The following is a 54,772-nucleotide window of genomic DNA, read 5'->3' on the forward strand; positions in this document are numbered from 1 at the left end:
CCACAACAGCTGGGACGCACTCGGCCGCAGGTCCGCGCTGAGCTTCGGCACGGCCAGGTGGAGCACGGTCACGTCTATGGACAGCAGGAGCGTCGGCAGGATCAGCACGGCCAGACCGATCCATTCGCGGCGTCCCGCTCGGATACTCATGTTTTCCGTCATGGAGCCGACGATAGGAGCTCAACCAAGCTTGAGGTCAACTTCGATGCGCCGTGAACGGCTCAGGGGCTCTCGTAGTCGAGCCCCAGTTTGGGGGCGATCTCGCGCAGGCACTCTTCGAAGACCGGCTCCAGGTCGGAGTAGGCGAAGTCGAGCTGGTTGAGCACCTCCATGCAGAGCAGGCCGTACAGCCTGATCCAGCACGACAGGAAGACGTGCACGGCCTCCACCGGCAGCCCGAGCCCCGCCGAGGCGGTGTACGCGCGCAGCTGCTTCCTGATCGACGGCTCCAGCTCGGCGGGCACGGGGAACGGCCGGCTCTCCCACAACGCCGCGACCTCCTCCAGGAAGACCGCCTCGAAGTCGCGCCCGGCCAGCTCGCGCGGGGAGCCGGGCCGCCGCTCGCCGGTGAGCGGGCTGGCGAACACCCACCCGAACTCCGCCCGATGCGTGATCGCCCATTTCCGCATCGCCCGGCACGTCGCGAGCAGCCGCCGGCCGTGCTCGCCCGGCGGGTGCGCCTCCCGCGCCGCCTCCATGACCTCGGTCAGCTCGCGGAAGAAGTCGGCGGTCACCGCTCCGACCAGCTCCTCGTGGCCGGCGAAGTAGTGGTAGAGCGCAGGCCCGCTCATCCCCATCTCCCTGGCCACGGCGTTGATCGTCACGGCCGCCGGCCCCTGCTCGATGAGCAGCCTGCGCGCGACCGCGCGGATCTCCGCCAGCGTCGCCTGCCGCACCCTCTCGCGCCTGCCGGCCATCCCGCTCCCTCCGTCCGGAACCGTTGACATCCTAGGGCACCTATGTTTCCTTAATGGCTCTAAGCAAACTTATAGATCCTAAGGAGCGGAGTCATGCGCAATCCCCTCGCCGGCGCCTTCGCCAAGTACGTCATGGAGGCGAAGGTCGCCGAGGCCGAGCTCGTCACGCCCACGATGCGCCGGATCCGGCTGGAGACCGGCGTGCCGATCGCGTTCCCGTACCGGCCTGGCCAGCACATCCGCGTGCAGATCAACGACCCGTTGTCGGTGTACGGGATCCTGCGGCCCGTCGAGACGCTGCGCACGTACACGATCTGGGACCTCGACCCCGACCGGCGGGGACTGGAGCTGCGGGCGCACCTGTACGGCGGTGACGGCATCGGGCTGCGCTGGGCGCGCGAGGCCGCACCCGGGGATCCGGTGACGTTCTGGTGGCCGCAAGGGGATTTCTTCACCCGGGACGAGGCGCCGTTCCACCTGTTCGCCGGGGACGAGACGGCGAGTGCGGCGTTCGGGCCGATGCTGCGCGCCCTGGCGCCGGGGGCGCGGGTGCACGGCGTGCTGGAGAGCGAGGCGCCCGAGCACGACATGCCCATGCCCGGTCCGCACGAGCTGCGCCGGGTGCACCGGGCGGGCGCGCCCGCCGCCTCCTCGCGGACTCTGCTCGCCGCGGTGGCCGGCCTGGACCTGCCCGGCAACACCGGCGCCGCCTACCTCGCGGGCGAGGCCCGGACGTGCCAGATGATCAGGGACTATCTCGTACGCGAGCGCAACTGGCCGCGCACCTCGATCAAGGTCAAGCCGTTCTGGACGCCGGGCAAACGCGGGCTGCACTGAAATCCGGTTGTGGAGGCCCTTCACATTGACCACGCTGAGGGGATGCCTGCACAGTCCTCCAGCGAGTTGCTGGGATTCCCGGCCGGCACCCGCCTGCTGCTCGTCAACGCCGACGACTTCGGCATGTACCGGGAGGTCAACGAGGCCGTCGTCCGCTCGATCGAGGACGGGATCACCGCCTCGTGCAGCCTGATGACGCCCTGCCCGGCGGCCGGTCACGCGATGGACCTGCTGCGCGAGCGGCCGGAGATCCCCTTCGGCATCCATCTGACGCTGGTCTGCGAGCTGCCGGGCCGCCCCTGGGGACCGATGGCGGGCCGGGAGCGGGTGCCCTCGCTGCTCGACGACTCCGGCCGGCCGTTCCCCTACGACCGCATCCCCGAGTTGCTCGGCCGGGCCCGCATCGAGGAGGTCGAGACCGAGTTCCGGGCACAGATCCACGCCGTGCTCGACGCCGGGCTGACCCCGGCGCACCTGGACTGGCACTGCCTGGCCGACGGCGGGCGCACGGACGTGTTCGAGCTGACCGTGGCGCTGGCCGGCGAGTACGGGCTGGCGGTGCGGGCCTGGCTGGACCCGAACCGCGAGCGGCTGCGCGGCCTCGGCCTCCCCGTCGCCGACCACGACTTCCTGGACAGCTTCGCGCTGGACCTCGACGGCAAGGCGGACGCCTACGCCCGGCGGCTGCGCACGCTGCCGCCGGGCCTGAGCGAGTGGGCCGTGCATCCCGGCCTGGGAGGAGCGGAGTCGCGGGCCGTCGATCCGCACGGGTGGCGCGTGCGCCGGAGCGACTACGAGTTCCTCACCTCAGCGCAGGCCCGCGACCTGCTACGGCGGGAGGGGATCGTGGTGATCGGCTACGAGGTCGTCCGGCGCGCCTGGACCGCGCGGTGAACCGTTCAGAAGGCGGCCGCCAAGGCCAGGCCGACAGCGGCCTCCTGGCGGAGAACCATGATCAGGAGAGTGGCGACCAGAGTGGCGATGAGCAGCCAGCTGATCAGGATGATGACCGTCGAGCGGCGCGGCCGGCGGCGGCCGCCGGACTCGCCCTTCGACCTCGCCTCGCTGCGACGAGCCCGCTCGTTGAACGACTCCAGTCGTGCGACGAGTCGCGGATCGTCGTCGACGAGGTGCTGCTCGATCTGGGCCAGCATCCGCTCCTCGTCCTGCGACCAGGCCATAGATGCACCTCCGGAACGCAAGCTCTGTGGCCTCTTTCTGCCCAACCATGAAGATCATTAGCCCCAGGCTGACCAGGTAATTGCACCCTCTTTTCGGTTTGCGATCAAGCTCGAACTTTTGTTCTAATCATGAGATGCGCTGGGACAACCTGCGCCTGACCGGGCCAGACCAGGACGATCCGGCCGCGCCGCTGTTCGCCCGCGGCGCGGTCACCCGCACGTTCGACACGCCCGAGTTCAAGGGCATGACCTTCTACGAGATCCGGGCCCGATCCATCATCAACCGCGTGCCCGCCGCCAGCCGGGTGCCGTTCGAGTACACGATCAACCCCTACCGGGGATGCAGTCATCGCTGCATTTACTGTTTTGCCCGAAAAACGCACGAATATCTAGATTTGGATGCCGGAGCGGACTTCGACTCCAAGATCGTCGTCAAGGTCAACGCCGCCGAGCTGGCCCGCAAGGAGCTGGCCTCCCCCCGCTGGGGCGGCCACCACGTCAGGGGCCGTTTCCCCATAGCCATGGGCACCAACGTCGACTGCTACCAGCGCGCCGAGGGCCGCTACCGGCTGATGCGCGGCATCCTCTCCGCGCTGCGCGACGCCGCCAACCCGTTCTCGATCCTCACCAAGGGCACGCTGATCCTGCGCGACCTCGACCTGCTGACCGAGGCGGCCGAGGTGACCGAGGTGGGCGCCAACGTGTCGGTCGGGTTCGTCGATCCGGAGATGTGGCGGGCGGTGGAGGCGGGCACGCCCGATCCGCGCCGGCGGCTGGAGGTCTGCGCCCGGCTCAACGACAACGGCATCGCGTGCGGGGTGCTGATGGCGCCGATCCTGCCGTACCTCACCGACTCCCCCGGCCAGCTGGAACGCACCGTCAAGGAGATCGCCGGCTCCGGCGCCACCCACATCGCCCCGATCGTGTTGCACCTGCGTCCCGGGGCGCGGGAATGGTGGCTGAGCTGGCTCTCCCGCGAGCATCCCCGGCTGGTGCCGCGCTACCTGGAGCTCTACGGGCGGGGCGCCTACGCGCCGAAGGCGTACCAGCAACGGATCACCTCCCAGGTCAAGGAGCTGGCCGAGCGCTTCGGCGTCGGCCGCGCCACCCCGGCCATGGCCCGCCGCCTCCCGCCCCGCCCGGCCCCGGCGCCCCCTCCCCCGGAGCAACTCCGCCTGCTGTAGCGCCCGACACGACGCGCCGGCGATAAATGGGTGGATCGGCCCCGGCCCGGCTGGCACGATTGGCGGGTCCATATCGGCCGAAGATCAGGAGCATGTGATGCGGCGCCGCCTCGGAATCTCCCAGCGCCCCATTGGCACGAGAGTTCTCGAGGGCTCCACCACACATGCACATCCTGAACATCGGCATCCTCGCGCACGTCGACGCGGGCAAGACCAGCCTCACTGAGCGGCTGCTGTTCGAGACCGGCGTCATCGACCGGCTCGGCAGCGTCGACGAGGGCAGCACACAGACCGACACCGGCGAGATCGAACGCCGCCGCGGCATCACCATCCGCGCGGCCGTCGCCTCCTTCACCCTGGGCGACCTGCGGGTCAACCTGGTGGACACACCCGGCCACGCCGACTTCGTGGCGGAGGTGGAGCGGGCGCTCGGGGTGCTCGACGGCGCCGTGCTGGTGCTGTCGGCCGTCGAGGGCGTCCAACCGCACACCAGGGTCCTCATGAAGACCCTGCGCAGACTCCGCCTGCCCACGTTGATCTTCGTGAACAAGATCGACCGCATGGGCGCCGGGGAGCGGGAGGTGCTGGCCGACATCCGGCGGCGGCTCTCGCCGTACGGCGTCGCCATGAACACCGTACAGGACCTCGGCCGCAAGGCCGCCACCACCCACGGCCTCCCGCCGCACGCGGTGGAGGAGGCCGCCGAGGTTCTGGCCGAGCACGACGACGCGCTGCTGGAGCTCCTCGTCGACGGCAAGACCCCCGACCTGCAGCAGGTACGCGCGGCGCTGGCCCGCCAGTGCGCGGACGGGGTGGCGCATCCGGTGCTGTACGGCTCGGCGATCACCGGGCAGGGCGTCGCCGACCTCCTCGACGGCATCGCCACCCTGCTGCCCGCCGTCCGCCAGCCCGACCCCGGCCGGGCGCCGGACCCCGCGCGGGCGACGGTGTTCGCGATCGAGCGCGCCCCGTCCGGCGAGAAGGTCGCCTACCTGCGGGTACGCGCGGGCGTCCTGCGCGCTCGCGAGGCCCTGACGTTCCACGGCGGCCAGGGGCGCGTCTACGGCGGCCGGTTGACCGCGCTGGCCGTCGCCGGAGCCCCGCGGCGGCGGGTGGCGGTGGCGGGCGACATCGTCAAGGTCCGGGGCGTGCCGGAGATCCGCGTCGGCGACCACGTCGGCGAGCCGCCTCCGGACGGTCAGGCGTACTTCAGCCCGCCGAGCCTGGAGACGGTCGTCCGCCCGCGCGTGCCCGGCCAGGAGCCGCGCCTGCACGCCGCCCTGCTGGCCCTGGCCGAGCAGGACCCGCTGATCGGCACCCGCACGCTGGCCGGCGGCGACACGTCGGTCCTGCTGTACGGGGAGGTCCAGAAGGAGGTCATCGGCGAGACGCTGGCGAGGGAGTTCGGCGTCGAGGCGGTGTTCGAGCCGAGCCGCCCCATCTACTTCGAGCGTCCCTCGGGCACGGGCGAGGCGGTCGAGGAGATCCGGCGCCACGGCCCCAACCCGTTCATGGCCACGGTCGGCCTGCGGGTCGAGCCGGCCGCGCCGGGGTCGGGCGTCGGCTACCGGCTGGAGGTGGATCTCGGGTCGCTGCCGCACGCCTTCCACCGGGCGATCGAGGAGAGCGTGCGCCTGGCGTTGCGCGAGGGCCCGCACGGCTGGCCGGTCACCGACATCACGGTCACGCTGACCCGCACCGGTTACGACGCGCCCTCCACCGTCGCGGCCGACTTCCGCGGCCGGACGCCGATCGTGCTCGCCGAGGCGCTGCGCCGGGCGGGCACCACGGTGTACGAGCCCTGCCACCGCTTCGAGGCCGAGATCCCGCTGGAGGCGTTCAGCGCGGTCACCGGCGGGCTGGCGGCGCTGGGCGGCGAGCTGGACGGCGCGGTCAGGCGCGACGACACCTGGGTGATCACGGGTGAGATCCCTGCGGCCGTGGTGCACGAGTTCGAGCAGCGGCTGCCCGGGCTGTCGCACGGCGAGGGCGCGTGGTGGTCGGAACCGTCGGGCGACCGGCCCACCCGATAGGCGGTATGTCGGGTTTAGGGGATAGATGGGTATTAACGAGCGCAGTGCACCAATCAGGTGCATCTCGTCCGTACAGGGGGGATTCCCATGGCAGACACGAAGAAGAAACCCGCCACCAAGTCGGGCAAGTCGAAGAAGCAGGCCATCAAGACCAGCAGGCAGGCCAAGGAGACGAAGAGAGACACCAGGAAGCCCGCTGACGAGGGTTGACCCTGGAGGCGGCGGGGCGGGCGGCGAGAACCGTCCGCCCCGCCGGGTGAAATGATCGGATAGCCGGACATGTGTGACGCCGTCCTGGCTGTCCGATCGATCGTGGAGGTACGCCATGTCGGCCTACCTGCGTTTCCCCGCCGTCTTCCAGGACGTCGTCGTCTTCGCCGCCGAGGACGACCTGTGGATGGTCTCCGCCCAGGGCGGGCGCGCCTTCCGCCTGACCGCCGGGCTCGCCGAGGCCGGCTATCCGCGCATCTCGCCACGCGGCGACCAGCTGGCGTTCGTCGGCCGCGAGGAGGGCCCGGAAGAGGTGTACGTCATGCCGGCCGACGGCGGCGCGGCCCGCCGGGTGACCTTCCACGGCGCCCGCTGCACGGTGACCGGGTGGGATCCCGAGGGCCGCATCCTGTACGCCAGCGACGCCGCCCAGCCGTTCGACGGCCGCAAGTGGCTGCACCGGGTGGCGCCCGGCGGGGTGCCGGAGCGGCTGCCGTACGGCCCGGCGAACTCGATCGCGTACGGCCCCGGCGGCATGATCGTGCTCGGCCGCAACACCGCCGACCCGGCGCGCTGGAAGCGCTACCGCGGCGGCACGGTCGGCGACCTGTGGATCGACCCGACGGGGGACGGGGAGTTCCGGCGGCTGATCAGGCTGCCCGGCAACCTGGCCTCGCCCTGCTGGAGCGGCGAGCGCGTGTGCTTCATCTCCGACCACGAGGGCGTCGGCAACGTCTACTCGTGCCTGCCCGACGGCCACGACCTGCGCAAGCACACCCACCACGAGGACTACTACGCGCGCAACCTGTCCGGCGACGGCCACCGGCTGGTCTACCACGCGGGCGCGGACCTGTACCTGCTGGACGACCCCGGCGAGCGGCCGCGCAAGCTGGAGGTGCGGCTGGCCAGCTCGCGCACGCAGCGCAACCGCAGGTTCGTCGAGGCGGCCGACTACCTCGACGCCGCCACGCTGAGCCCCGACGGCAGCGCGCTGGCGATCACGGCGCGCGGCAAGGCGTACGCGATGGCCGGCTGGGAGGGCGCGGTGCACCAGCACGGCGCCCCGGACGGCGTCCGCTACCGCTTCCTGACCTGGCTCAACGACGGCGTACGGCTGATCGCGGCGGCCAGCGACGACGGCGACGAGGAGCGGCTGGTGATCCTCGAGAGCCCCGAGGGCGGCCCCGGCAGGGAGGTCGCCAGGCTGGGCCGGATCAACGAGCTCGTCCCCGACCCCGCGCACGACCGGGTGGCCGTCGTCAACCACCGCCACGAGCTGCACCTGCTCGACCTCGTCACGGGACGCGCCGACCTGGTCGAGGCCAACCCGCACGGCCCTCCGGAGGATCCCGCCTGGTCGCACGACGGCCACTGGCTGGCCTACGCCTCCCCGCTCAACGCCCAGACCAGCGCGATCAAGCTGCACCGCCCGGAGACCGGGCTGACCGTGCCGGCCACCGAGCCGGTGCTGAAGGACGCGCGGCCGGCGTTCGACCCGCAGGGCCGCTACCTGTACTTCATCGGCCAGCGCACGTTCTCCCCCGTCTACGACCAGCTCCAGTTCGACCTGGGCTTCCCGCTGGGCACCCGCCCGTACGCGGTGGCCCTGCGCGCGGACGTGCCGGACCCGTTCGTGCCCGCGCGGCGCCCGCTGGAGCAGAAGGAGGACGACGAGGACGACGACGAGGCGGAACCCGGGCCGCTGCGCGTCGACGTGGACGGGCTGGCCCGCCGCGTCACCGCCTTCCCGCTGCCCGAGGGCCGCTACGAGCGGCTGGCCGGGCTGAAGGGCAAGGCGCTGATCCTGGCCAGCCACACGGAGGGCGAGAACACCCTCCATCTGTACGACTTCGCCAAGGACGAGAAGGAGACGTTCGCCGACGGCGTCACCGACTTCGAGCTCGGCCGCGACCACAAGACGCTGCTGTATCGGGCCGGCTCCCGGCTGCGCGTGGTCAAGGCCACCGAGGCGCCGGACAACGACGACGAGCACCCCGGGCGCGAGAGCGGCTGGATCGACCTGTCGCGCATCAAGGTGTCGGTGATCCCCGAGGCGGAGTGGCGGCAGATGTTCCGGGAGGCGTGGCGGCTGCAGCTGGAGAACTTCTGGACCGAGGACATGGCGGGCGTGGACTGGCCGGCCGTGTACGACCGCTACCTGCCGCTGGTGGACCGGGTGACGACCCGGGGCGAGTTCTCCGACCTGCTGTGGGAGCTGCACGGCGAGCTGGCCACCAGCCACGCCTTCGAGAGCGGCGGGGAGTACCGCCCCGGCCCCGACTACACCCAGGGAAAGCTCGGCGTGGACTGGGACTACCGCGACGGCGTCTACCGCATCCGCTCGATCGTGACGGGCGACCCGTGGGACCCGGCGGCCACCTCGCCGCTGAACAGGCTCGGTCTCGACGTACGTCCCGGCGACGCGGTCCTGGCCATCAACGGCGCGCCCATCGGCACGGCGGCCACCCCGAACGAGCGCCTGGTGAACCAGGCCGGCGAGGAGGTCGAGCTGACCCTGCGGCGCGACGAGCGGGTCTTCACGGTGACCGTGCGGGCCGTCGCCGACGAGCAACCCGCCCGCTACCGCGACTGGGTGAACCTCAACCGCGCGCGGTGCCACCAGCGCTCCGGCGGCCGGGTCGGCTACCTGCACGTCCCGGACATGGGGTCGGAGGGATTCGGCGAGTTCCACCGGGGGTTCCTGGCCGAGTACGACCGGCAGGCGCTCATCGTGGACGTGCGTTTCAACGGCGGCGGGCACGTGTCGGCGCTGCTGCTGGAGAAGCTGGCCAGGCGCCGGCTCGGCTACGACTACCCGAGGTGGGGCGCGCCGGAGCCGTACCCGCCGGAGTCGCCGCGCGGCCCGCTGGTGGCGATCACCAACGAGTGGGCGGGCTCCGACGGCGACATCTTCAGCCACACGTTCAAAGTGCTGAAGCTGGGACCGCTGGTCGGCAAGCGCACGTGGGGCGGGGTCATCGGGATCTGGCCGCGGCACCAGCTGGCGGACGGCACGGTGACGACGCAGCCGGAGTTCTCCTTCGCCTTCGACGACGTCGGCTGGCAGGTGGAGAACTACGGCACCGATCCCGACATCGAGGTGGACATCACCCCGCAGGACTACGCCAGGGGCGTCGACACGCAGCTGGAGCGGGCCATCGACGTCGCGCTCGACCTGCTGGCCGAGCGACCCCCGCACACGCCCGATCCGCGACATCGGCCGCGTATGCAACCTTAGTCAGGTTTCGGGCGTCTAAAGATCATAGGTGGGGATAGCGCACAGGGGATGAACGGTGCACTCCGCCAACGCGAGACAATTGGCCGGTGGCAAAGGGGTCCGCTTTGTCACCGGCCACGTGTGTTGTGACGTTGTCCATTTCTAAGGGGGACCTGTCAGGTGCGCGCACTGGCACGCAAGGGCAAGTCGGCCGTGGTCCGGCTCTATCGGGGATACAACCGGCGCAAAGTGCGCAAGGCGCCGCCGCCGTCGACCAAGCAGGTCCGCATCCTGCTGCTGCACGCCTACGGGATGGGCGGCACCATCAGGACGGTGTTCAACCTGGCGAGCTACCTGGCCAAGGAGCACGACGTCGAGATCGTCAGCATCCTGAAGGAGGCCGAGGAGCCGTTCTTCCCCGTCGACCCGCGCGTCAAGTTCCGCTTCCTCGACGACCGGATCGACCCCAGCCCCGACCCGCTGCGCGCGATGCTGTCGAAGATGCCCAGCAAGCTGATCCCCAAGGAGGAGACGGCCTACCACCGTTTCAACCTGTGGACCGACCTCAAGCTGGCCCGCTACATCCGCTCGCTCGACACCGGCGTGCTCATGGCCACCCGGCCGGGGCTCAACCTGGCGATGGCCCAGTTAGCGCTGCCCAGCGTCATCACGATCGGGCAGGAGCACGTGGCGCTGCGCACCCAGGCCGAGCCGATGCAGGAGCTGATCAAGTGGCGCTACCGCCGCCTCGACGCCCTCGTCACGCTCACCAAGGCCGACCTGCGCGACTACCGTGAGACGCTGCCGAAGAAGCCGAAGAAGCTGGCCCGCATCCCGAACGCGGTGCCGCCGATGACGGGCGACGTGTCCAAGCTCGACGCCAAGGTCGCCATCGCGGTCGGCCGGATGACCCGCATCAAGGGCTTCCACCGGCTCATCACCGCCTGGGAGACCGTGGCCGCCGCCCACCCCGACTGGACGCTGCGCATCTTCGGCGCGGGCCCGCAGGAGGGCAACCTGCGTCAGCAGATCGCCGAGGCCGGGCTCGAGGGCAAGGTCGAGCTGCCCGGGCCGACCACGGACGTGGGCGCCGAACTGGAGAAGGCGTCCATCTACGTGATGAGCTCGCGGCACGAGGGCTTCCCGATGACGATCCTGGAGGCCATGGCCAAGGGGCTGGCGATCGTCAGCTTCAACAGCCCGCACGGCCCCAAGGAGATGATCACGCACGAGGTGGACGGGCTGCTGGTCAAGCCGCGCACCAACGCCAACCTGGCGGCCGGGATCATCCGGGTCATCGAGGACGAGCAACTGCGCAGGGAGCTGGCCGCCGGGGCGCTGGAGACGGCGCGGACGTACGACGTGGACGCGATCGGGGAGAAGTGGGACGCGCTGCTGGCCGAACTCCTGGCCCGCCGCAACGGAACCTACGTCCGCCCCGAGCCTCCGGCCGAGCCCCCGTCCCCGGCCGGGACACCGTCGGCCGCGCCGGCACCATCAGGCGGGCCGTCGCCGAGCGAGCCGCCGGCTGGCGGCTGACGCGCCATCGGGTGCCACGCCGAGCCCTCATGGGCCGGCTGAGATGCCATCGCGTGCCGCGCCCAGCCGGTCGTGTCACACCCCGGAGCCCGTCAGCTCCACCGGCTCGGCGATGACGTCCACCAACGCCCCGTTGCGGTAGACGGTGATCGGCAGCGGCCGCCCGATCGCCTCCGCGAACATCAGCCGCTGCAGGCTCTGCGCGTCCCCCACCGGGGTGCGCCCCGCGCTCAGCACCAGGTCGCCCGCGCGCAGGCCGGCCCGGTGCGCGGGCGAGCCCGGCACGACCTCGACCACGCGCAGCGCCCCGTCCTGCCCGGTGCGCCGCCGCAGCTGCTCGGGCAGCGGCGCCGGCGAGGTGACCAGCCCCAGGAAGGCCCGCCTGACCCGGCCGTCCCTGATCAGCGCGGCGATGATGGAGCGGGTCGTGGCGTTCATCGGCACGGCCAGCCCCACGCCGACCCCCGCCACCGCCGTGTTGATGCCGACCACCCGCGCCCGGGAGTCGGCTAACGCCCCGCCGGAGTTGCCCGGGTTGAGCGCCGCGTCGGTCTGGATGACGTCCTCGATCAGCCGTACGTTGGAGCCGCTGCGCGCGGGCAACGACCGGCCGAGCCCCGACACCACCCCGGCCGTCACGGACCCGGCCAGGCCGAGCGGCGTGCCCACGGCCACCACGAGCTGCCCGACGACGAGCTCGTCGCTGTCGCCGAGCACGGCGGGCTCGGGCGTGGGGGTCTGCGCCCTGATCACCGCCAGGTCCGACAGGGGGTCGCGGCCGACCACGACGAAGTCGCCCGAGGTGCCGTCGCCGAACGCGACCGTGCCGGCCCGGGACGAACCGACCACGTGCGCGTTGGTCAGCAGGAACCCGTCAGCGGTGAACACCACCGCGGACCCGCTGCCCCGGCCGGCCCGCACGCTGGCCACCTTCGGCAGCAACTCGGCCGCCACGGAAGAGACGACGCGCGAGTAGGCGTCGAGTGGATCCGCCATCACGTGCACTCCTTAGATGCTTACAGGATTACACGGTAACTCCGCTTCGCTGATGTGAGCGATGAGCCGATGGCGGACGGCTCACCCGGCTCAGGTGGCCGGAAGCGCGGCGTACAGGTCGACGCCGTTGCCGTCGGGATCGGCCACGGTCGCGTACCGCATGCCCCAGAACGCGTCGAAGGGCTCCTTGACGCCGCGGTACCCGGCCTCCACCAGCTCGGCGTACTAAAGTGGCGGCGGTCGGCCCACCAGATCACCCGGCTCACCGGCGCGGAGTTCGCGGACCGGGGCGCGGTCACGCCCCCTCGCACGGCCGCGAAGCAAACAGGCACCCCGCCTCAGCGGGGCGCGTTCACGCCGCCGGTGCCACCGCCCACCGCCATCGGCCCCTCCCCGGACGCGCTCACCGGGTCCGGGGGCAACATCGCGGCGACCTCACGCGACAGGTGGGGATCGGCGCCGAACGCCTCCACGATCGCCGCCCTCAACGCCGCGTGACTCGGCTCGTCGTCCGGCTTGGCCTCGGCCACCCGCGCGATCACCTGCCTGGAGCGGGCGTCACCCCGGCCGAACACGCGCTGCAGGATGCGGGTGCCGCGGGCCACCGGGGTGTCGGCGGCCACCTCGCTGGTCTTGGCCAGCACGCTCACGCCGTAGGCGCCGATCGCCGAGGTGACAAAGGGCATGACGTCGTCGGCAGTGTCCATGAGACCCTCCCCGAGGTCTTGATGGATGAACGTGATGGTAGCCCGGATGGTTCCGACGGCGAGGGCATACCCTGTCGAATGTGCCTGCTCCGTACCTCACACTCAAGACCGTCGTCGAGCACGAGACCGAGGTGCGGAGATCGCGCTTCGTCTGCGCCGTGGCGCCCGCGCGCAGCGTGGAGGAGGCGGCGGCGTTCATCGCGGGGCGGCGCCGCGAGCACGCCGACGCCACCCACAACTGCACCGCCTACGTCATCGGGCAGCGGGTGCAGAAGGGCGACGACGACGGCGAGCCGGGCGGCACCGCGGGCACGCCGATGGTGCAGGCCCTGGTGGGGCGGGGATACAGCGACGTGGTGGCGGTGGTGACCCGCTATTTCGGCGGGGTGCTGCTGGGGGCGGGCGGGCTGGTGCGGGCTACGGGTCGGCGGTGACCGAGACCCTCGACCGGGCCGACCCGGTGCGGATGGTGCCGGCCAGACGGGTGCGCGTGGCGGTGGCGCACGACCAGGCCGGGCGGGTGGAGAACGACCTGCGGGCCTCGCGGTACGCGGTCGAGGACGTGACGTACGCGAGGGACGTGACCTTCGCCGTCGCGGTGGGCGAGGACGAGGTGGAGAGGTTCGCCGACTGGGTGGCCACGCTGACGGCCGGGCGCGCCCGCGTGGCCGTGGGCGAGGACGTCCACGTCCCCGGCTGAGGTCAGCGGCCCGCCGGGCCGTCAGCGCGGCATCGGGACTCCGGCCGAGGGGCGGCTCAGTCCTCACCCACCACGGTCAGGTCGTCGCCGAGCGCGGCGGCGATCTGGGCCGCGCGGGAGTGGTCGTCCAGGCGGCGCGTCAGGTAGGCGCAGGCGTGGTGGTGCTTGAGCGACCACCAGGCGGCCGAGCCGCCGATCCCGCCCTTGGCGATCTTGCCGCGGTCGCGGACGAACCCCAGCGTCCAGGTGATCCTCGTGCCGAAGACCTCGTCGAAGTCCGTGACCTGCGAGGCGAGCAGCTCGGCGTGCAGGTGGGGCCCCAGCAGCGCCCGCACCGGGCCGTCCTCCGCGGTGAGGCGGGAGAAGAACTCCGCCATCGCGGTGGCGCTCGTGTGCAGGTTGACCGCGCCGAAGACGGCCTGCCGCCAGGCCCTGGAGTTGGTCCGCCCGGTGTCCCGGGCGCCCTCGGGGATCTGGAGCCACGGGGCCGCGTGCAGCCTGCGCGGCCAGTCGGGGTCGGCGTACTCGAGGTCGGCGACGCGTTCCAGCGCCTCGTCCGGGACGCCGAACCAGGCGTCCAGACCCAGCGCGGGGCGTACGACGTCGTTGAACGTCTCCCCCAGCGTCGTGCCGGCCGCGGCGCGCAGGATGCCGTCGACCAGGTGGCCGTAGGTCAGCGCGTGCTCCCCTAGCCTCGTCCCCGGAACGTACTCGGGCGCCGCCCGTGCCAGGCTGTCGCGGAGCGCGGCGTCGTCCAGCAGGTCGAGATCCGCGGCCTCGGCCGGGAAGCGGGGCTGTCCCGCGCGGTGGGTGAGCACCTGGCGTAACGTGGTCGACTCCTTGCCCCGCGCGCCGTACTCGGGCCAGTGCGCCGCGATCGGCTCGTCCAGGGTCAGCGCGCCGTCGCGCACCGCCACCAGGGCGGTGAGCGTCACGAACGCCTTCGACAGCGAGTAGGGCTGCACCAGGGTGTCGGCCCGCCAGGGGCGGGTGCGCCCGGCGTCGGTCCACCCGCCGGTGAGGCTGACGACCTCGCGGCCGTCCCGCCACACCGACACGCCCGCGCCGGTCTCCAGGCCGTCGTCGACCAGCCGCTGGAAGACCTCGCGCACCGCCTCGTACCCGTCCGCGGCGAACCCCTCGACCTTCATCGCGTCCGCCCCCTCGCCGTCGCGGCCTGGTCCGTCGTGAGCCGGGCGATCGTCGTCGTCATCGCGGCCTCGCATTCCTCGCATGGAGTCAGGACCCTTTCCAATATACCCACCGGGGGTATCGAGGCAAGAGGGGTTCACGAGGTCGTGGTCGTGGGGGTCAGCCCTCCAGGGCGTACTGCATGACGCGGAACTTGGCCTGCGCCTCGGCCAGCTCGGCGGCCGGGTCGGAGTCGCCCATGATGCCGCCGCCGGCGAACAGGCGGGCGCGGCGGCCCTCGATCAGGCCCGAGCGCAGCGCGATGCCCCACTCGCCGTCGCCGTGGGCGTCGATCCAGCCGACGGGGCCGGCGTATCCGGCCCGGTCCATGCCCTCCAGCTCGCGGATGACCTTGATCGCGATGTCGGTCGGGGTGCCGCCGACGGCGGCGGTCGGGTGCATGGCGGCGACCACGTCGAGCACCGACGCCCCGTCGGCCAGCCGGCCGCTCACGTGGCTGGCCAGGTGCTGGACGTTGGGCAGCACCAGCAGCTCGGGCTCGTCGGGGGTCTCCAGCGACGAGCACAGCGGGGCGAGGGCCTGTCGGACCGAGGCGATCGCGCACTCGTGCTCGTGGCGGTCCTTCGCCGAGGCGAACAACGCGGCCCCGCGGGCCAGGTCGTCGGCCGGGCCGGTGCCGCGCGAGGTCGTGCCGGCCAGCACGAGCGACTCGATCTCCTGGCCGGTGCGCCGGATCAGCAGCTCGGGCGTCGCGCCGACCAGCCCCGCGACCGAGAACGTATAACACTCGGGGTAGCGCCGGGCCAGCCGGGCCAGCAGCAGCCGCACGTCGATGGGCCGCTCGGCGGTGGCCACCAGGTCGCGGGCGAGCACGACCTTCTCCAGCTCGCCGTCGCGGATGCGGCGGGCGGCGCGGGCCACGACGTGCTGCCACTCGGGCGCGGTGAGGCTGCCGTCGCCGTAGCTGACGCGGCCCGGGTCGCGGACGGGCGTGAACCTCTCCAGCGGCACGTCGCCGACCGTGGTGAGCCAGGCCTGGCCGCCGCGGCGGGCCAGCACGGCCTGCGGCACGACGAGGACCGAGCCGTGGACGTCCTCGTCGAAGGTGAAGCTGCCGAAGGCGACCGGGCCGAGACCGGGGGTACGGGCACCGTTGCCGACGTGCGCGTCGCCGAACACACCGGCCAGCCATCGGCGGGCCCAGGCGAACCTGCCCGGGCCCGGGGGCACGGCCACTCTGGCGGCCTCACCCCAGCCGACGAGCCCCTCGCCGTTCCTGATCCAGGCGTAGGGCGCCGACCTGGGCAGGGAGGCCAGCAGGTCGCCGGGGTCGCCGACAGGAGTGGTGCGAACCGGCAGCGGGCGGGTGGTTCCGAGCGCGACACTCACTCAAGACATGCTATGCGGGAACTGAACATGTTCGACTCTGACCCCCATGAATGCCGCGTTACGGCCATCGAACCAGGAAAAAACGGAACGTCAGGGGAATTACCCGCCAACCTGATCAGCTTCGGCCTGTCAAGCGCCCATATGGAGTCGGTCCTGAAATGACAGACCTTCCCTCAACGCCATAGTGTCGCCATGATCGGTTCTCTACCTTGAGGCCCATGATCGGTCGCCTGGGCCCCCTCTTCGCCGCAGTCATCGTCCTCTCCGGTTCGGGCACGGCGCAGGCCGCCACCGCCCAGCCCGTGCCCGAGATCATGGCCGCGCTCGGCGACTCCATCTCCACCGGATTCAACGCCTGCGGCTGGTACGTCTCCTGCACCTCCCGCTCATGGTCGGCGGGCGACCACCGCGAGGTCGCCAGCCACTACCTGCGCCTGTCACGAATGTCTGGAACGCTCCAAAAACACAACCTCAACTTCGCCGCCCCCGGCTCCACCAGCGCCGACCTGCTCGGCCAGGTACGCAAGGCGGTCGCGGCCAAGGCCGACTACGTGACGATCCTCATCGGCGCCAACGACGCCTGCGCGGGCAACGAGCAGGCGATGACGCCGGTGCAGACCTACCGGCGGCGGCTGGAGACGGCGCTGACCGAGCTGCGCGCCGGCATGCCCGGAGCCAGGGTGCTCATCGCCAGCATCCCCGACCTGCGGCGGCTGTGGCAGGTCGGCAGGGGCAACCCCCTGGCCAGGACGTTCTGGACGCTGGGCCGCATCTGCCCGGCGATGCTGGCCAACCCCGTCTCCACCCGGCGGGCCGACACCGAGCGCCGCAACCGGGTGAGAGAGCGGGTGATCGCCTACAACCGGGCCGCCGCGCAGGCGTGCGCCGCCTACGGCTCCGGCTGCCGCACCGACGGCGGCGCGGTGTTCTCCTACGACTTCACCCTCGACCACATCAGCAAGTGGGACTACTTCCACCCCAGCGTGGCCGGGCAGCGCGTGCTGGCCGAGCAGACGTTCAAGAACGGCTTCGACTGGATCGACCCCCGCTAGCCCCCGTTCCCGCACGTCGCCGCACCTGACCGCCTCCGAGGCCCCTTGGAGGGGAAGCTTGGCGAAACGGCACGCGCGGAAGACCGAGCCGCGGATCACCGGCACTGGGCCAGCATGACCTTCTTGTCGGCCGCGGTGACCGGCATGTTGTACTTGAACGCGACCTGCGCGAAGCGGGTGACGTACGCGCAGCGGATGCGCCGCTGCGGCGGCAGCCAGCTCGCCGGCCCGGAGGCGCCCTTCTGCTCGTTGGCGTCGCCGTCCACCGGCAGCAGGTTGAGCGGGTCCTGGGCGAAGTCGGTCCGCTTGGACATCGGCCAGCGCGGCGCGCCCATGCGCCAGCCGTAGTTCAGCGGCACCACGTGGTCGACCTGCACAGCGTCGGCGTTGTCCTTGTGCCAGTAGATGGTCCGGCCGGTGTAGGGGTCGTCCAGCGTCATCGACACGACCTCGCAGTCCGACCCCGCGCGGTATTTCACGTCGCGGCCGTCGCGGGCTAACAGGTCGTCGCGGGTGCGGCAGCCGTTGCGCGCGAACGGCACCCCGATCGCCGTGTCGGCCCAGTTCTCCCCGTACCGCGTGCGCTCGTAGCCGGTGTTGGGACCGAAGCCCTTGACCCGCAGCTTGTTGATGAGATCGCGGGCCTCGGCCTTGTCGGTGTCGGAGACGATGGGCGCCAGGCCGGGCAGCGTGCCGCTGACATTGCCCAGCGGGCTGGCCGCGGTGGCGGGCGGGGTCTTGGCGGTGCCGACGAAGGAAACGACGATGATGGCGCCCGCGAGAAGGGCGACGGCGTCCTTCGTGCTCAACCGGTCCTCCGTGCGCTCCCAGTTGTCTAGAGAAATTCCCGGCTTCGCATGTTTTGACACGGAGAGGGTTGTGTGACTGATCGCCCTCGGCGGCTGCCCGACCTTCCCGGCATACGCGGCGAAACGATCGCACGCCAACGGCCTGTGGGCCAGAATGATCGCCACGGGGGCGACACGGGATCTCCATGCCCCCGTGACGATCATTCTGACAAGGGGGCCGACAATGCGTAAATTACCGACTCGCCTGCTCGCGGGAGGCGCAGCGCTCGCCGCGGCCGTCACGGGGGCGGCCGTGCTCATGCCGGTGAAGCCGGCCGACGCCGCCCGGGTGGAGGCGACCTGCGCCAACACCACCGGTGACGCGGCCACGCTGCAGGCCGCGATCGACTCCTCCAAGGACGGCGACGAGATCGTCATCAAGGGGCCGTGCCTCATCAACGCCACGATCAGCCTGCTCGACCACCGCACGTACCGGGGCGACGCCAAGGGCGGCACAGTGCTCAAGCAGGCCGACGGCGCGAACCTGCCGGCCGTGCTCGCCTCGGAGGGCTGGCTGAAGAACACCGAGTTCAGCGGCGAGACCATCCGCGTCGAGAGGCTCACCATCGACGGCAACCGGGACAACAACACCGGCACCGTCGGCCTGATGCTGCGCTCGTGGAACACCCGCGTGTACGACGTCGACATCTTCGGCACGCCGTCCGACGGCATCCGCATCAGCAACCCGTCCCAGAACGGCACGCTGCTCAAGAACACGATGGTCAACAGCATCATCAGCGACGTCTACATCGAGGGCGCCGCCGAAGCCGGACTCCGGATCGTCGACCCGGGCAACTCCGTCACCGACTGGACCTTCCAGCGCTCCTGGATCGGCTTCAGCGGCACACATGCCATCCAGAGCGACAACGCGGCCGGCTGGACGTTCAGCGACCTGCACCTGTACGGCACGCCGAAGAACGCCATCGACGCCCACCGCTGCTACGGCACCTCGATCCACAACAACTACATCGAGGACTTCGGCGCCGAGAGCACCAAGGACCAGACCTACTACGGCATCCGCTGCGACCTGCAGGGCGAGGCCAACACCACGATCACCGCCAACCGGATCCACAAGTTCCTGCCCCCGCCGAACGCCCTCGCCGAGCTGCGCGAGGCCCGCCGGCAGGGCTCGGCGCCGCCCGAGCGCAAGATGACCACGACCGGGCCGCTCCCGCCGGGCGTCAACTTCGTCTACCTGGCACTGGACGCGGTCAACTACGGCAAGGGACACGCGGCGATCAGCGGCAACACCATCCTCGGCCACGGCACCAAGCGTGAGACCGGGATGCTGCTGACCAGGGGCGACGGCGAGGGCGAGTCGATGTCGGTGGCCTCCACCGGCAACCTCATCGACAACATCGGAGTGCCCCGCAAGATCGGGCCCGGCGTACGGGTCACCAGGGGTTACTGACTGACCCGCGCGAAGGCCCGGACGACATGGTCCTCCGGGCCTTCCGAGTCGGCGCCGGGTAATAACGGCCCGCGGAGCAGGACGTCACAACCGGACGCCTTTACTTTGTAGATCATAGTGATCCTCCGTACATATCCTTTCTGCCTGCTCACACCTCCAGCGGACCGCCCGAAACCGTCAAATTCCCCCCAAGTTGGCCGGGGAGTCCACGTCCCAGAAGGAGTGCCGACACCGCTCGTTCACGCCGGACGGCCACCGTACGGAGATGCTCGTGCGCCCTCTCTTGACCACCGCCCTGCTGCTTCTCACCCCTCTCGCTCCCGCGCCGGACGTCGAGACCGTCTCGGCCGCCGCCGAGACCCCACCCCTGTACGACGACGCGGCGGGCGGCCACGCCAATGGCGACGACCCGGCCATCTGGGTGCATCCCACGCGCCCCGGCAAGAGCGTCGTGATCACCACCGCCAAGGAGGGCGGACTGTACGCCTACTCCTTGTCGGGGGCCCAGCTCCAGCACGTGCCCGCGCAGCCGCCGCCTGGCCCGGACCACGAGCCCGGCCGGCTGAACAACGTCGACCTCGTGCGCGGCTTCCGCCTGTCCACGGGCGCGAAGGCGGACCTCGCCGTGGCCTCGGACCGGGGCCGCGACCAACTCCGCGTGTACGCCGTCGACCCGGCCACCGGACGACTGACCGACGTCACGGACCCGGCGGCCCCGTTCGTCTTCAACAGCACCCAGGAGGAGGTGGACGAGGCCAGGACCGCCTACGGGCTGGCCGTGGACGGCACGCGCATCCTCGTCAGCCGCCGCCACACGACCACGCTGGGCCTCCTCGAGCTGGTCGCCGCCCCCGGCGGCAAGGTCACCTACCGGCACGTCCGCACCCTCGACCTGCCGTCGAGCTTCGCGCTCCCCGACGGCACGAGCTGGACGCCGTGCCTGGAACCGGGCGAGCTGCCGCAGATCGAGGGCATGGTCGTGGACCGCGGCACGCTCTACGCCGCGCAGGAGGACGTGGGCGTCTGGCGCCTGCGGGCCGACCTGACCGGCCGGCCCGTCCTCATGGACAAGGTCAGGGAGTACGGCCGCCAGGACACCTACGACCCAGCCACCGAGGAATGCCTGCCCGGCCGGGACCGGGGCTTCGGCGGCGAGCACCTGGCGGCCGACGCCGAGGGCCTGACGATCTACGACGCCGGCGGCGGGGAGGGCTACCTGCTGGCCTCCAGCCAGGGCGACGACACGTTCGCCGTCTACGAGCGCGACGGGGACAACGACCACGTCGGGCAATTCCGGGTCGGCCCGGGCAGGCGCGCCGACGGCGCCGAGGCGAGCGACGGCGCGATGGTCGTCAGCGTCCCGCTCAGCGGCGCCTTCCCGAAGGGCCTGCTCGTCGTCCACGACGGCGCGGACAGCCCGGGAGACGGAGAACGGGAGGTCACCAACTTCAAGCTCGTGGACTGGCGGAAGGTCGCCGACGCACTCGAGTAGCAGAACAGCCCCTGAGGCTCGCAGCATTGCAGCGTTGAGCTGCAGGTTCTTCACCAATCTGGAGGCTCGGGCGGGGCTGAGCACCGGCTTTCGCGCCCGTCAACAGCGAAAGCCGTTCTGCCTCGCCCCACCTCCCTTGAGCTGCTGCCTGGTGCTGGTGGTAATCCGCGGACCGGGTTGGAGACCGCGAGTTCCGGACAGTCCTCCAACCGATATGCCCGGCCGGGAGCATCGCACTTTCATTGATCATCCTTATTGACGGCCGAAGTCTGAGCCACGCAGACCGTCTGCGCCGAATGACTCCCCGCCGTGACCGTCCGGAGCACCAAAGCAGCGCTTGCTTCCGCTGCCGCCCGCGCCGCATCGGGTGCACCTGCTGTCTCGGGGCCGGGATTTCGCTTCATTCCCCGGAACGTTGACATGTTGCGGCTATTCGGGTCGTTCGGAGGACGCCGGGCCCGTGCCTCATGGTGGTGACGGTTAGTGGCCTTTGCCGGGGCGGGAGACGGCGTCGCTCCAGCCATCGAGGCTGAAGTACTGCTGCCGCCGGTTGGCGTTGATGTCGGCTTGGCCAACGAGATGCCGGACGCCTGGCCACCCGGTGCTGACGTGCAGGTCACGGGTCAGGTCGTCGAGGAGCGGGAAGACAGTGAGTAGCTGGAGGCGGCTGTCATGGGATAGGTCGGTCCGGTCCTTGACCTGCTGCCTGGTCAACCAGTCCACTGCCGTCTCCGGAGCCTGAACCTCCCGTTCGAAGATCGAAACGAAGGTGTGGTCCAGGTGCCGGTGGGGCCCGGGAGTGTGGCCGTCGGCGGAGGCCCTGCAGTCGATGATCCACCAGGGGGCAGGGCAGACGGCGTGCGGGTAGCCGGCCGGGGCGGGCATCGACGACAGCCCAGGGATGATCAACGTGCGGCAGCCGAGTTCTTCCACGGTTTCCCGCAGCGCCGTCTCAGCCAGCGTTTCCCCGTCCTCCCAGTGCCCACCCGCCGGGAGGAACCCGCCGAGACGGATGCACGCAGAGCGCGAGGCAGGGGCTGATCGTGGCCTTATCCGGAGAGCTGGACAGCAGCACCACGGCGTTGCCGAACCGGCTACTGGATCCCCTATTGGTTGTGCCCGAGGCGATGCATCGTGGACGTCTCGCGGCTGCGTTTCTGCCACTCCTACGGGCTCGCCGCGCTGATCAAGGCCTACCGACAGCGTCGGCGGAGCCGTCGCGCGGCTGTTTCAACACCATCATGGAGCCGTACCTCAGCGTGGCCGAGGCCGAAGCAACGGTGAGCCGCGAGCTGTGATAGTTACTTGGCCGGTAGCTGCCGGTTTCGCAGCTGGCCGCCGTGCCGGGGCCGAGGGATGACTGCTGTGTGATCGTGCGCCCGCACCGCATTGGCAGCGTCGGCAGGGTGCAGCCGCATGTGCAGGCTGAGCAGGGAACCGAGACCGGTCTGTTGGAGTGCGACGTGGTCGCACAGGTGCTGGATCAACCACAGGCCGAACCCGTGCGGGCGTTCCGGGTCGAGCTCGGCGGCGGCCAGGTGATGGTGTCTGAGCCGGCCTCCGCTGTCGAGCACTTCGACCGCCAGCTCGTCGGGGGTGCTGCGCGCGGTGACCAGGCCGGCCTTGCCGCCGTGGACCAATACGTTGGCGACCGCCTCGTTGACCGCCAGCACCAGGTCCTCCAGCCGCTGGCCGGTCAGCCCGCCGTAGCGGCCGCATACGCGTATCAGGTCCCGGATGAAGTCAAGGTTGGCGCGGATGGGGCAATGCAGCTCGTACGCCACACTCATGATCGTCTCTCCTCTGCGGGGGGCAGGAACGGATAGACGGCTTCAAACCCCCTTCCCGTGGGCCGATCGCCAAACGAGGCACCTCGGACGGTTCCAGACGCGCACGCCCCGCGCGCTGGCGGGTCCGGTCCAACCGAGACCCGAGTTTCGCAGTTGGTGGGCAGATGACAGCCCTGAATTGGGTGCTTGAGCTGGGGAACGGGCGTCACTGGCGTCATGCATACCCTCTCGGCCTCGCCGGCCTGAGCGGGGGTCGTGCAGCCAACACAACGCGGCCATGCAGCCAACCTCGACCTCTAAAGGTCAGCTGTCTGTAACTCCAGGCGCAGCTTCCAGTGAACCGCACGGGTTAGATGAGACGCCTTTGGGGCTGTCCGGCCGACGTGACCCAACCGCGTCCAACCCGATCGAATGTTCCACGGTGAGTAAACGGTGTGGAATGTTTCAGTCATGTTATTCGGGTAGCCGGAGCTGGACCGACAAGCGACCGAAGGGAGGAAGCAAGTGATCACCCACGAGCAGATTCCCGCAGTCCTGAACCACGACGTCTACGACACCAACGGGAACAAGATCGGCGAGGTGAAGCACGTCTTCCTCGACGACGCCACCAGTCGGCCCGAGTGGCTGTGTATCAAGACCGGCCTGTTCGGTATGAGGGAGACCTTCGTCCCGATCCGGGACGCCGAGTTCGTATCCGACCACGTCGAGGTGCCCTACGACAAGGACCGCGTCAAGGACGCCCCCAACGTGGACGTCGACGCCGGCGGGCACCTGTCGGCCGAGGAGGAACGCGAACTGTATCGCTACTACGGGATGGACTGGGAATCGTCCTGGCAGCAGGCCAACCAGCCCGGCGAAGGCGGCTGGGCCCACGAGGGCGGCCTGCGCGAGCAGGAACGCCTCGGCCACGCCCGGGCCGACACCGGCACCGGCCACACCGACACGGGCGGTCGCGATGATGCCACGACCCGGTCGGAGGAGCGACTGGATGTGGGCACCGAGAGTCACGAGCGGGGCCGGGCTCGGCTGCGCAAGTACGTGGTCACCGAGCAACAGCAGGTCAACGTCCCGGTCACCCGTGAAGAGGTGCGGGTGGAGCGCCAACCCATCACCGACGCCAACCCGAGGCGGCGCTGAGCGGACCGGACATCACCGAGTCCGAGCTCGAGGTCGTGCTGCGCGAGGAGCGTCCGACGGTGGCCAAGGACACCGTCCCGGTGGAGCGGGTCCGCATGGCCAAGGACCAGGTCACCGACGAGGAGACCGTTTCCGAGCAGGTACGCAAGGAGCGCATCGACGTCGAGGGCGACGACTCCGGCCGGCGCTAGCCCGGCGGCATCACGAGCCCGATGCGGCCCCGCCGCCTCCGTGCAGCGGAGCCGCACCTGTTCCATCCCCCCATCTGGTTCCCATGGTCTTCAGACAAGGAGTAAACGCATGGCAGGCCGCTACGTTCTCAAGAAGACCTCGTCGGGCTACCGGTTCAATCTGGTGGCCGCCAACGGCGAGATCATCGCCACCAGCGAGAGCTACACGACCAAAGCGAGCGCCCTCAACGGCATCGATGCGGTACGGCGCAACGCCGACGCCCGCGTCGATGACCAGACCGGCGAACAGCAGCACGCCCAGGCTGCTTCGCAGCGGTGACATCACCCTCCCGTGACGGAATCCAGCACGGAGTCCGGCGCGGGCACATTCCCCAACGCGATGGACACACGCCCTGATCGGCAGGCCCCGTGCCACAGGCATGCGGGTGACGGTGAGGTGAGGGCCGGGCGCTGTGTTGTCCATCCGGTCGAGGAGAACGCATGGAGATCAACATCAGTCAAGGACTCACCGACGTGTGGCGGCAGATCGCCACATTCGTGCCGCGGCTGATCGCCTTCCTGGCCATCCTGCTCATTGGCTGGCTCGTCGCAAGGCTGATCGCCAAGGCCACCGACAAGATCCTGGAACGGGTCGGCTTCGACCGGGTCGTGGAACGCAGCGGTGTGGGCCGCATGCTCCAGCGCAGCCGCTACGACGCCAGCAGCCTCATCGCCAAACTCCTGTTTTACGCCATCGTCCTCATCACGTTGCAGATCGCCTTCAGCGTGTTCGGGCCCAACCCGGTCTCCGCGCTGCTGAACGGCGTGGTGGCCTGGCTGCCTCAGGCCGCCGTGGCCATCGTCATCGTGGTGGTCGCCGGTGCCATCGCCACCGCGGTCAAGGACATCGTCGGCAGCGCGCTGGCCGGCCTGTCCTACGGCCGGTGGCTGGCCACTGGGGCCGCGGTGTTCATCTGGGCGCTGGGCATCATCGCCGCGCTCAACCAGATCGGCGTGGCCACCACCGTCACCACACCGGTGCTGATCACCGTGCTGGCCACTGCGGGCGCGATCGCAGCCATCGGCATCGGCGGCGGCCTGATCCAGCCCATGCAACAGCGCTGGCAGCGCTGGCTGGGTCGCATCGAGCAGGAGGCGCCGCAGGCCCGTGCCCAGGCGGCGGCATACCAGCGCGGCCGCGCCGACGCCGCCCGGCAACTGGCCGAGACGGCCGATCCGAGCGGCCCCCTCCATGCCTCCAGCGTCGGCAACGTCCCCCGGACAGCCAGCGGCTCGACCGCCAGCGAGGTGCACCGCCGCAGCTGACTTTGATGCCAGGCCCATCTCGCCCGAGCGGCGTGAGGCGATCGAGCGGGAGGCGGCCACGTCCGGGACCCGCCCCGCGGCCATCGCCTACGTCATCGGCCACCCCAAGGCGGTCAAGACCGCTCTGCTGGCCGACGAGGCGACCCGAGCGGCGGCCCGGGAGGCACTGGAGGAGTTCGACGTCCGCCAGGCCGCGGCTGACGGCCGACCGCGCCGCGGCCGCCGACGTCACCAGGCACATGGAGGAAGGCCGCAAGCTGCTCGACGGACGGTCTCGCAGAGACGTTCCTCAACCCCCGCTGCACGAGAAAACGGCGCTGAGGGGCCGGGATAACTCACGGTTCGCCGCGCTTGAGGAGCCCCCGTTCCGGCGCGTGGACGAGCAGCGGAATCTGTTGGCGTTCCATGGCACACCGCGAACTCCTGGCCGCGTACGGGGCAAGGACCAGCACCAGCGAACGTGCCTTACTTGCCTGACCGTGCCTTACTTGCCTGACCGTGCCTTACTTGCCTGATGAGATCATCTCGCCCGCGCTGGACCGAGCCGAGCTCCAGCGTCACCTGAGCGCTGCCACAGCCACGTGGAACCCATCCGTCGCGGCTCCGGCTCCGGCAAGGACGGCGGCCAGGACGATGGCGTTTTTCGAGGAATTGGCCGGCGCCCCCTGGCCGCGGCCGGGACTCATCGCGTGGGCTGCATCGCCGGGTGGATGGGAAACCCACACCGAATCCGCGCTCACGAGCGTGCGGGAGCTCGTGTCCCGATCGCCACATGCTGCAGGCGATTGAGGGCAGCGGTGTGAAAGGCACGAAACCCCGACCGCAAGGAGAGGAACGGTGATGAGTACGGTGCAGCGGCCTGCCGACGGCAGGCCTGAGGCTGGCCGCAGACAGGAGATGCCGTCAGCCGGTGAGCTGATCAAACAAGCCTCCGAGCAGGTCTCTGTGCTGGTGCGTCAGGAGATACGGCTGGCGGTTGCCGAGGTGAAGGACAAAGGCCGGGATGCCGGTCTGGGAACGGGGTTGCTGGGGGCGGCCGGCATGGTCGCGCTCTACGGCGCGGCGGCCCTGGTGGCTGCGATGATCGCCGCTTTGGCGTTGGTCATGCCGGCGTGGACGGCCGCGCTGATCGCCGCTGTGGTGCTGCTGGCCGTGGCGGCGGTGCTGGGCCTGACCGGCCGCAAGAAGGTCGCCCACGCGATGCCGCCGCTGCCCGAGCAGGCGATCGACAGCACCCGGCAGGACGTGACCCAGATCAGGGAGAGTGCACGACGATGACCATCAGCGGACCATCTCACCGAGCGGGCGAACCGGCCACGGCCGGCCCGCCCCGGGCTGATGAGCAGGCAGACTCCCGCGAGGAACTGCGTGCCGATATCGTCCAGACGCGCGAGCATCTGGCGGACACCGTGGAGACGCTGGCCGCCAAGGCCGACCTCAAGACCCGCGCCAAGGACAAGACCCGGCAGGTCAAGGCGAACCTGGCCGCCCGGGCGCAGCAAACCGGAACCCAAGCCCGAACCAGAGCCGGCGAGTTCACCGCCAAGGCTCGGGCGATCACCTCCGACACCACCCCGGCGATGCGCCGCGGTGCCGCAGCCGCCGGTGCGGCCGCTGGCGTGGCCGCCGGTGCCGTCGCCCTCTCGGTGTGGCTGCGCCGTCGCAACGCCCGCCGGCAGAGCCCCTGGCAGCGAGCGGTGCACACCGCCCGGCAGAGCAGCGCGCAGGTGCGCCACAAGGCCACCGACCTCGCCGGCACGGTCATGACAGGCGACCTCGCCGCCAAGGCACGCCAGGCCGCCGCGTCACCGGCCGCCGCGCCCAGAGCGCAAGGGGCGGCGGCAGCGGCGATCGTCCTGCTCGTGCTCGGGTGGCTGCGCCGACGCCGCGTTCTCCGGCACGCCGGAGCAGGGTGAGCTTCCGTGGCCCTGCTCTCCAAGCCGCTCTGCAAGCCACCGTCGCTGCTGTTCAGCGTGCTGGGCGGGCTGATCGCCGGCGCGCTGTTCAAGCAGGTCTGGAAACTCGCCGCGGGCCAGGAAGAAGCCCCTGACGCCGGCGACCAGAACTACAGCTGGCGGCAAGTGCTGCTGGCCGCCATGCTGCAGGGGGCCGTCTTCGGTCTGGTGAAAGCGGCCGTTCAACGCGCCGGCGCATCCGGCGTCCGCAAGAGGACCGGACGCCGGCCGGGTGACGATCGACGCAAGACCCGCGAAAGCGTACGGTCATGAGCAAGCGAGCCGACTCCGCCGGCCGGCCGGGCAGACCGGCCGGCGGCCAGGCCCCGGATACGCCGACCGAGCTGCCGAAAACCTCATGGTGGGGTGCGGTCAAGCGCACCTTCGCCGAGTTCAAGGACGACAACCTGGCGGACTGGGCGGCCGCGCTCACCTACTACGGCGTGCTGTCGATCTTCCCGGCGATGCTGGTGGTCATCTCCCTGGTGGGGCTGGGCGGCGCGTCGGTGTCGCAATCATTGATCACCAACGTGGGGGACCTGGCGCCCGGGGCGGTCAAGCAGGTGCTCGTCAACGCGCTCACCGAGTTGCAGCGCGGGCAGGGCGGCGCGGGCCTGGTGGCCCTGGCCGGTTTGGCGGTGGCTCTGTGGTCGGCGTCGGGGTATGTGGCCGCGTTCATGCGCGCTTCCAACGCCGTCTATGACGTTCCCGAGGGCCGGCCGATCTGGAAGACGCTCCCGCTGCGCATCGCCGTCACCCTGGTCACTTTGGTGCTGCTGTCGGCCAGTGCCATCGCCGTCGTGATTTCCGGGCCGCTGGCCGAGCGGGTCGGCGACATCTTCGGGTTCGGCTCAGCGGCGGTCACCGCGTGGAACATCGCCAAGTGGCCGGTCCTGCTGCTGGTCGTCAGCTTCCTGTTCGCGCTGCTGTATTGGGCCTCTCCCAACGCCAAACGCGGATTTCGATGGGTTACCGCCGGCGGCGTCCTGGCCCTGGTCGTGTGGCTGCTGGCCTCCGCCGGTTTCGCCTTCTACGTCGCCAACTTCGGCTCCTACAACAAGACCTACGGCAGCATCGCGGGGCTGATCATCTTCCTGGTGTGGTTGTGGATCACCAACATGGCCATCCTGCTCGGCGCCGAACTCAACGCCGAACTCGAGCGCGGTCGCGCCATCGCCGGCGGACACCCCGAAGACCAAGAGCCCTACGTTGAGCCACGCGACACTCGCAAATTCAATGATCACCACCAAAGGTGAGCCCGCGCTCGGACGCGGCGTCTGTTTGCATGCAACGGGGGTCAGCTTGGCGGTGACGGAGGTAGTCAAGACCGCATGGATACTCGCCCGCAGCACACCGCGGCCGCCATCGCCCAGCTGCGCCGCGAGTTGCTGGTCTGGGCGTGCCAGGCCACGCCATGGACGGCCGGCGGCACGTCGCCGGCGAGCGACGAGGCTGAGGGGGTGGCCTCCGACCGTCCCACCGAGCCTGGAGACGGCCGGCAGAGCACATGAGCAGAGCACATGAATCGCCGCCGGCCTGGCTGCGTCCAGAAGTAGCCGGGAGGCGGTGAATAGTGGCGGTGTGGCTACGCCTTACCGGGTTCGGGCGGCGGCCAGGACCGTGGTGATGGCCTGTTCCACCGTGGCGTACACCGGTAGGTGGGCGCCCACGCCGGTGATCTGCAGCAGCCGGGCTGGCATGCCATGGACGGCGGCCAGATGGACGCCGGCGCCGTCGGCCGCGCCGTGCTGGGCGCTGGCCAGCAGGACCTGCAGACCGGAGCTGTCCAGGAACGACAGCTCGGTCAGGTCGAAGACGAGGTGGTCGCGGGGTCGACGGATGCGATTGATGTAGTCGGCCAGCTCGGCGCTGGTGGTGCGGTCAACCTCGCCGCCGATGGCGATCACGCTCATGCCGGGCAGATGCTGATGGGCCAGCGTCAGCGCCGTTGTGGAGTCCCTCTCTGGGGCGGACGACGGTTCGCGTCGCGAAGAGGTGTCCATGGGGGGTCCGTAGGCCTTTCGTGTGGGTGTCCATGCCCTCCGCTATGTCACAGATGTAACAACGTGGTCGGGGTCCCGGCGCGCGGGGCGGTCCGGGTGCGGTCGCCGGCTGGCGGTCCATGTGCAGGCTCAGCAGGGAGCCGAGGCCGGTCTGCTCCAGGGCGACCGCGTCGCACAGGTGCTGGATCACCCACAGTCCGAAGCCGCGTTGGCCGCTACGGTCGAGCTGGGCGGATGCCAGGTGATCGCGGCTCAGCCTGCCCGCTGTGGCGAGGACCTCCACCGTGATCGCCTCGCCGGCGGTGCGGAAGGTGACCAGGCCGGCCGCGCCGTGATCGAGCACGTTGGCGACCGCCTCGTTGACGGCCAGCACCAGGTCGCCCAGCCGCTGGTCGCGTAGGCCGCTGTGATGGCCGCAGAGGCGGACCAGGTCCCGGACGAAACCTAGATCGGTGCTGATGGGACAGCGCAGCTCAAGATCCACACTCATGATCGTTTTTGCCTGTCGGCGTCGAAGGGGATTCGGGGTGTGTTCCTTACGGCTTTCCCTCAGGTGGGTCTCCAAACAAAGCCCAAAGGCCACGAAGCGGTAGGCGCGACTCGGGTCGTGGCGTACAGTCACGGCCGTGCCTCCGCCTCCCGCGGCCGCGCCATCGCCGACGGACACCCCGAAGACCAAGAGGCCTAGGCGGAGCCACGCGACACCCGGAAATTCGACCACCACCAAAGGTGAGGCACACACCCCCTAAGGGAGCCGGTGAGGGCGAGCCCGGCCAGCCCCACCAAAGCGCCGGGCGGCCGTGCATGCTGGTGCTGCCCGCTGTCGTGGGCCTGGTCTTCCTCGTGCTGCCGCTAGCCGGGCTGCTGATGCGCGCCCGTGGTCTACGCTGGCGCAGCGGCCGGCCGAGCCGCACGTGCTGGAGGCGCTGCGGCTGTCGCTGGGCTGCGCGAGCGTGGCCACGGTGGTGTGCCTGCTGCTCGGGGTGCCGCTGGCCTGGCTGCTGGCCCGGGTGGACTTTCCCGGGCAGCGGCTGATCCGGGCGCTGGTCACCGTTCCGCTGGTGCTGCCGCCGGTGGTCGGCGGTGTCGCGCTGCTGCTGGTGCTGGGGCGGCGCGGGCTGGTCGGGCAGTGGCTGGAGGCCACCTTCGGGGATCACGCTGCCCTTCACCACGACGGGAGTGATCATCGCCGAGGCGTTCGTGGCGATGCCGTTCCTGGTCCTCAGCGTGGAGGGCGCGCTGCGCGGCGCTGACCAGCGGTTGGAGGAGGCCGCGGCCACGCTCGGCGCCTCGCGCTGGACCGTCTTCCGGCGCGTCACGCTGCCGATGGTCATGCCCGGGGCGGTGCTGTGCTGGGCGCGGGCACTGGGCGAATTCGGCGCGACGATCACGTTCGCGGGCAACTTCCCCGGCACCACCCGCACCATGCCGCTGGCCGTCTACCTCGCCCTGGAGACCGAGCCGGAGGCCGCCATCGTGCTCACCCTCGTCCTGCTCGCCGTCTCGGTGATCATCCCGGCCAGCCTGCGCGACCGATGGGTGAACACGCCATGACCCCGCACGCCCGCCTGGTCGTCACCCAACCCGCCGTCACTCTCGACGTCACCCTGGAGGTTGCCCCCGGCGAGGTCGTGGCGCTGCTCGGCCCCAACGGCGCGGGCAAGACCACCGCGCTGCGCCCCCTGGCAGGGCTGACCGCATTGTCGCAGGGCGAGATCGTCTTCGATGGCCGTCCACTGCACACCCTGTCCGCCGAGAGCCGCCCGGTCGGCATGGTCTTCCAGGACTACCTGCTCTTCCCGCACCTGACGGCGCTGGACAGCGTCGCCTTCGGGCCACGCTGCCACGGGGTTCCCAAGGCCGAGGCCCGCCGCGCCGCTGCCGCCCTGCTGGAGCGGGTCGGCCTGGCCGACCGCGCCGCCGCCAAGCCCCGGCAACTGTCCGGCGGGCAGGCCCAGCGGGTCGCCCTGGCGCGGGCGCTGGCCGTGCAGCCCGAGCTGCTGCTGGACGAACCGCTGGCCGCGCTCGACGCCCACACCCGCCTGGAGATCCGCTCCCAGCTGCGCCGCCATCTGGCCGACTTCGACGGCGCCACCGTCCTGGTCACCCACGACCCCCTCGACGCCATGGTGCTCGCCGATCGGCAGATCGTCATCGAGAACGGCGCCATCGTCCAGCAGGGCACTCCGGCCGAGGTCGCCCGCCGCCCGCGCACCGACTACGTCGCCCGCCTCGTGGGGCTCAACCTTTATCGCGGGACTGCGGACGGGGCCCGGGTCAAGGTCGGCGAGGTGCTGCTGCACACCTCCCAGCGGGTGGATGGGCCCGCGTTCGTCGCCTTCCCGCCCGCCGCCGTGGCGCTGTCTCGAACCCGCCCCGACGGCAGCCCGCGCCACCTGTGGCAGGCCGCATCGACGGCATCGAATGGCACGGCGACAACGTCCGCGTCCACCTCGACGGCCCGATCACCGTGTTCGCCGACATCACCCCCGCCGCCGTCGCCGACCTGATCCCCGGCCAGCAGATCTGGGCGTCGGTCAAGGCCACCGAGACCCACGCCCACCCGGCATGAACCCCGAGCGGCCCGGTGACGGTCACGACTGCAACGCCATCTGCCTGGGCGGGCCCTGCCACGGCCTGCTGACCCACGTCGACCAGGACATCCGCATCCTGACCGTCCCTGTGCCACGCTGCTCACCCGAAGAGCCCGAGGCGTGCGCGCGCTATCGCATCACGCGCGAGCGTGTCCGCTACTGGGGTCGATCCGGGCCGTACATCGCGCTGCACAGGGCCGGCCCGCCGCATTCGCCGTGCTCCTGCCACGGCCCGGCCCTTTGAGCCGCTTCTACCGGGTCCGGGTGCTGTAGGAGTGCGCACCGGTCCCGGCCAGGGCGCCGCCCTCGACGATCAGGTACTCCTCCCGGATCGGGGCGCCGTCCAGCCACGCCTCCAGAATCTCGCGGGTGCCGGCGGCGTAGCGGGTCTGCGCCGACAGGGACGAACCGGAGATGTGCGGCGTCATGCCGTGGTGCGGCATGCTGCGCCAGGGGTGGTCGGCCGGGGCGGGCTGCGGATACCAGACGTCGCCCGCGTATCCGGCGAGCTGCCCGCTCTCCAGCGCCCGCACGATCGCGTCACGGTCGGCGATCCGCGCCCGCGCGGTGTTGATCAGGTACGCGCCGCGCTTCATCGTGGCGATGAGCCGGTCGTCGAACAGGCCCTCGGTCTCCGGGTGCAGCGGCGCGTTGACGGTCACCACGTCGCAGGCTGGCACCATCGAGGCGGCGTTGGGGTGGAAGGTGAGCCCAAGCTCCTCCTCGACCTCGGCCGACAGCCGGTGCCGGTCGGTGTAGTGCAGGTGCACGTCGAACGGCTTGAGCCGGCGCAGCACCGCCAGCCCGATCCGGCCGGCGGCCACGGTGCCGACGTGCATGCCCTCCAGGTCGTAGGAGCGGGCGACGCAGTCGGCGATGTTCCAGCCGCCGTCCAGCACCGTCCGGTTTGCGGGCAGGTAGTTGCGGACCAGGGACAGGATCATCATGACGACGTGCTCGGCGACGCTGATGCTGTTGCAGTAGGTGACCTCGGCGACGGTGATGCCGCAAGCGATGGCGGCGTCCAGGTCGACGTGGTCGGAGCCGATGCCCGCCGTGATGGCCAGCTTCAGCTTGGGGGCGCGGGCGATGCGCTCGGCGGTCAGGTACGCCGGCCAGAACGGCTGCGAGATCACCACGTCGGCGTCGGGCAGCTCGCGGTCGAAGACCGAGCCGTTTTCCGTGCCGTCGCCGTCCTTGTCGGAGGTGACCACCAGGGTGTGACCGCGCTCCTCCAGGAAGCACCGCAGCCCCAGCTCACCGGAGACGCTGCCGAGCAGCTGGCCGGGGGTGAAGTCGATGGCCTTGGGGCTGGGCAGCGTCTGGCCGCCCGGGTAACCGGACAGACTGGGCAGGCCGTCCCGCGCGTAGGAGGTGGGGTATCCGTCGATCGGGTCGTCGTACAGGACGCACAGCACCTTCGCCATGGCTCTCCGCCTCTCGTCGATGGGTGAACCCACTGTCGGTTGAGCCGTATCCGCAGGTCAAAGCGAATGTTTCTATCGGGTGATAGAGGCCGTCTATGTGAGGTGCTCACGGGCCAGGCGGTCGAACACCTCGCGCAGATCGAGCTCGCGGGCGATGTCCAGGACGGCCCGTGCCATCATCGGCTCCGGCCTGGTGCCGGCCACGACCAGGCCCACACGGGGTTCCCTCGCCGGGCGCTCCAGCCGTACCACACGCATCCCCTCGGGGACTCCGAACATGTGCAGCCACGCGTGCGCGATGACGCTGGACCAGCGGTGCGTGGCGACGTGCGCGAACAGCGCCGAGACGGTGTCGGTCTCGATCGCGGGCACGGCCACCGCCCCGGCCTGGCGGAAGTTGGCGTCCAGGATGCGGCGGTTGCGCATCTCGGGGGCCAGCAGGCACAGCGGCAGCGCGGCGACCTCCGACCAGCGCGCCACCCGGCGGTCGGCCAGTTCGCCGTCGGACGGGGTGAGGAGCAGGTAGCGCTCCTCGTACAGCGGGCTGGTCCGCACCTCGCCGAGATCCTCCTCGTCGTCGAGGTACGTCATCGCCATGTCGATCTCGAACTCAGCCAACCGGCGGGCGATCTCACGGGACGACAGGGAGGTCAGCAACACCCGTACGTGTGGGTATCGTTCGCAGAACGGCGTCGTCAGCAGCGAGGCCGCGGTCAACGCGGTCGGGATGGCGCCCATCCGCAACGTCCCCGACAACCCCTCACGCATCCGGGAAAGATCCTGCCGCAGCGCATCAGCGTCGGCCAGGATCCGGTGCGCCCACAGCACCACCCGCTCCCCCTCCGGGGTCAGCCCGGCGAACTTCCTGCCCCGGCGGACGAGCGGCACGTCCAGCTCACGTTCCAGCTTGCGGATGGCCGCTGACAACGATGGCTGGGAGACGTGACAGGCCGCAGCGGCCCGTGCGAAATGCCGCTCCCGGGCCAGGGCCACCAGATACTCCAACTGGCGCAACAGCACGTTACAGGGTCACCCCTCGCGCGAGCCGCGTCCAGTCCCGCCGTCACCAAGCAGTGCCCCAGGGGACAGACGCAGCAACGCAGGGGCCGTCACGCATGTCGCATGTCCGCGTCCAGGCGCAGCCCGGCGCCTCCGCACCGCCACGGCCAGCACGAGCCGGTCTCTCAATCCCATAACCGGTCGTCGGCGGACACCTTGATCTCCGCGATCCGGCTGATGTGCCGCCCGCCGCAGCGGTCGCCCGGCACCACCAGGTGCGGTCCCTCGTCATCGAGATCCCGGCAGTCCATGTTGACGGCCAGCAGCGCCGCGGTGTTGCCGAACTCGGGATCGATCTCCCCCACGACAACACCGGGCCGTTCTTGAAACGGCTGGACTGAGGTTGACGGGATCCCGTCCGATCATCTGAATCGGACGGGATTCCGGCGGCGAAGTCGCCAGGCGCGTCTTCGAGAGCTTCGCTTCGCCCGGCTTCGGCGCCGCGCGCACCCTGGAGCCGCAGATAGGTGCTATCAGCAGGCCAGCGCAGGAGCCTGCCCGTCCCGGACCTCATACAGGTGCGTGACGGAAGCTGCATGTGGCAGCGGGCCGCGTACCTGCTCAGGTGTCAGCCGGATGCCAGTACAACGTTCGGCCAGTGCCAGCGCCGCCTCGACGAACCGCTCGCCGGGCTTTTGCCATTCCTCATCCTCATCGAACTCATCGGCCAGCCCGAGATCTTCCAGATGCGGCAGGAGCCGGTCTGGTTCGGCACCCCAGCGCGGCTCATCGGGGAACATCGAGTCGAGGCCAGTGATCACCTTTCCATCGACGGCGTAGATGAACCGGGCGTGCTGATTGACGTTGTTGTGAACGCTGGCCAGCACAGTAGCCGCCGACAGTGGGCGAACCGCGTCGCGCATGATCCCCATATAGCCTGCAGGCTCGACGATCACCGTGCCCCCTGATGGGTGTCCGCCAGGTCAGTGGCTGGCCAGGCGGTCCCAGAAAGCCAGTTTGTGGAGGGCGTCCTGATCGTAGACGCCGACGCCACCGGGGCCCGGGGCCAGGCGATGGACGTGCCCGGTGCGCACGGGGCTCCAGCGCGGCAGGCCAGGAGCGTTGGGGTCGCCGGTCGCCGCGAAGCGCGACCAGTATGTGATCATCATGTCGCCGAGCTTCCGCTGCCCGTGGGTGAGCGGGGCCCCGGGGAACAGGAACGACAGTTCCGATCCGTGCGAGGCGAGCGGCTCCACGCCACCGGGAAGGGGGAAGATCGGCGGCGCGGTGCGGTCGGCGAACCCGTAGGAGTAGACCGGGGTGTGCTCACTGAGCATTCGGTCACTGGCACGACCGGCCCACGCCCAGTCGAGATCGCTCATGATCGCCGCTACGGCTTGCGTCGGCCGCCCACGGGACGGGTACTTCGCCGCGATCGCCGCGGCGTTGTCACCGAAGATGTCCCGCAGGCCCTCCTGGTATCCCTGCTCGGTGAGACCGGGGAAGATCAGCGCGGTGAACAGGGTCCCCTCGTCACGGGTGATGCCGGTGAGGATCGGCACGCGGTGGAAGCGGCCCTGCGCGAAGACGGTCGCGGGATCGGCAGGCAGCACGGCGTTGCCGTAGCCCGGAAGGGCGAGCGGCTCCTGCGCGAGGAGCTTGGAGACGGGCTTGCCGCGCAGGCAGGTGACGGCTGTCTTCTGATCGGTGCAGCCGAGCGCGGTGGCGATGGCGGCGCCGTGCGCCTCGTGGGCGGCCTTGGGAACCCACATCGGGAGGTCCATGACCGGCCTCAGGCGGCTGCCGGTGAAGGCGGTCTGGGAGCAGAACGTGCTTTGGGTGATCGCCCGGTGGAAGAGGCCGGCGGCGGTGGGCGACGCCAGGTGGGCGCACACCGAGTGCGCTCCGGCGGACTCCCCGAACAACGTGACGTTGCGTGGGTCGCCTCCGAAGGCCGCTACGTTGCGCTGGACCCAACGCAGTGCCGCCTGCTGGTCCTCCAGCCCGTAGGCCCCGCTGCCCGCCAGTCCGGGATGCCCGAAGAAGCCGAACACGCCAAGCCGATAGTTGACGGTGACCACCACGACGTCGCCGCGCGTGGTCAGGCGCGTGGCGTCGTAGTCGCTGCCGGCCCCCTTCGTCAGGCTGCCGCCGTGCAACCAGACCATGACGGGCCGGGGGCGGCGCGGAGTGGCCGAGCGCGGGACGGTCACGTTGAGGTACAGGCAGTCCTCGCTGTCGCTGGCCGGCAACCCCCACAGATCCGTGGATTGGGCGCACCTGTCACCGGGGCGTGTCGCGGCGCGGACACCACGCCAGGCAGTTACCGGCTGGGGCGACTGCCAGCGCAGGTCGCCGACCGGAGAAGCGGCGTAGGGGATGCCCTGGAAGATCCGGTGGTCCCGGGCGACATCGCCTCGCACCCAGCCCGTATCGGTCCGTACGACATCCCGCGAGGCCGCATCCGCCGGCGCGGCCCCTGCCATGACGAATGCCACGCTTAAAACGGCTGAGCTGAGAGTACGCATCAATGTCATGCCGCGAGCCTAGGAACGGCGGTACGAGGGGGTAATGGCGCTGAATCCCGGCCTGGGGTGCACCTAGATACACCCATACCAGCGATCAGCCCTGGTCCAGGTAACGGAGGAAGGAACGGGGCCAGGTCACGGCAGTGGGCTTCCCCGGCCAGCGGGTGCCTGCTATGCGTCATCATGAGCACGCGCTGTCGATGACCTCTGCGCTGTGACCGTCCGGGCCTGTCCGCCGGATGGTCTGGCGGAGCAGGGAGTCCTGATGGACGACGATGGCCCCGGGCGGAGAGATGGGTACGGCTGGATCCGTACGGCACTGGCGGTGGTGAAGCTGGTGTTGTGGATTCTGTGAGTGCTGTTCGATCCGCGCCACCCCTTCTAGGGTGGAGGGGCCTCCTACCGGTAAGGCTTCGCACACCACCTGGTAGGAGGCCCTTCGTGTACTCACAAGAAGTCGTAGTGCGACTGAGTGACAACCCGCGGCGAGATGCGTCCGGTGGTGGATATTCACCGCTACAGGCGCACTGAGATGGGGTTGCCTTCTATCAGCACCTGCAGCCCGATCTGCGCGACCCGGCTGGGCGCCAGCGATCCCTCGGCCGTCAGCAGGTCCTGCAGGGAGCGCACGCGCACCAGTTCCATGATGATCCAGGGGCGTCCGGCATCACCGGTGACGCGGTCGTGAGCGGTGACGATGCCCGGGTGCTTGAGCCGGGCGGCGGCGCGCGCCTCGCGATCCAGCCGGGCGATCCACGCCTGCCGCTGGGCGTCGTCTAACTGCTCGGGCAGATGCAGTTCCTTGGCCGCCACCTCGCGCTTGAGCTGCTCGTCATGGGCGCGCCAGACCGCTCCCATCCCGCCCCGGCCCAGCAGAGCGGTCAACCGGTACCGGCCCGCCACCACCCGTCCGCCCGCCATCTGGGGCGAACCCTCCTGCCTCAGCGGTTCCAAGGGCGACACCCCACACGGCGATATGTGTGTGGACGGGTTGAGATCATCGCACTGACAACCCAGTGGCGTCAGCAGCATGCCACCCCGCGCCGGCGGGAACAGGGAGCTCCAACTCTTCGGCATGATTCACGCCCGCCCGCAGTTGCCCCGCCGCAGCGGGGCGCGCGCGGCGACGTGGGGGGCGACGTGGGGGCAACGGCGTCGACGCCGGGATGAGCCGCCAACCGGCCCCCGAGGACATGCCCCACCTGCGTTCCTATCAGCGTCACGCCGCCGAGGCCGCGATCACCTGGGTCCGCCATCATGCCGACGCGATCTCACCAGTCACCTGACCCGTCCGCTGGCCCGGGTCGTGTCACTGACCGCGGGGAAATGCCGGTCCAGGACCTCGGCCCACTCCGGCAGCGGGACGAACCCGCCGTGACCGTGGAACCGGCGCGCCTGCAGGGCGACCAGCTCGGCCAGCGCCGCGGCGAACGGGCTGGCCTGCTCGGCGGGCAACGCCTGCACGGCGGCCTGGAAACGGGCGTGCGCGCCGGGGAACAGCTCCCGAGCCCGTTCCTCGGCCAGGCGTGCCCGCTCGGCACCCTCCATCAGCCGCGCATGCTGGGCGAGATAGTCCGCGCAGTCCGCGGCGTGGAACTGTTCGATCGTCACCCCGTTCTCGATCCATAAGGTGCCCACCGTGTCGTCGGTCACCGGGCCGGTGGCCCGGCAGGTCGGGCACAGGCGGGTCACGGTCGCCGATCCGCTGGTGGTCACGCCCCCACCTTCCAAGCCGGGTGCCGAGCAAGCAGGGCGCGCCATCCTGCGGCTTCACGCGGCTGTTGCTGCTTGGGGCCCTGCTGGAAGGTCTCGGCGCTCTCCCTCGCCCGGCGCGAGATCCGGCAGGGTGTAGGCCGGGGCAGCGAAACCGAGCCCGGTGAACCGCTCGGCCCACATATGGACGTCACCGGCATCGTCGTCGCCGGGGTCGGGATCGCCGGCCGCCTGCTGCGCCTCTTCTGCGCTGCTGTGCAGTGCCTGCGTGAAGTCTCGCAACGCGGCCACGCAGTTGTAGGGCTTGCGGGCGGCCGGGGTGCCCTCGCCCGGTTTGGTGGCCTTGACCGCATCCCCCATGGCGTCGGCATACAGCCACAGCGCCCGCCGGGCGCGCACCTGGCGGGCCCGGTCCACCGGATCGAGCTGCGCCAGCAGCGCCGCGTCCAACTCGGCCAGATCGTCGGCCAGATCGATCACGTTGTCTTGATGGCGGGTGTCCCACTCGCCGCTGTCAGCTGTCACGTCGGCGACGCTACGCCTTCGCAAGCTCCTCGTCTTCCGCTCTAACCAGGCGCTATGTCTTCGCGGACAACCGCTGGAACCCGGTGGAGGCAATCATCGCAACGGTCGATCTGTACTCCTTCGGCAACGTCCCACTGAGTAATCCGTACTGCGACGCCGTCTGACCAGCCAACCGGCATCGGCGCGGTCGCCGCACGACGGATGTCGTGCGGCGACCACATCTCTGGCAACAACGATGCAGGCAAGAGTGCCGCGAGCACCGGCGAACACTGGCGAGCACCGGCCGGGCCGCTCAGCGGGACCGGGGCCGTCGGCGGGCAAACCGAAGCGGGTGAATAAGTCGCTGAGCGCGTGAACGGGAACGGCGCGCTGGCTGGGGTGACGCAGGTGCAGGCCCGCAACGATGGCATAGCGGTTACGGCGTACGGGACAGCGAGGTGTTTCATCAGTGGTCGTTATCGTGAGCCGCTGATCGTTGCAGGCCTCTGACCTGGGCATCACTGAGGCATCACTACTCACAGCGTCCCGGACGAACACCTGAACCTGAATTCATCACTTAAACTTCATCTATACCGGGCTGTGCCAGCCCCGGGGCTCGCTCAGACCGTCCTGAGGAGAGGACAGCGAGGGCATGAACGACACCGGACGGCACCCCACCTGGACGTTCCTGACCAACCACGCCCGGGTCTTGCGCCTCATCGCTGACGAGCCGAACGTGCGCATCCGCGACATCGCCGCCACGATCGGCATCACCGAGCGCGCCGTCGGCAGCATCGTCAACGACCTGCGCGACGCCGGCTACATCGAAGTGCGGCGCGAAGGCCGGCGCAACCGCTACACGATCGTCCCAGGCCGGCACTTGCGGCATCCCAGCCAGCGCACCATCCCCATCCAGGCGCTCCTCGCCTTGTTCAACCAGCATGACTCCGGCGACGGCGATCCTGCCCATGCCCCAAGGGCCGCCAGCGACGGAGCCGGAACAGCGACAGATCAAGACGAACCCGCCACCCAACAATGACCACGCGAGCAGCCGCGGGCAGCCTACTTGCCGCCTTACGTGCCTGACAGGCCTTCAAGCGGCTGACCATCTACTTCGGTTGAGAACCCCACATAACGAGTCGCCGGGCGCGGGTCTCGCTGTCCACGGCCAGCGAGCACGCCCACGTGCTGCGCCAGGCCAACCTGATCGCCAGCGTCCGGCAGATCGACCTGGTGCTGCACTATCCCACCGAACTGGGCGCCGGACTTCTCGCAGGGCGGCCCGCCCGTGTACCAGCGTCTTTCGGCGGAGGCCGAAACACCCTCATCATCTGACGGCCACGCCCCGATGCTGGGATTCGCCAGAGCCGGACGAGTACCCGACGCAAGGGAGAGGCACCATGCGTGTACCACGCACCAGGAAAGCCGCTGCGGTGATCATGGCCGTGGCACTGATACCGGCCGCCCACCCGGTGACCGCTCATGCGAGCTCCTCCGAGAGCGGCGTACGGGCTCTGGCCCCGGCGTGCGTGGGCGATGGTCCCTTCATGTACCGGAACTTCAAGTCCGGGAAGGTCCTGTCGGCTCAGGGCGGCTTCGGCACCACGGTCGTCCAGGACACCGAATGGGGACCCCACCCCTTCGTCCCCTGGCAGTACTGGTGCCGCATCCCCGACGGCCTTTATCGCAGCTACGAGAACATGCAGTACAACCTGAACATGGGGATCAACGGCGGCAGCACCGCGGCCAACGCGTCGGCGATCCTGGCGAACCCGGCCGGCGACATCAACCAGGACTGGCTGCCGCGTGCCGACAGCCGCTACCCGGCAGGCGTCTTCGCCCTGGTCAACCGCAAGAGCTCGATGTGCCTGGGCATTTCCAACGCCTCCGTCGCGGATGGCGCGCGGGCCGCGCAGTTCCCCTGTGACGGGAACCTCAACCAGGGCTGGTCGGAGGTAGCCGTACCCGGATGGTGAAATGTCAGGGGACGTCGGCCTCGGGTTGCGGGGGGCTCAGCCGCGGGCCCTTTCCGGCGCGTACGGTGACCGGGGCCGATCAGTGGCGCGTGACCTCATGAAGGACCCGGCCCGCGCGGACGGGTTGGGACAAGGGGTGCCTTCATTCTCACCGAGGCTGGCCTCGTCATCCGGACCGAGGACGTCCCCGAGGGGTGCTGCTGTTCGAGGACCCGGCGGCCACCTCGAAGATCCCCGTCCTGAGAGCCCCGCGTTCGCCGAGTTGCCGCGGCCGCGCACCCGGCAGTGAAGCGGGGACCCGCTCACGGCAACGTCAGGTCGAGCCGGGTTTCCATGTCAAGGCGGAACCGGCCGTAGGGGTTCACATGAGCCCAGAACGCGCGCGGGAGGCGAGACGGCGGGCATCCGGGTCAGGTGGCCGCCGGGGTGCGGTTCAGCCGGTCAGGCCGGCGTCGTGGGCGAGCAGGGCGATCTGGGTGCGGTTGTTGAGGTCGAGCTTGTCGAGAATGCGCGAGATGTGGGCCTTCACGGTCGCGATGCTCATGAACAACTCGCCGCTGATCTCGGCGTTGGACCTGCCCCGGCCCACGGCGACGGCCACCTCCCGTTCCCGTTGGCTGAGCAGGCTCAGCACGCGTACGGCGTGCTGCCGCCGGGCGGCGGCGCCGGTGTCGGCGACGTGGGCGATCAACTGGCGGGTCACCGTCGGCGACAAGATGGGCTCCCCGGCCGACACCCGTACGATCGCGCGCAGGATCTCGGCGGGCGGCGTGTGCTTGAGCAGGAAGCCGCTGGCCCCGGCGCGCAGGGCGCGCAGCACGTACTCGTCGGCGTCGAAGGTCGTCAGCACGACGACCTCGGGCGGGTCGGGCCGGGCACGCAGCAGCTCGGTGGCGGCCAGGCCGTCCAGCACGGGCATGCGGATGTCCATCAGCACCACGTCCCGGGGCGCAGGCCTCCACCGCGGCGGGCACCTCGGCTCCGCAGGCCGCCTCGCCCACCACGCTCAGCTCGGGCGAACCGCCGATGATCATCGCCAGGCCGGCCCGTACCAGCGGGTCGTCATCCACGATGAGAACCCGGATCGCGGCGTTCACCTCGGCCACGGCAGCCATGCCCACAGCCGGAACTCACCCGCGGCGGTCGGGCCGTACTCCAGCCGTCCACCGGCCAGAACGGCCCGCTCGGCCAGGCCGATCAGGCCACTGCCGCCGCCCGGGATCCCGGCGACGGCGGTGGCGCCGGCCGGGTTGCGCACCTCGACCGTCAGCCCCTCCCCCGCCGCCCCGCCGACGGCCACCGACACCTGGCCGTCGCGGCCGTGCTTGCGGGCATTGGTCAGCCCTTCCTGCACGATCCGGTACGCGCCGCGCCCGATCGCCGCCGGCGCGGCCGCCGGTTCCCCCACCCGGCAGTCGAGCAGCACCCGCATGCCCGCGCGCCGTGACTGATCGACCAGGTCGGGAAGATCGGCCAGGGTGGGCTGGGGCCGCTCCGGCCCCTCCTCGGACCGGTCGAGGCCGGCGCGGAGCATGCCGATGACCTCGCGCAGATCCTCCAGCGCCCGGTGCGCGCTGTCGCGGATCACCCCGGCGGCCCGGGCGACCTCCTCGGGCGCGGCGTCGGGACGAAGCTCCAGCGCCCCGGCGTGCAGGCTGAGCAGGGACAGGCGGTGGGCGAGCACATCGTGCATCTCCCGGGCGATCCGGTCGCGTTCGGACTGGCGGACCTGGGCGAGGCGCAGTTCCCGCTCGGATTCGACCCGCCGGGCCCGTTCGCGCAGGGACTGCCGCCGGGCTCGTACGAACATCCCCCAGGCGAGCACCGCGGCGATGCAGGCGAAGCCCAGCAGGACCTGCCACCAGGGCGGCACCGGGACGTCCGGCCGGACCAGCGGCGTCAGGAACGGCACCAGCACGCACCCGGCCACGATCGGGCCGGCCACCGCCACGCGCCGGTGCGCCGCGACGGTGAACAGCGCGATCAGCGCCACCCCCGCGGCCGACATCGAATAGACGCTGAACGCCACCGCGACCGCCGCGAAGCCGACCGGCCGGCGCCGGCGCAGCCACACCCCCAGGCAGCTCAGCCCGCCGAGGGCGGCGTCCACCGCGAACGGCACCGGTGCGGGATGCTGGCCGAGGCCTTCCACCACGCCGAGCGCCGTGAGGCCGAGGGCCAGCAGGAACAACGCCACATCGGCCGCCCAGTCGCGCCTGGTGCGTCCGGCCGGGCGCGCCGGGGCGGGCTCGGGGCCGCTGAGCGCGCTGGCGGGGAGCAGGATCGGATGGTCCAGGCCTGCCGGGGTCGTCACGACCAAAGGGTACGGCCGTCGCCGGTCCAGCGGAATCCGACCAAAGTAGATCCCGTACCGCCAACCTTCGACCATCCGGGCGCCGACCTGCGGCCGTAGCGATGCGCCCGCCCGTCGCGTCAGCCTGTCCCCATGACCGGTACGGGCAGCTTCCGTCATCGCCGGCGGTCGCGCGGAACCGGCCGGGAATCCCCGGACCCCCGTCCAACGACCCAGAAAGGCGCCGAGGCCGAAATGAGTGACGTGCGAGCAAGACTCTCGACCCTGTGGATCGTCGTCATGTTCACCATGCTCTACGCGGATGTCCTCAGTTTCCTGAACGCCGGATTTCTGCGGGGGCTCATGGCGGGGCATGCCGAGGGCGTTCCCGTCACCCCGCTGCTCCTGGTGGGATCCGCGGTCATGGTCGAGATCCCGATCGTGATGGTGGTGTTGTCGCGTGTGTTGAAACCGGCGGTGACCCGGCGGGTCACCTTGGTGGCGGTCCCGCTGACCGCGGCGTTCATCATCGGCGGCGGATCTGCGAAACCCCACTACCTGGTCCTGGCCGCCGTGGAAGTGGTGTGCCTGGCCGTCATCCTGCGGCAGGCCTGGCGCATGGACACCTCACCCGCCGTGAGCCGTCCTGCGGAATGAGGCTTCGCCGATGCCGGGCCCGGCGGGTCTCAAGGCCGCCTCCGTCAGATGCGCGTGCCAGTCCACGCATGCCTGGGCGCGCAGGCGGGCGAAGGCGCGATCGAGGAGGGCGTGGACCGGGCCCGCACCGGCCTCGCGGAAGCGCCGGACGGCTGTGACATGAGAATGAGCACCATGACGACCTTCCTCGGCCCGCGCTCGTCGGCCGAGATCCGCGCCTACCTCAAGACCCGGCTCAACCAGGCGCTTCGCCGGCCCGGCATGCTCGGTGGTGAGATGGCGCTGCGCCTCCCGCTCGATCACCTGGCCTACGCCGAGCTCGCGGCGTACCTGGCCAAGGGCCCGCTTCAGCCTCAGCAGATCCGCAAGATCCTCAAGGGGAAGGAGATCCCCGGCCACAGCCCGAACGCCTACCCCCTGGGTGAAGCGGCCTCCGCTCTGCTCCTTGCGCAGAGGCCGGCAGGCCAAGGGGCCGGAGCGTGAGGCGCCCAAGAGGCGCCGGGACGCCGGCGGTCCATGATCGGATGGAACTTGTGTCTGCAGCATCACCGCGCCCCCGCTACGCGGCCGCACGGAGATGGACCGACGCATCCGTGACGCACGGGATGCGCCGGCCTACCCCGTGGCCGAACGCGCGCGGGTAGGCCGGATGCATGGGCAGACACTCCATGGGACAAGGAAGCCGTTCCCCGGAAGATCGTTGTGTTGTGTGAGGTCGTGTTGCCTGGAGGCAGGACCCGCGTTGCGGTTTTTCACAGAGGCATATGAGCGATCCAGTTGCTTTCCGGGGCCAAGATCTGGATCCGGATCGACGGCGCGGGAGCCATATCCGCGGTTCAAGCGGTTCCTGTCGGCCCGGGAGTTGCACGTGTTCTACACGCCGCAGACGGAGGAGATCGCGTGGGCGAGTGGGCAGGTGCGGTCGGACAACCACCTGCTGGCACTGATGGTGCAGCTGAAGTGCTTCAACCGGATGGGCTATTTCCCCGGCTGGATGACGTCCCGGAGGCAGTGGTGGCCCACATCCGCCGAGATCTCGGGCTGGGCGAGGACGTCGCCGCGGTGTACGACTCGGACCGGACCCGGGGCCATCATCGGATGCTGATCCGCCGGCGTAGCGAGGTCGTGTCGGACATTCAGCAAGACCGCCGTCGTCGTCATCACCGCGAAGTCCGCCGGGCGCAAGGTCTTCGGCCTCGCCACCGCAGGCGTCCGTCTCGCTTGACCTCTTGCGCGTCAGTCCGGCAGCCAGTGCAGCTCCTGCGCCAGGGTTTTGGCGACGGCACGGATGCGGCGGTGTAGCCGCGACTGCTCGCGTGGGAGGACCAGGTGGATCGTCAGGCCGGGCGCGCCCCGCAGCGGTCGCCAGGTGAGACCGGCCGGTTGTGCCGTGACCGCGGCTTCTCCGGCCGGGGCGAGGGTGACCCCGTCGCGCAGGTCGCGCTGAGACATGTCGAAAGAGACCGCGGGCGTGTGGAATCGGGGATGTGGCCGGGTGTCTCGGAACAGTGCGGACAGCTGATCGTGGATCACGGGGTTGGCCGCACGGTCCGGGAGCCGCAGCGGATACGCGGCCGCGTCGGCGATCTCGATCTCCGGGTGTTCGGCCAGCGGATGGTGCTGCGCCAGCTGGACCCCGACGCGCATCCGCCGCAGCAGGAACCGGCGCACGCCACGGCCCGGCTGTTCACCGCGGGTGATCCCGGCGTCGATGCGGCCGTCGGCGACCGCGGGGGAGATCTCCGGTGTCGCCATCGGGACCGCGCTGACCTCGAGTCCGCTGTTGCCGCGGATCAGCCTGTCCACCAGGGCCGGTGCCGTCTCGGCGCCGGTGCTGAGGCTGTATCCGATGCGCAGCGTGCCCAGTTCGCCGGCCGCCGCGCTCCGGGCGGTGTCCCATGCCCGGTCCAGCGCCGCCAGTGCGGGCGGCGCGGACTCCGCCAAAGCCGCACCGGCCGTGGTCAATACGACGCTACGCGTGTTGCGGACCAGCAGGGCCGTACCGAGTTCCGCCTCCAATCGGCGCATCCGGGCGCTGAGTGCGGGCTGTGCGATACCGATCCGTGCGGCCGCGCGGGTGAAGTTCAACTCCTGCGCCAGCACCAGGAAGTACCGCAGGCTTACCGTATCCGGCGCCACGTGCCCTCCTGCCGATTGATAACGATCCGTTCTGAGTCTATCCCGTACCGGTCTTTCCCTCGGCCGCACATCAAGCCCTAACCTGCGCATATGACGATTCAACTGATCGCAGTACCCGTCGCCGGGATCGATCGATCTGAGTGTCAATGCGAAGCCGGACGTGTCCGGCCCAACACAGGAGGTTTCCATGGCTAAGGGCTACTGGGTCAGTGTCTACCCCGCCATTTCCGACCCTGAGAGGCTGACTGCCTACGACAAGCTGGCCGGTCCGGCTGTCCAGGCTGGGGGCGGGCGCGTCCTTTCCCGGATCCCGTCCCACGGCGGTCGAGTCGTCGCCCACGAGGCCGGAATCACGCAACGCGTCGTTCTGATCGAGTTCGACAGCTTTGAACAGGCCGTCGCGGCATACGAGAGCGAGGCATACCAGAAGGCGCTGGTGGCCCTCCCCGACGGCTTCGAGCGCGACTTCCGCATCGTCGAAGGCATCGACTGACCGGCGGGCCCAGCCATCGCTGAGCATCCGTCACCTGATACGCACGCCACCGGCGGTGCGGTCATCATCCACTATCCGGTGCAGGACGGCACCGGCTGAGACAGGACGGTATGCTCCGGGACGCGTTCGGTCGGCTGGGGCGGCCAGGTCCGGCTATCGGCGGACGCCGTTCGCGGTTGCCGGTTCGTTGAGCGTCAAAGGTGGGCCGATGTCCTGGCCGGATGTCACGGTGGTTGATGCGTGCGTGCGGCGTGACGGCCGGGGCGGCAACCCACGGCCGTCACCGACGACGACCCGGCGGGCCTGGTGGATCGCCAGCCGGGAACTGCTGGGAACCCCGTTGGTCAGCCCCGTGCGGGGCCGGCCGGTCCGCCGCCGCAACGGCGCCGCGGCTCCACCAGATCGTCATCGAGCTCGGCGTCGGCACGCCGCGTCGTCACCACGGGCGGCAACGAGCGGCTCGATCACCACGACAACGCCCGGCGGGCGTGGGAGCGTGGCGGACTCGTCATCAGCGACGTCACCGCCACGCGATCACCTGATCAGCCGAGCGAGTGGCGCTCGGACCGCCCACCCCCGCGAGCGCCGTGCAGCACGAGCAGCCGGTCCGCAACGGCGTCCATCCAGGCAACCGGGCCGTTGTCCGGGCCCGTGGACACCGGCAGCGGGGAGACCGTGGTGGCCGTTCATGAGTCAACCCGAACAGTTTGCCGGTGGCCGAGGGGAAGCAGAACTCCCAGGCGACGAACACGCTGCCGTCCGCCGACCTGCCGTGGCCGGTCTTCTCCACGAGATCCAGGGAGCAGTCTTCCTTGTCCGGCTTGTACGGCGCGACCCAGCGGGACGTGCCGGTGCGCACGTCTATCCCCTCGATCGAGTTGGGGCCGTTCTCGTTCTGATGTTGCACCGGCAGCACCCCGGCCCCGATCAGCATCCGGCCCGAGTGGTCTCCGACGTGAAGGTCCTTCGCGGTGGCCCAGAGCCGCCTGCCCGTCCCGGTGTCCAACGCGGTGACCCGGGTGGCGGTGAGGTCGTCGGAACGGGAGTCGGTGCGGATCGCGGTGCGGATGACCACGGTGTCCCCGGTCGCTCCCAGGCTGATCAGCTCGCGGCCGGGTTCGCGATAGTGCCACAGCTCCGCGCCGGTGGCCGGGTTCCTGACGGTGAACCCGTCGGGTGCATGGACGAAGAGCTGCCCGTCGTGCAGGGTGACCACGGCGGTCTGCTCGCCTTGGAAGTCGCCGAGGTCGATTCCCCAATCCTCGCGAAGCACGCCTGGGGCCGGTCCCGAGGCGGTCAGGCGGGCCGGCCGTGCCGTACTCGTGGTGTGGTCTGTTCTGATTTCGGGCGCGTCGGGAGGCTTCGGTGCCGAGGGGGGCGACGTGCAGCCGGTGAGCAGCAGCACCAGGGCGGCAACGGGAGCGATTGTCCGTAACACCCGGGTGACGCTAGAGACAGCGGACATCGCCTCGCTTGCATCCCGCTGACAGATCACTCGGCGAGCCCTGCGCTCTTCAACGCCAGGCCCTGCGAGGGGAGTGGTCAGATGCGACCCAGCTTCTCGGCGAGGGCGGCGTGCATGGCATCGCGACGGCGGCGAGATCCGCCACCGCGACCGCACCGGTTTCCGAGGCCCGGGGCCGGCCAAGGCGGTGATTTTGCAGGGGCGATCGTGAGGCGTTGACGGGCACGAGCCGGCGTGGACGTCACACTCGCGCACCCCGTCGCCGAGGCGTCCAGGCGGCGCAGTTTGGGCAGGATCGCGCCGCGGGCTGGCCGTCGAGGTCCGCGAGAGCTCGAACCGAGCTGCAGACGGAACGCACCGGGCGGGCTGAGCTGGACCAGGAGGTCGCGCAGCTCCGCACTGAGGTGGAGCAGCTGCGCGCCGGACGCGTCCGCAGGGGGAAGGGCTGAGCATCGATGGTTCGTGCGCGCCGTCTGCCAGTGTCAGAGCCCCCGATCTATCATCAAGACATGCCAAAAGGACGTCATCGGCGACCAGCGCGTGGCGGGATCAGCGCCACCGCCGAGCAGGTCGCCTTACTGGCGCTCATCGGCACACTTGCCGCCACATGTTCGGCTGTTACCGACGTCCTGGGGCTCATGACTAATCGCGATACTCCTGTCGTGGTCACCGCTCCGCCGGCCACAGTCACGGCGATGCCACCCGACGACAACTTCAGGGCCGCCCTTCAACTGCTCGATCCAAAAGATAGGGCGCGCCTCCTCCTGGCCCGCAGAATCGCCGAGAAAGGCGCTGTGACAGCAGGGCCTGTGTTCGAGGACCGTGCGAGCATGCCGGGCATGGCGGTGAACTAACGCCCCCAGCCGCTCGTCCGGTGGGTGGGCCCTCGGGGTTCAAAGGAATTGACCTACTTGGGCGTGCCGGGGGCGCGTACACAGATTTCCATCCGACACTTCGGGCTGGGGCGGGGGTCGCCCGTCAACCGGAGAAACTGGCCCGCGTCCGTATCCGGGCGGGTGGGACAGGTAGCCGATCGTCACGTCATCGGCGGCGCCGGCCGGGAAGGGCGTAGCGCTGGTCGGTCATCATCGCCTGCGCCAGTGCGGCCGCGTCGTCGTAGTGGATGCGCATCGACCGCCCGGGCGGCATGAACGTCAGCTGCAATCCACCCGCTGTCCGGCGTACGTCTACATACGTCAGCATCGTCGGACTCCCCCTTGGCCCGGATTGCGTCAGGTGGCGATCGCGCCAGCTGCACAGCCTGCCGCGCATGCGCACACGCTCGGGGATTCTCCCTACGCCGTTTCGGAGCCCGACGCTTCGTCCGGCCCGTGCAGGTCAGCCAGATCGACAATCTCCTGCAGCTGGTGGAGTTGGTAGTAGCCGGGGAAGCCGACCGCCTGGCCGTGCCTGGTGACGCGGTACCAGATCTCGCCGGATCGATGGCCTGTGGCTGAGCACGTTCGTCACCTGCGGAAATCCTTCTACTCAAGGATCTCGCTCAAGTTCCGGCCGTACATGCGCTTGCCGCCGGTCCTGCCTCAGCCATCCACCGGGCTCGATGCCGTGGGCCGACTAAGGGGGTCTGCGGCGGTGACCGCCATAACCCCAGCCCTGCACCGAGACCGGCCAGGTGAACTCTGGCACCCGATGATCGCCCACCTGCGTGGACCTTCCTCACCCACCATGTCCGCGTACTGTCGGATGTTGCTGGTGGATCAGTGCTCGCGGTGCAGCGCTCCTACGACGCGGCCCTGCGGGTTGGCCCACCGTCGTCCTGATCGGTCAGGGCCGGGTGAGGTAGCTTGCCAGGGCGCCGCGGCTGCGCTGGAGGTCGTCGATGCGCTCGTCCATGACCTCGAGTTCGCCGTTCAGAATCTCCCAGAGCTCGGCGCACCACTCGAAGTCCGGAAGCTCGCCGCGCGCGCACGGCAGTACCGAGCGGATCACCTCGGTCGACAGGCCCGCCTTCAGCAGCGCGCGCACCTGACGCACGGTGACCACGGAGTCCTCGTCGTAGGAGCGGTAGCCGTTCGCGCCGCGACCGGCCTTCAGCACACCCTGCTGCTCGTAGTACCGCAGCAGCCGCGTGCTGACTCCGGTGCGCCGAGACAACTCCCCGATCAGCATGTGTCCCGCTCCTCTCCCAGGTTGACCTTGCCATCGATGTCAAGGATTAACGTCGGTCGGGAAACGTGTATTTCGTACTGCTGGAGCGACGTATGTCTTCTTTCGTTGTGCAACGTGACGGCCGGGAGGCCGAGGCCGCGGACCTGGCGCCGCTCGCGTTCGCCGGTTATGCCCACTTCACCGCCATGCAGGTGCGCGGCGGCCGAGTCCGGGGCCTGGACCTGCACCTGGAACGGCTGCGGTCCGCCTCCGCAGCGCTCTTCGGTCGCGCGGTGCCCGACGAGCGGGTGCGGGCCCTGTTGCGGGCGGCCATCCTGGCCGGACCGGCCGACCTCTCCCTGACGGCCACGGTGTATTCGCCCGCGGGGGAGTTCACGCCGGAGGACGCCGAGCCCGAGTTGCTCGTCCGCACCGGACCGGCGGCGTCCGGACCCCGGGGTCCGCTCGCGTTGGCGGTGGTCGAGCACGAACGGGTGCTTCCGGCGGTGAAGCACGTCGGGGAGGTGGCCAAGACGTACTACCTCCGCCAGGCGGTCGCGGACGGCTTCGACGACGCCGCCTTCATGGACCGCCGGGGCAGGCTCAGCGAAGCGTCGATCTGGAACCTGGCCTTCTGGGACGGGGCGGCGGTGGTGTGGCCAGAGGCCGAGATGCTGACCGGGACCACGATGGGCATCGTCCGCCGGCAACTCGACCGCCTCGGGGTACCCCAGCGCGTTCAGCAGATCCGGCCCGCCGACCTGCCAGGGCTGGCCGGGGCCGTAGTGATGAACTCGTGGACACCGGCCGTTCCGGTACGCCGGATCGGCTCCGTGCCTTTGCCCGAGGCGCCGGCCTTCGAGGCGGCCCTGCACCGGGCGTACCAGGCCGAACCACTCATCGCCCCGTAGCGGCTAAGAGCTGTTTCCTAGATCTCCTGACCAATCGTGTCCGGGCTATCACGATTGGTCCATGGGTCGAGGTGACTTAACGAACGCCGAGTGGGAGCGTCTTGAGCCTCTGCCGCCCGGGGGTGGCCGGCGAGGTGGCCGGTGGAATGACCACCGCATGACGATCAACGGCGCGTCGTATCGGCCCGCACTGGGCTGCCCTTTCGGCACCTGGCCGAGTGAGGAGTTCTTCCTGCTGGCTGTCGCGCATGAGCGCAACGACCACGGCAAGCACGACGGTCCAGCCGGCGTGTCCCGGTTCGGTCTGCTGGTCGACGACGTGGACGCCGCGCACCGCCGCGCCGTTGACGCCTGCGCCATCGAGGTCTACCCGCCGGTGGACAAACCGTGGAAGCCGCGGTCTTCGTGCGTGACAGATCCCAGCGGAAACCGCATCGACCCCTATCAGGGGTGAGGGCCTGAGACCGCCTGCTCGGCGTTGCAGCTCAAGGGATCCCCGTGGTGAACTTCGCCAGCGGCGTGAGCCGCCCGGAGCCGCCGTGTGGGGGCGCAGGTCACACTCCGGGGCGGAAGGCCGCGTCGAGAACGTCGATGAACAGGCCCATAGGCGGCACGCCCCAGTCGCCGTTGACGTTCTGGGTGACGACGCACTTGCCGTCACGGGTGCCGTACAGGTACGACCAGGTGCCGGTGATCATGCCGCCGTGGCCGTACACGGTGGTGCCGCAGGGCAGGGTGACCGAGGAGATGCCCAGGCCGTAGCTGTAGCCGTCCAGCCACTTGCCGTCGGGGACCGGGGTCATGGAGAACATCTCGCTCTGCTGGACGGGCGGCAGCAGCCGGCCGCTCAGCAGGGCGGCCAGGAAGGTGCCCAGGTCCGCGGCCGTGGAGATTATCTCGCCCACCCCGAAGGCGTACGACGGGCTCAGCTCGGTGACGTCGTGAACCGGCGCGTCGGCGTCGGGCAGCATGAGCCTGGAGTAGCTGCTCGTGTGGGGGCCGCGGAAGCCGGTTTCGTTGCCGGGGGCGTAGGTGCCGGTCAGGTTGAGCGGGCGGGCGATGCGGTAGGCGACGGCGTCGGCGTACGACATGCCGGCCGCCTTTTCGACGATCATGGCGGCGAGGACGAAGTTGGTGTTGGAGTACCCCCAGCCCTGGCCCGGCTGGAAGTCGGCCGGGTGGGATACGGCGATCTTCACCAGGTCCTCGGGGGTCGGCTCGTCGAAGCGGTGCTCCAGCAGCTTGGGGCTCCAGTAACGCTCGAGCATGCCCTCGTCGAGGGTGTAGGCGAAGATGCCGCTGGTGTGGTTGAGCAGCTGCCGGATGGTGATCTTGCTGCCGTCGTGGCCGTTGCCCTGGACCAGGCCGGGCAGCCAGTTGTGCACGGTGTCGTCCAGGCTCAGCTTGTACTCGGCGGCCAGTTGCAGGATCAGGGTGGCGGTGAAGGTCTTGGTGATGCTGCCGACGCGGAACTGCTCGCCGGGGGTGCGCGGGCGGCCGGTGGTCGTGTCGGCCACGCCCGCCGAGCCGAACCATTGCCGGCTGTCGTTGCGGATCTCAGCGATCACGCCGGGGTAGCCCTGTTCGGTCACGGCGGCCTCCAGCAGGCGCTGGACCTCGGCCTGGCCGGGGATGACCGGGTTCGCGGGCGTGGCGGCACGGGGGTTCATCATGGTCTCCTTCGGGGTTGGCGGGGGCTGCGGGGCTGATCGCCCCACTCTTTCGTCGATCTTCGCGACGAAGGAGAAACTACGTTGCATACAACACATCGTCAATCACGAATTTGCGAAGCAATCGAGTTTTCCCACTTCAAAGGCTTGAATTCGTTGCATGAATGCAGTCACTTAATGCAACTTTGCGCCGCCGTGAGTTGCATGTTGTTGCTGCCGGATGCACACTGTCCGTCGACCGAGATCCGCTCGTCCGCACGCGCGCGGCCGAGCGACCAGGAGGCGGACGCCGTGCCCGGAGACAGGCTCACCCAGCAGGATCGCCGTCAGATCGCCGACGGTCTGGCCGACGGTCTCACCTACGCCGAGATCGCCCGCCGCCTCAAACGGCCTACATCGACGGTCACCCGCGAGGTGATGCGCAACGGCGGCCCCGGCGCCTACCGCGCCGACCACGCCCAGCGCGCCGCCGACCGGCGCATCCGCCGTCGCAGGACCACCACCCCGGCGGCGGTGCGCGGCGATGCCGACGCCGGCGGACGCGACCCGCAAACCGTGCGCGAGGTGGCCGACCAGCTCACCGACCTGCTGGTACAGGCAGGAATCCCACAGATGATGGCCAAAGTGCTGGCCGCCTTGTACACCACCGACAGCGGCAGCCTCACCTCCGCCGAACTCGTCCAGCGCCTGCAGGTCAGCCCCGCCTCGATCTCCAAAGCCGTCGGCTACCTCGAAGACCAGGAACTCATACGACGCGAACGCGACCCCCGGCGCCGAGCCGAGCGGTACGTCATCGACGACGACGTCTGGTACCAGGCCATGGTGGCCAGCGCCCGCGCCAACGCTCTGCTCGCCGCCGCCGCCGGGCGAAGCGCCCGCACCCTCGGCGCGACCACCCCCGCCGGCGTCCGCCTGGAGAACATGAGCCAGTTCCTCACCCGCGTCGGAGACGACCTGGTCCGCTCGGCCGAGCACTGGCGCCAGGTCTACGCCACCCCGCAGACGACCGGGTAACACGATCCAGCCGTGGTGCAGCTGCGGCGCGTGCGGTGTTTCGACCCTGCTCAAGTCCGGCTGTCGCGTCGAGCCTGACCCAGACGGTGGTCAGATGCTGCTGGTGCGGGACGCTCCTGACTCGGTGCGCTCCACCGGGCGGGGGGTGGAGGTCAGCGGGGACGGCGGCGTCGAGCGGGGTCGGGTTCGGTGGTGATGCGGGCGGAGGTCTGCCCGGCTCACGCGGACGAGACAACCATCGGTCGGCGAACCGCAACCTCCGGTCGTACCGGCGGAGGGAGAGCGGTACCTAACGTGCCAGACATGAGTTCGCTACGAAACGTGATCGCCAGAAGTGCGGCCTGCCTGAGCGTCACGGCGCTGCTGCTCGTCCAGGGATGCGGCGTGGCGGAGGCGCGGAAGGAGCCGGCGACGGTCCCGGGCCCGGTGGTCGCGCTGGACAGCGGGATGATCCGAGGGGTCGACGACGGAGATGTCCTGAGGTATCGCGGCATCCGCTACGCGCACCCGCCGGTCGGCGAGCTGCGCTGGCGGCCACCCCAGCCGGTGGCCAGGTGGCGGGGCGTCGTGCCGGCGACGGCCTCCGGCCCCGCCTGCCCGCAGGACAACGGCAACCCGAAGGAGCGCAGCGACGCCGAGGACTGCCTGACACTCGACGTCACCGTCCCCAAGAAGGCGGGCGCGAAGCGCAAGCCCGTGATGGTCTGGCTGCACGGAGGCGGGTTCGTCGCGGGCAGGGGCGCCGACTACGACCCGCGCCGCCTGGCCACGCAGGGGGACGTCGTGGTGGTCACGGTGGAATTCCGGCTGGGCGTCCTCGGATACCTGGCGCTGCCGGGGATGGCCGGCGGGGGCGCGTTCGGGCTGCAGGACCAGCTGGCGGCGCTGCGCTGGGTACGGCGCAACGCGGCGGCCTTCGGCGGCGACGCGGGCAATGTGACGCTGTTCGGGGAGTCGGGCGGCGGCATCGCCACCTGCGGTCACCTCACCGCTCCCGGCAGCAGGGGCCTGTTCGCCAAGGCGATCATCCAGAG

General features: G+C 70.2%; 61 protein-coding genes and 4 pseudogenes (2 of these 65 only partly in view). 37 read left to right on the top strand and 28 right to left on the bottom strand.

Annotated elements, in window-relative coordinates:
• Both ID574_RS37305 and ID574_RS37310 read right to left on the bottom strand, forming a co-directional pair.
• Positions 1–162: the 5' end (the start) of an MFS transporter gene (locus ID574_RS37305; protein WP_442939362.1), read on the bottom strand. It extends 1,380 nt beyond the left edge of the window; 162 of the gene's 1,542 nt are visible here — the first part of the coding sequence; the start codon lies at positions 160–162; the stop codon falls past the left edge of the window.
• Positions 163–221: 59 nt separating this feature from the next.
• Positions 222–947, bottom strand: a complete 726-nt coding sequence (locus ID574_RS37310) for a TetR/AcrR family transcriptional regulator (protein ID WP_188193715.1) — start codon at positions 945–947, stop codon at positions 222–224.
• A 63-nt stretch (positions 948–1,010) separates the two neighbouring features.
• Between ID574_RS37310 and ID574_RS37315 the strand changes: the two genes are divergently transcribed.
• Together ID574_RS37315 and ID574_RS37320 are read left to right on the top strand one after the other, a co-directional pair.
• A complete protein-coding gene (locus tag ID574_RS37315; RefSeq protein ID WP_188193716.1) occupies positions 1,011–1,754 on the top strand; it encodes a siderophore-interacting protein in 744 nt (247 codons plus the stop codon).
• A gap of 42 nt (positions 1,755–1,796) precedes the next feature.
• Positions 1,797–2,648, top strand: coding sequence for a polysaccharide deacetylase family protein (locus tag ID574_RS37320; RefSeq protein WP_188193717.1), 852 nt, complete (start codon positions 1,797–1,799; stop codon positions 2,646–2,648).
• 5 nt (positions 2,649–2,653) lie between these two features.
• Here ID574_RS37320 and ID574_RS37325 read toward each other — a convergent pair whose 3' ends face one another.
• Positions 2,654–2,935 (bottom strand): DUF3040 domain-containing protein, encoded by a 282-nt coding sequence (locus ID574_RS37325; protein WP_188193718.1) that lies wholly within the window; start codon positions 2,933–2,935, stop codon positions 2,654–2,656.
• A 134-nt stretch (positions 2,936–3,069) separates the two neighbouring features.
• Between ID574_RS37325 and ID574_RS37330 the strand changes: the two genes are divergently transcribed.
• The 5 genes from ID574_RS37330 (at position 3,070) to ID574_RS37345 (ending at position 11,118) form a co-directional block, all read left to right on the top strand.
• A complete protein-coding gene (locus ID574_RS37330) occupies positions 3,070–4,119 on the top strand; it encodes an Rv2578c family radical SAM protein (protein WP_188193719.1) in 1,050 nt (349 codons plus the stop codon).
• Between the two features lie 164 nt (positions 4,120–4,283).
• On the top strand, positions 4,284–6,152 hold the full coding sequence (locus tag ID574_RS37335) for an elongation factor G (RefSeq protein ID WP_188193720.1): 1,869 nt from the start codon (positions 4,284–4,286) through the stop codon (positions 6,150–6,152).
• Positions 6,153–6,239: 87 nt separating this feature from the next.
• On the top strand, positions 6,240–6,362 hold the full coding sequence (locus ID574_RS61930) for a hypothetical protein (RefSeq protein WP_262496095.1): 123 nt from the start codon (positions 6,240–6,242) through the stop codon (positions 6,360–6,362).
• Positions 6,363–6,477: 115 nt separating this feature from the next.
• A complete protein-coding gene (locus ID574_RS37340; RefSeq protein WP_188193721.1) occupies positions 6,478–9,600 on the top strand; it encodes a S41 family peptidase in 3,123 nt (1,040 codons plus the stop codon).
• Between the two features lie 159 nt (positions 9,601–9,759).
• Positions 9,760–11,118: a glycosyltransferase family 4 protein gene (locus ID574_RS37345; protein WP_188193722.1), complete on the top strand. Its 1,359-nt coding sequence runs from the start codon at positions 9,760–9,762 to the stop codon at positions 11,116–11,118.
• A gap of 75 nt (positions 11,119–11,193) precedes the next feature.
• On the opposite strand, the gene ID574_RS37350 is transcribed toward ID574_RS37345, so the two are convergent.
• The 3 genes from ID574_RS37350 to ID574_RS37360 all read right to left on the bottom strand — a co-directional run bounded on the left by ID574_RS37350 (position 11,194) and on the right by ID574_RS37360 (position 12,821).
• Positions 11,194–12,114 carry a S1C family serine protease gene (locus ID574_RS37350; RefSeq protein WP_188193723.1) on the bottom strand — a complete coding sequence of 307 codons (921 nt, stop codon included), beginning with the start codon at positions 12,112–12,114 and terminating at the stop codon, positions 11,194–11,196.
• 90 nt (positions 12,115–12,204) lie between these two features.
• Positions 12,205–12,327 (bottom strand): VOC family protein, encoded by a 123-nt coding sequence (locus ID574_RS61935; protein ID WP_262496096.1) that lies wholly within the window; start codon positions 12,325–12,327, stop codon positions 12,205–12,207.
• 125 nt (positions 12,328–12,452) lie between these two features.
• Positions 12,453–12,821, bottom strand: a complete 369-nt coding sequence (locus tag ID574_RS37360; RefSeq protein WP_188193724.1) for a hypothetical protein — start codon at positions 12,819–12,821, stop codon at positions 12,453–12,455.
• Positions 12,822–12,901: 80 nt separating this feature from the next.
• Here ID574_RS37360 and ID574_RS62495 point away from each other — a divergent pair, with 80 nt between their 5' ends.
• Both ID574_RS62495 and ID574_RS62500 read left to right on the top strand, forming a co-directional pair.
• Positions 12,902–13,255 carry an IMPACT family protein gene (locus tag ID574_RS62495; RefSeq protein WP_336245590.1) on the top strand — a complete coding sequence of 118 codons (354 nt, stop codon included), beginning with the start codon at positions 12,902–12,904 and terminating at the stop codon, positions 13,253–13,255.
• Positions 13,252–13,521, top strand: coding sequence for a DUF1949 domain-containing protein (locus tag ID574_RS62500; RefSeq protein WP_336245591.1), 270 nt, complete (start codon positions 13,252–13,254; stop codon positions 13,519–13,521). The genes ID574_RS62495 and ID574_RS62500 overlap by 4 nt, the downstream gene beginning before the upstream one ends.
• 56 nt (positions 13,522–13,577) lie before the next feature.
• On the opposite strand, the gene ID574_RS37370 is transcribed toward ID574_RS62500, so the two are convergent.
• Together ID574_RS37370 and ID574_RS37375 are read right to left on the bottom strand one after the other, a co-directional pair.
• Positions 13,578–14,747: a serine hydrolase domain-containing protein gene (locus tag ID574_RS37370; protein ID WP_223167472.1), complete on the bottom strand. Its 1,170-nt coding sequence runs from the start codon at positions 14,745–14,747 to the stop codon at positions 13,578–13,580.
• A gap of 85 nt (positions 14,748–14,832) precedes the next feature.
• Complete coding sequence (locus ID574_RS37375) at positions 14,833–16,062, bottom strand: isochorismate synthase (protein ID WP_188193725.1); 1,230 nt, start codon at positions 16,060–16,062, stop codon at positions 14,833–14,835.
• Positions 16,063–16,280: 218 nt separating this feature from the next.
• On the opposite strand from ID574_RS37375, the gene ID574_RS37380 reads away from it, so the two are divergent.
• Complete coding sequence (locus tag ID574_RS37380; protein ID WP_188193726.1) at positions 16,281–17,114, top strand: GDSL-type esterase/lipase family protein; 834 nt, start codon at positions 16,281–16,283, stop codon at positions 17,112–17,114.
• 95 nt (positions 17,115–17,209) lie between these two features.
• Here the strand turns inward: ID574_RS37380 and ID574_RS37385 are convergent, their stop codons facing one another.
• Complete coding sequence (locus ID574_RS37385) at positions 17,210–17,923, bottom strand: HNH endonuclease family protein (RefSeq protein ID WP_188193727.1); 714 nt, start codon at positions 17,921–17,923, stop codon at positions 17,210–17,212.
• A gap of 223 nt (positions 17,924–18,146) precedes the next feature.
• Between ID574_RS37385 and ID574_RS37390 the strand changes: the two genes are divergently transcribed.
• Both ID574_RS37390 and ID574_RS37395 read left to right on the top strand, forming a co-directional pair.
• Positions 18,147–19,373 (top strand): pectate lyase family protein, encoded by a 1,227-nt coding sequence (locus ID574_RS37390; protein WP_188193728.1) that lies wholly within the window; start codon positions 18,147–18,149, stop codon positions 19,371–19,373.
• 265 nt (positions 19,374–19,638) lie between these two features.
• Positions 19,639–20,865 carry a phytase gene (locus ID574_RS37395; RefSeq protein WP_188193729.1) on the top strand — a complete coding sequence of 409 codons (1,227 nt, stop codon included), beginning with the start codon at positions 19,639–19,641 and terminating at the stop codon, positions 20,863–20,865.
• A gap of 480 nt (positions 20,866–21,345) precedes the next feature.
• Here ID574_RS37395 and ID574_RS37400 read toward each other — a convergent pair whose 3' ends face one another.
• Complete coding sequence (locus ID574_RS37400; RefSeq protein ID WP_188193730.1) at positions 21,346–22,029, bottom strand: NUDIX domain-containing protein; 684 nt, start codon at positions 22,027–22,029, stop codon at positions 21,346–21,348.
• 137 nt (positions 22,030–22,166) lie between these two features.
• Positions 22,167–22,655, bottom strand: a complete 489-nt coding sequence (locus ID574_RS37405) for an ATP-binding protein (RefSeq protein ID WP_188193731.1) — start codon at positions 22,653–22,655, stop codon at positions 22,167–22,169.
• Positions 22,656–23,159: 504 nt separating this feature from the next.
• Between ID574_RS37405 and ID574_RS37410 the strand changes: the two genes are divergently transcribed.
• From ID574_RS37410 to ID574_RS37445, 9 genes are all read left to right on the top strand, one after another.
• On the top strand, positions 23,160–23,792 hold the full coding sequence (locus ID574_RS37410; RefSeq protein ID WP_262496097.1) for a PRC and DUF2382 domain-containing protein: 633 nt from the start codon (positions 23,160–23,162) through the stop codon (positions 23,790–23,792).
• 35 nt (positions 23,793–23,827) lie between these two features.
• Positions 23,828–23,983, top strand: a complete 156-nt coding sequence (locus tag ID574_RS61940; RefSeq protein WP_262496098.1) for a YsnF/AvaK domain-containing protein — start codon at positions 23,828–23,830, stop codon at positions 23,981–23,983.
• A gap of 109 nt (positions 23,984–24,092) precedes the next feature.
• Complete coding sequence (locus tag ID574_RS37415) at positions 24,093–24,302, top strand: YegP family protein (protein WP_188193732.1); 210 nt, start codon at positions 24,093–24,095, stop codon at positions 24,300–24,302.
• A gap of 167 nt (positions 24,303–24,469) precedes the next feature.
• Positions 24,470–25,288 carry a mechanosensitive ion channel family protein gene (locus ID574_RS37420; protein ID WP_442939366.1) on the top strand — a complete coding sequence of 273 codons (819 nt, stop codon included), beginning with the start codon at positions 24,470–24,472 and terminating at the stop codon, positions 25,286–25,288.
• 840 nt (positions 25,289–26,128) lie between these two features.
• Positions 26,129–26,566, top strand: coding sequence for a phage holin family protein (locus ID574_RS37425; protein WP_188193734.1), 438 nt, complete (start codon positions 26,129–26,131; stop codon positions 26,564–26,566).
• Positions 26,563–27,204, top strand: coding sequence for a DUF3618 domain-containing protein (locus ID574_RS37430; protein ID WP_188193735.1), 642 nt, complete (start codon positions 26,563–26,565; stop codon positions 27,202–27,204). The genes ID574_RS37425 and ID574_RS37430 overlap by 4 nt, the downstream gene beginning before the upstream one ends.
• Positions 27,205–27,210: 6 nt before the next feature.
• Entirely contained in the window at positions 27,211–27,516 is a 306-nt protein-coding gene (locus ID574_RS37435) for a DUF4235 domain-containing protein (protein ID WP_223167474.1), read from the top strand.
• Complete coding sequence (locus ID574_RS37440) at positions 27,513–28,499, top strand: YihY/virulence factor BrkB family protein (RefSeq protein ID WP_188193736.1); 987 nt, start codon at positions 27,513–27,515, stop codon at positions 28,497–28,499. The genes ID574_RS37435 and ID574_RS37440 overlap by 4 nt, the downstream gene beginning before the upstream one ends.
• A 75-nt stretch (positions 28,500–28,574) precedes the next feature.
• Positions 28,575–28,754, top strand: coding sequence for a hypothetical protein (locus ID574_RS37445; RefSeq protein WP_188193737.1), 180 nt, complete (start codon positions 28,575–28,577; stop codon positions 28,752–28,754).
• An 81-nt stretch (positions 28,755–28,835) separates the two neighbouring features.
• On the opposite strand, the gene ID574_RS37450 is transcribed toward ID574_RS37445, so the two are convergent.
• Positions 28,836–29,156: an STAS domain-containing protein gene (locus ID574_RS37450; protein ID WP_188193738.1), complete on the bottom strand. Its 321-nt coding sequence runs from the start codon at positions 29,154–29,156 to the stop codon at positions 28,836–28,838.
• Positions 29,125–29,736 (bottom strand): ATP-binding protein, encoded by a 612-nt coding sequence (locus ID574_RS37455; protein WP_188193739.1) that lies wholly within the window; start codon positions 29,734–29,736, stop codon positions 29,125–29,127. The genes ID574_RS37450 and ID574_RS37455 overlap by 32 nt, the downstream gene beginning before the upstream one ends.
• A gap of 314 nt (positions 29,737–30,050) precedes the next feature.
• Between ID574_RS37455 and ID574_RS37460 the strand changes: the two are divergent.
• From ID574_RS37460 to ID574_RS37470, 3 genes and pseudogenes are all read left to right on the top strand, one after another.
• Positions 30,051–30,800: pseudogene (locus ID574_RS37460) on the top strand (ABC transporter permease).
• Positions 30,797–31,818, top strand: a pseudogene (locus ID574_RS37465) (ABC transporter ATP-binding protein). Before ID574_RS37460 ends, ID574_RS37465 begins: the two co-directional pseudogenes overlap by 4 nt.
• On the top strand, positions 31,815–32,084 hold the full coding sequence (locus ID574_RS37470) for a hypothetical protein (RefSeq protein ID WP_188193740.1): 270 nt from the start codon (positions 31,815–31,817) through the stop codon (positions 32,082–32,084). The pseudogene ID574_RS37465 and the gene ID574_RS37470 overlap by 4 nt, the downstream one beginning before the upstream one ends.
• 7 nt (positions 32,085–32,091) lie before the next feature.
• On the opposite strand, the gene ID574_RS37475 is transcribed toward ID574_RS37470, so the two are convergent.
• The 8 genes from ID574_RS37475 to ID574_RS37510 all read right to left on the bottom strand — a co-directional run bounded on the left by ID574_RS37475 (position 32,092) and on the right by ID574_RS37510 (position 39,032).
• Entirely contained in the window at positions 32,092–33,267 is a 1,176-nt protein-coding gene (locus tag ID574_RS37475; protein ID WP_188193741.1) for an NAD-dependent formate dehydrogenase, read from the bottom strand.
• A gap of 93 nt (positions 33,268–33,360) precedes the next feature.
• The gene (locus tag ID574_RS37480; RefSeq protein WP_188193742.1) at positions 33,361–34,287 is read right to left on the bottom strand and encodes a LysR family transcriptional regulator; all 927 of its coding nucleotides are present in this window, start codon (positions 34,285–34,287) and stop codon (positions 33,361–33,363) included.
• A 164-nt stretch (positions 34,288–34,451) separates the two neighbouring features.
• Positions 34,452–34,631, bottom strand: coding sequence for a hypothetical protein (locus ID574_RS37485; RefSeq protein WP_188193743.1), 180 nt, complete (start codon positions 34,629–34,631; stop codon positions 34,452–34,454).
• Positions 34,632–34,799: 168 nt separating this feature from the next.
• On the bottom strand, positions 34,800–35,222 hold the full coding sequence (locus tag ID574_RS37490) for a DUF6461 domain-containing protein (RefSeq protein WP_188193744.1): 423 nt from the start codon (positions 35,220–35,222) through the stop codon (positions 34,800–34,802).
• A gap of 27 nt (positions 35,223–35,249) precedes the next feature.
• Positions 35,250–36,803: a carboxylesterase family protein gene (locus ID574_RS37495; RefSeq protein WP_188193745.1), complete on the bottom strand. Its 1,554-nt coding sequence runs from the start codon at positions 36,801–36,803 to the stop codon at positions 35,250–35,252.
• A gap of 507 nt (positions 36,804–37,310) precedes the next feature.
• Positions 37,311–37,748 (bottom strand): protein kinase domain-containing protein, encoded by a 438-nt coding sequence (locus ID574_RS37500; protein WP_223167475.1) that lies wholly within the window; start codon positions 37,746–37,748, stop codon positions 37,311–37,313.
• 324 nt (positions 37,749–38,072) lie between these two features.
• Entirely contained in the window at positions 38,073–38,510 is a 438-nt protein-coding gene (locus ID574_RS37505) for a hypothetical protein (protein ID WP_188193746.1), read from the bottom strand.
• Positions 38,511–38,564: 54 nt separating this feature from the next.
• Positions 38,565–39,032, bottom strand: coding sequence for a hypothetical protein (locus ID574_RS37510; RefSeq protein ID WP_188193747.1), 468 nt, complete (start codon positions 39,030–39,032; stop codon positions 38,565–38,567).
• Between the two features lie 631 nt (positions 39,033–39,663).
• Between ID574_RS37510 and ID574_RS37515 the strand changes: the two genes are divergently transcribed.
• The 3 genes from ID574_RS37515 to ID574_RS37525 all read left to right on the top strand — a co-directional run bounded on the left by ID574_RS37515 (position 39,664) and on the right by ID574_RS37525 (position 40,987).
• Positions 39,664–40,050, top strand: coding sequence for a helix-turn-helix transcriptional regulator (locus ID574_RS37515; protein ID WP_188193748.1), 387 nt, complete (start codon positions 39,664–39,666; stop codon positions 40,048–40,050).
• Between the two features lie 146 nt (positions 40,051–40,196).
• Positions 40,197–40,346, top strand: coding sequence for a hypothetical protein (locus ID574_RS37520; protein WP_188193749.1), 150 nt, complete (start codon positions 40,197–40,199; stop codon positions 40,344–40,346).
• A gap of 65 nt (positions 40,347–40,411) precedes the next feature.
• Positions 40,412–40,987: an RICIN domain-containing protein gene (locus ID574_RS37525; RefSeq protein WP_188193750.1), complete on the top strand. Its 576-nt coding sequence runs from the start codon at positions 40,412–40,414 to the stop codon at positions 40,985–40,987.
• Between the two features lie 433 nt (positions 40,988–41,420).
• On the opposite strand, the pseudogene ID574_RS37530 reads toward ID574_RS37525, so the two are convergent.
• Both ID574_RS37530 and ID574_RS37535 read right to left on the bottom strand, forming a co-directional pair.
• Positions 41,421–42,102 (bottom strand): annotated as a pseudogene (locus ID574_RS37530) (response regulator).
• The gene (locus ID574_RS37535) at positions 42,081–43,301 is read right to left on the bottom strand and encodes a sensor histidine kinase (protein WP_188193751.1); all 1,221 of its coding nucleotides are present in this window, start codon (positions 43,299–43,301) and stop codon (positions 42,081–42,083) included. Before ID574_RS37535 ends, ID574_RS37530 begins: the two are co-directional and overlap by 22 nt.
• A gap of 132 nt (positions 43,302–43,433) precedes the next feature.
• Here ID574_RS37535 and ID574_RS37540 point away from each other — a divergent pair, with 132 nt between their 5' ends.
• The 3 genes from ID574_RS37540 (at position 43,434) to ID574_RS63050 (ending at position 45,042) form a co-directional block, all read left to right on the top strand.
• Complete coding sequence (locus tag ID574_RS37540; protein WP_223167476.1) at positions 43,434–43,937, top strand: DUF6326 family protein; 504 nt, start codon at positions 43,434–43,436, stop codon at positions 43,935–43,937.
• A 48-nt stretch (positions 43,938–43,985) separates the two neighbouring features.
• Positions 43,986–44,420 (top strand): hypothetical protein, encoded by a 435-nt coding sequence (locus tag ID574_RS37545; RefSeq protein WP_188193753.1) that lies wholly within the window; start codon positions 43,986–43,988, stop codon positions 44,418–44,420.
• 166 nt (positions 44,421–44,586) lie between these two features.
• Positions 44,587–45,042: a DUF4158 domain-containing protein gene (locus tag ID574_RS63050; protein WP_223167495.1), complete on the top strand. Its 456-nt coding sequence runs from the start codon at positions 44,587–44,589 to the stop codon at positions 45,040–45,042.
• A 131-nt stretch (positions 45,043–45,173) separates the two neighbouring features.
• On the opposite strand, the gene ID574_RS37555 is transcribed toward ID574_RS63050, so the two are convergent.
• On the bottom strand, positions 45,174–46,076 hold the full coding sequence (locus ID574_RS37555; protein WP_188193754.1) for a LysR family transcriptional regulator: 903 nt from the start codon (positions 46,074–46,076) through the stop codon (positions 45,174–45,176).
• Positions 46,077–46,263: 187 nt separating this feature from the next.
• Between ID574_RS37555 and ID574_RS37560 the strand changes: the two genes are divergently transcribed.
• On the top strand, positions 46,264–46,569 hold the full coding sequence (locus ID574_RS37560; protein WP_188193755.1) for a DUF1330 domain-containing protein: 306 nt from the start codon (positions 46,264–46,266) through the stop codon (positions 46,567–46,569).
• 520 nt (positions 46,570–47,089) lie between these two features.
• Here the strand turns inward: ID574_RS37560 and ID574_RS37565 are convergent.
• Entirely contained in the window at positions 47,090–48,007 is a 918-nt protein-coding gene (locus tag ID574_RS37565) for an outer membrane protein assembly factor BamB family protein (protein WP_188193756.1), read from the bottom strand.
• A gap of 536 nt (positions 48,008–48,543) precedes the next feature.
• Between ID574_RS37565 and ID574_RS37570 the strand changes: the two genes are divergently transcribed.
• Entirely contained in the window at positions 48,544–48,888 is a 345-nt protein-coding gene (locus tag ID574_RS37570; RefSeq protein ID WP_188193757.1) for a hypothetical protein, read from the top strand.
• Positions 48,889–49,075: 187 nt separating this feature from the next.
• On the opposite strand, the gene ID574_RS37575 is transcribed toward ID574_RS37570, so the two are convergent.
• Both ID574_RS37575 and ID574_RS37580 read right to left on the bottom strand, forming a co-directional pair.
• Entirely contained in the window at positions 49,076–49,237 is a 162-nt protein-coding gene (locus ID574_RS37575; RefSeq protein ID WP_188193758.1) for a hypothetical protein, read from the bottom strand.
• A 582-nt stretch (positions 49,238–49,819) separates the two neighbouring features.
• A complete protein-coding gene (locus ID574_RS37580; RefSeq protein ID WP_188193759.1) occupies positions 49,820–50,164 on the bottom strand; it encodes a MerR family transcriptional regulator in 345 nt (114 codons plus the stop codon).
• Between the two features lie 92 nt (positions 50,165–50,256).
• On the opposite strand from ID574_RS37580, the gene ID574_RS37585 reads away from it, so the two are divergent.
• The 3 genes and pseudogenes from ID574_RS37585 (at position 50,257) to ID574_RS37595 (ending at position 51,508) form a co-directional block, all read left to right on the top strand.
• Entirely contained in the window at positions 50,257–51,054 is a 798-nt protein-coding gene (locus ID574_RS37585) for an aminotransferase class IV family protein (RefSeq protein WP_188193760.1), read from the top strand.
• A 61-nt stretch (positions 51,055–51,115) separates the two neighbouring features.
• Positions 51,116–51,227: pseudogene (locus ID574_RS37590) on the top strand (IS5/IS1182 family transposase); the annotation flags it as partial.
• Positions 51,212–51,508 (top strand): VOC family protein, encoded by a 297-nt coding sequence (locus ID574_RS37595; protein WP_188193827.1) that lies wholly within the window; start codon positions 51,212–51,214, stop codon positions 51,506–51,508. The pseudogene ID574_RS37590 and the gene ID574_RS37595, both read left to right, overlap by 16 nt.
• A gap of 100 nt (positions 51,509–51,608) precedes the next feature.
• Here ID574_RS37595 and ID574_RS37600 read toward each other — a convergent pair whose 3' ends face one another.
• A complete protein-coding gene (locus tag ID574_RS37600) occupies positions 51,609–52,727 on the bottom strand; it encodes a serine hydrolase domain-containing protein (protein ID WP_223167477.1) in 1,119 nt (372 codons plus the stop codon).
• A gap of 288 nt (positions 52,728–53,015) precedes the next feature.
• On the opposite strand from ID574_RS37600, the gene ID574_RS37605 reads away from it, so the two are divergent.
• Together ID574_RS37605 and ID574_RS37610 are read left to right on the top strand one after the other, a co-directional pair.
• Positions 53,016–53,738 carry a GbsR/MarR family transcriptional regulator gene (locus ID574_RS37605; protein ID WP_188193761.1) on the top strand — a complete coding sequence of 241 codons (723 nt, stop codon included), beginning with the start codon at positions 53,016–53,018 and terminating at the stop codon, positions 53,736–53,738.
• 303 nt (positions 53,739–54,041) lie between these two features.
• Positions 54,042–54,772 carry the start of a carboxylesterase/lipase family protein gene (locus ID574_RS37610; RefSeq protein WP_188193762.1) on the top strand. It continues 895 nt past the right edge of the window, so only the first 731 of its 1,626 coding nucleotides appear in the window; it begins with the start codon at positions 54,042–54,044; its stop codon lies off the right edge, out of view.

The organism is Nonomuraea sp. SYSU D8015, from assembly GCF_008065375.1.
Taxonomy (GTDB): Bacteria; Actinomycetota; Actinomycetes; order Streptosporangiales; family Streptosporangiaceae; genus Nonomuraea.

What these genes read in the sequence shown, in the direction of transcription:
- ID574_RS63050 (WP_223167495.1), top strand. Translation starts at nt 44,587, where the DNA reads ATGCATGGGCAGACACTCCATGGGACAAGGAAGCCGTTCCCCGGAAGA.
- ID574_RS37450 (WP_188193738.1), bottom strand. Translation starts at nt 29,156, where the DNA reads ATGAGCGTGATCGCCATCGGCGGCGAGGTTGACCGCACCACCAGCGCC.
- ID574_RS37515 (WP_188193748.1), top strand. Translation starts at nt 39,664, where the DNA reads ATGAACGACACCGGACGGCACCCCACCTGGACGTTCCTGACCAACCAC.
- ID574_RS37315 (WP_188193716.1), top strand. Translation starts at nt 1,011, where the DNA reads ATGCGCAATCCCCTCGCCGGCGCCTTCGCCAAGTACGTCATGGAGGCG.
- ID574_RS37310 (WP_188193715.1), bottom strand. Translation starts at nt 947, where the DNA reads ATGTCAACGGTTCCGGACGGAGGGAGCGGGATGGCCGGCAGGCGCGAG.
- ID574_RS37585 (WP_188193760.1), top strand. Translation starts at nt 50,257, where the DNA reads ATGTCTTCTTTCGTTGTGCAACGTGACGGCCGGGAGGCCGAGGCCGCG.
- ID574_RS37595 (WP_188193827.1), top strand. Translation starts at nt 51,212, where the DNA reads ATGACGATCAACGGCGCGTCGTATCGGCCCGCACTGGGCTGCCCTTTC.
- ID574_RS37560 (WP_188193755.1), top strand. Translation starts at nt 46,264, where the DNA reads ATGGCTAAGGGCTACTGGGTCAGTGTCTACCCCGCCATTTCCGACCCT.
- ID574_RS37350 (WP_188193723.1), bottom strand. Translation starts at nt 12,114, where the DNA reads ATGGCGGATCCACTCGACGCCTACTCGCGCGTCGTCTCTTCCGTGGCG.
- ID574_RS37360 (WP_188193724.1), bottom strand. Translation starts at nt 12,821, where the DNA reads ATGGACACTGCCGACGACGTCATGCCCTTTGTCACCTCGGCGATCGGC.
- ID574_RS37455 (WP_188193739.1), bottom strand. Translation starts at nt 29,736, where the DNA reads ATGAGTGTGGATCTTGAGCTGCGCTGTCCCATCAGCACCGATCTAGGT.
- ID574_RS37330 (WP_188193719.1), top strand. Translation starts at nt 3,070, where the DNA reads ATGCGCTGGGACAACCTGCGCCTGACCGGGCCAGACCAGGACGATCCG.
- ID574_RS37335 (WP_188193720.1), top strand. Translation starts at nt 4,284, where the DNA reads ATGCACATCCTGAACATCGGCATCCTCGCGCACGTCGACGCGGGCAAG.
- ID574_RS37445 (WP_188193737.1), top strand. Translation starts at nt 28,575, where the DNA reads ATGGATACTCGCCCGCAGCACACCGCGGCCGCCATCGCCCAGCTGCGC.
- ID574_RS37405 (WP_188193731.1), bottom strand. Translation starts at nt 22,655, where the DNA reads ATGAGTGTGGCGTACGAGCTGCATTGCCCCATCCGCGCCAACCTTGAC.
- ID574_RS37545 (WP_188193753.1), top strand. Translation starts at nt 43,986, where the DNA reads ATGCGCGTGCCAGTCCACGCATGCCTGGGCGCGCAGGCGGGCGAAGGC.
- ID574_RS37340 (WP_188193721.1), top strand. Translation starts at nt 6,478, where the DNA reads ATGTCGGCCTACCTGCGTTTCCCCGCCGTCTTCCAGGACGTCGTCGTC.
- ID574_RS37570 (WP_188193757.1), top strand. Translation starts at nt 48,544, where the DNA reads ATGCCAAAAGGACGTCATCGGCGACCAGCGCGTGGCGGGATCAGCGCC.
- ID574_RS37370 (WP_223167472.1), bottom strand. Translation starts at nt 14,747, where the DNA reads ATGCGAGGCCGCGATGACGACGACGATCGCCCGGCTCACGACGGACCA.
- ID574_RS37495 (WP_188193745.1), bottom strand. Translation starts at nt 36,803, where the DNA reads ATGACATTGATGCGTACTCTCAGCTCAGCCGTTTTAAGCGTGGCATTC.
- ID574_RS37390 (WP_188193728.1), top strand. Translation starts at nt 18,147, where the DNA reads ATGCGTAAATTACCGACTCGCCTGCTCGCGGGAGGCGCAGCGCTCGCC.
- ID574_RS37425 (WP_188193734.1), top strand. Translation starts at nt 26,129, where the DNA reads ATGAGTACGGTGCAGCGGCCTGCCGACGGCAGGCCTGAGGCTGGCCGC.
- ID574_RS37440 (WP_188193736.1), top strand. Translation starts at nt 27,513, where the DNA reads ATGAGCAAGCGAGCCGACTCCGCCGGCCGGCCGGGCAGACCGGCCGGC.
- ID574_RS61930 (WP_262496095.1), top strand. Translation starts at nt 6,240, where the DNA reads ATGGCAGACACGAAGAAGAAACCCGCCACCAAGTCGGGCAAGTCGAAG.
- ID574_RS37380 (WP_188193726.1), top strand. Translation starts at nt 16,281, where the DNA reads ATGATCGGTCGCCTGGGCCCCCTCTTCGCCGCAGTCATCGTCCTCTCC.
- ID574_RS37575 (WP_188193758.1), bottom strand. Translation starts at nt 49,237, where the DNA reads ATGCTGACGTATGTAGACGTACGCCGGACAGCGGGTGGATTGCAGCTG.
- ID574_RS37395 (WP_188193729.1), top strand. Translation starts at nt 19,639, where the DNA reads ATGCTCGTGCGCCCTCTCTTGACCACCGCCCTGCTGCTTCTCACCCCT.
- ID574_RS37470 (WP_188193740.1), top strand. Translation starts at nt 31,815, where the DNA reads ATGAACCCCGAGCGGCCCGGTGACGGTCACGACTGCAACGCCATCTGC.
- ID574_RS37600 (WP_223167477.1), bottom strand. Translation starts at nt 52,727, where the DNA reads ATGATGAACCCCCGTGCCGCCACGCCCGCGAACCCGGTCATCCCCGGC.
- ID574_RS37415 (WP_188193732.1), top strand. Translation starts at nt 24,093, where the DNA reads ATGGCAGGCCGCTACGTTCTCAAGAAGACCTCGTCGGGCTACCGGTTC.
- ID574_RS37320 (WP_188193717.1), top strand. Translation starts at nt 1,797, where the DNA reads ATGCCTGCACAGTCCTCCAGCGAGTTGCTGGGATTCCCGGCCGGCACC.
- ID574_RS37540 (WP_223167476.1), top strand. Translation starts at nt 43,434, where the DNA reads ATGACCGGTACGGGCAGCTTCCGTCATCGCCGGCGGTCGCGCGGAACC.
- ID574_RS37580 (WP_188193759.1), bottom strand. Translation starts at nt 50,164, where the DNA reads ATGCTGATCGGGGAGTTGTCTCGGCGCACCGGAGTCAGCACGCGGCTG.
- ID574_RS37430 (WP_188193735.1), top strand. Translation starts at nt 26,563, where the DNA reads ATGACCATCAGCGGACCATCTCACCGAGCGGGCGAACCGGCCACGGCC.
- ID574_RS37525 (WP_188193750.1), top strand. Translation starts at nt 40,412, where the DNA reads ATGCGTGTACCACGCACCAGGAAAGCCGCTGCGGTGATCATGGCCGTG.
- ID574_RS37325 (WP_188193718.1), bottom strand. Translation starts at nt 2,935, where the DNA reads ATGGCCTGGTCGCAGGACGAGGAGCGGATGCTGGCCCAGATCGAGCAG.
- ID574_RS37475 (WP_188193741.1), bottom strand. Translation starts at nt 33,267, where the DNA reads ATGGCGAAGGTGCTGTGCGTCCTGTACGACGACCCGATCGACGGATAC.